At 66.2% G+C, this 45243-nt stretch carries 40 protein-coding genes, 2 pseudogenes and 2 riboswitches; of the genes and pseudogenes, 17 read left to right on the forward strand and 25 right to left on the reverse strand.

Annotated features, from left to right (window positions below; translation table 11 throughout):
- Positions 1–899: pseudogene (locus sphsw_RS01400) on the forward strand (cobyric acid synthase); the annotation flags it as partial.
- Here the strand turns inward: sphsw_RS01400 and cobS are convergent.
- From cobS to sphsw_RS01430, 6 genes are all read right to left on the reverse strand, one after another.
- Positions 867–1583 (reverse strand): adenosylcobinamide-GDP ribazoletransferase, encoded by a 717-nt coding sequence (cobS, locus tag sphsw_RS01405; protein ID WP_031439052.1) that lies wholly within the window; start codon positions 1581–1583, stop codon positions 867–869. The pseudogene sphsw_RS01400 and the gene cobS sit on opposite strands and share 33 nt — an antisense overlap.
- Positions 1580–2158, reverse strand: coding sequence for a histidine phosphatase family protein (locus sphsw_RS01410; RefSeq protein WP_031439053.1), 579 nt, complete (start codon positions 2156–2158; stop codon positions 1580–1582). Before sphsw_RS01410 ends, cobS begins: the two co-directional genes overlap by 4 nt.
- Positions 2155–3168 (reverse strand): nicotinate-nucleotide--dimethylbenzimidazole phosphoribosyltransferase, encoded by a 1014-nt coding sequence (cobT, locus tag sphsw_RS01415; RefSeq protein ID WP_031439054.1) that lies wholly within the window; start codon positions 3166–3168, stop codon positions 2155–2157. Before cobT ends, sphsw_RS01410 begins: the two co-directional genes overlap by 4 nt.
- Positions 3165–3572 (reverse strand): DUF1636 domain-containing protein, encoded by a 408-nt coding sequence (locus sphsw_RS01420; RefSeq protein ID WP_031439055.1) that lies wholly within the window; start codon positions 3570–3572, stop codon positions 3165–3167. Before sphsw_RS01420 ends, cobT begins: the two co-directional genes overlap by 4 nt.
- Positions 3573–3678: 106 nt before the next feature.
- A riboswitch (cobalamin riboswitch) is annotated at positions 3679–3865 on the reverse strand.
- A gap of 21 nt (positions 3866–3886) precedes the next feature.
- Positions 3887–4672, reverse strand: a complete 786-nt coding sequence (locus sphsw_RS01425) for an ABC transporter ATP-binding protein (RefSeq protein ID WP_031439056.1) — start codon at positions 4670–4672, stop codon at positions 3887–3889.
- Positions 4666–5661, reverse strand: a complete 996-nt coding sequence (locus sphsw_RS01430; RefSeq protein WP_031439057.1) for a FecCD family ABC transporter permease — start codon at positions 5659–5661, stop codon at positions 4666–4668. Before sphsw_RS01430 ends, sphsw_RS01425 begins: the two co-directional genes overlap by 7 nt.
- Positions 5662–5728: 67 nt before the next feature.
- Between sphsw_RS01430 and sphsw_RS01435 the strand changes: the two genes are divergently transcribed.
- Entirely contained in the window at positions 5729–6577 is an 849-nt protein-coding gene (locus sphsw_RS01435) for an ABC transporter substrate-binding protein (RefSeq protein WP_031439058.1), read from the forward strand.
- On the opposite strand, the gene cobO is transcribed toward sphsw_RS01435, so the two are convergent.
- The 10 genes from cobO to hppD form a co-directional block, all read right to left on the reverse strand.
- On the reverse strand, positions 6574–7173 hold the full coding sequence (cobO, locus tag sphsw_RS01440) for a cob(I)yrinic acid a,c-diamide adenosyltransferase (RefSeq protein ID WP_166747964.1): 600 nt from the start codon (positions 7171–7173) through the stop codon (positions 6574–6576). The two genes, sphsw_RS01435 and cobO, sit on opposite strands and share 4 nt — an antisense overlap.
- Positions 7173–9131 (reverse strand): TonB-dependent receptor plug domain-containing protein, encoded by a 1959-nt coding sequence (locus sphsw_RS01445; RefSeq protein ID WP_031439060.1) that lies wholly within the window; start codon positions 9129–9131, stop codon positions 7173–7175. The genes cobO and sphsw_RS01445 overlap by 1 nt, the downstream gene beginning before the upstream one ends.
- A 182-nt stretch (positions 9132–9313) precedes the next feature.
- A riboswitch (cobalamin riboswitch) is annotated at positions 9314–9546 on the reverse strand.
- A gap of 58 nt (positions 9547–9604) precedes the next feature.
- A complete protein-coding gene (locus tag sphsw_RS01450) occupies positions 9605–10429 on the reverse strand; it encodes an HpcH/HpaI aldolase/citrate lyase family protein (protein WP_031439061.1) in 825 nt (274 codons plus the stop codon).
- Positions 10426–10878, reverse strand: coding sequence for a MaoC family dehydratase (locus sphsw_RS01455; protein WP_031439062.1), 453 nt, complete (start codon positions 10876–10878; stop codon positions 10426–10428). The genes sphsw_RS01450 and sphsw_RS01455 overlap by 4 nt, the downstream gene beginning before the upstream one ends.
- Positions 10878–12713, reverse strand: a complete 1836-nt coding sequence (locus sphsw_RS01460) for an acetyl/propionyl/methylcrotonyl-CoA carboxylase subunit alpha (RefSeq protein ID WP_031439063.1) — start codon at positions 12711–12713, stop codon at positions 10878–10880. The genes sphsw_RS01455 and sphsw_RS01460 overlap by 1 nt, the downstream gene beginning before the upstream one ends.
- A complete protein-coding gene (locus tag sphsw_RS01465) occupies positions 12710–13195 on the reverse strand; it encodes a nuclear transport factor 2 family protein (protein WP_031439064.1) in 486 nt (161 codons plus the stop codon). Before sphsw_RS01465 ends, sphsw_RS01460 begins: the two co-directional genes overlap by 4 nt.
- Positions 13196–13199: 4 nt before the next feature.
- Entirely contained in the window at positions 13200–14801 is a 1602-nt protein-coding gene (locus sphsw_RS01470) for a carboxyl transferase domain-containing protein (protein ID WP_031439065.1), read from the reverse strand.
- Positions 14802–14832: 31 nt separating this feature from the next.
- Positions 14833–15999 carry an isovaleryl-CoA dehydrogenase gene (locus tag sphsw_RS01475; protein WP_031439066.1) on the reverse strand — a complete coding sequence of 389 codons (1167 nt, stop codon included), beginning with the start codon at positions 15997–15999 and terminating at the stop codon, positions 14833–14835.
- Between the two features lie 68 nt (positions 16000–16067).
- A complete protein-coding gene (locus sphsw_RS01480; RefSeq protein ID WP_128082097.1) occupies positions 16068–16499 on the reverse strand; it encodes a Rieske (2Fe-2S) protein in 432 nt (143 codons plus the stop codon).
- 16 nt (positions 16500–16515) lie between these two features.
- Positions 16516–17586, reverse strand: a complete 1071-nt coding sequence (hppD, locus tag sphsw_RS01485) for a 4-hydroxyphenylpyruvate dioxygenase (RefSeq protein ID WP_031439068.1) — start codon at positions 17584–17586, stop codon at positions 16516–16518.
- Between the two features lie 88 nt (positions 17587–17674).
- Here hppD and sphsw_RS01490 point away from each other — a divergent pair, with 88 nt between their 5' ends.
- On the forward strand, positions 17675–18172 hold the full coding sequence (locus tag sphsw_RS01490) for a MarR family winged helix-turn-helix transcriptional regulator (protein WP_031439069.1): 498 nt from the start codon (positions 17675–17677) through the stop codon (positions 18170–18172).
- Here sphsw_RS01490 and sphsw_RS01495 read toward each other — a convergent pair.
- Positions 18127–19014 (reverse strand): LysR family transcriptional regulator, encoded by an 888-nt coding sequence (locus sphsw_RS01495; protein WP_031439070.1) that lies wholly within the window; start codon positions 19012–19014, stop codon positions 18127–18129. The genes sphsw_RS01490 and sphsw_RS01495 overlap by 46 nt on opposite strands.
- Positions 19015–19106: 92 nt before the next feature.
- Between sphsw_RS01495 and sphsw_RS01500 the strand changes: the two genes are divergently transcribed.
- The 9 genes from sphsw_RS01500 to sphsw_RS01540 all read left to right on the forward strand — a co-directional run bounded on the left by sphsw_RS01500 (position 19107) and on the right by sphsw_RS01540 (position 28594).
- Entirely contained in the window at positions 19107–21233 is a 2127-nt protein-coding gene (locus tag sphsw_RS01500; RefSeq protein WP_235188244.1) for a malate synthase G, read from the forward strand.
- 87 nt (positions 21234–21320) lie between these two features.
- Positions 21321–22619: a homogentisate 1,2-dioxygenase gene (gene hmgA / locus sphsw_RS01505; RefSeq protein ID WP_031439072.1), complete on the forward strand. Its 1299-nt coding sequence runs from the start codon at positions 21321–21323 to the stop codon at positions 22617–22619.
- The gene (gene maiA, locus sphsw_RS01510) at positions 22616–23257 is read left to right on the forward strand and encodes a maleylacetoacetate isomerase (protein WP_031439073.1); all 642 of its coding nucleotides are present in this window, start codon (positions 22616–22618) and stop codon (positions 23255–23257) included. Before hmgA ends, maiA begins: the two co-directional genes overlap by 4 nt.
- A 114-nt stretch (positions 23258–23371) precedes the next feature.
- Entirely contained in the window at positions 23372–24484 is a 1113-nt protein-coding gene (locus tag sphsw_RS01515) for a glycosyltransferase family 4 protein (RefSeq protein ID WP_042466287.1), read from the forward strand.
- Positions 24481–25404, forward strand: a complete 924-nt coding sequence (locus sphsw_RS01520) for a glycosyltransferase (protein ID WP_031439075.1) — start codon at positions 24481–24483, stop codon at positions 25402–25404. Before sphsw_RS01515 ends, sphsw_RS01520 begins: the two co-directional genes overlap by 4 nt.
- Positions 25401–26504, forward strand: a complete 1104-nt coding sequence (locus sphsw_RS01525) for an acyl-CoA dehydrogenase family protein (protein WP_042466288.1) — start codon at positions 25401–25403, stop codon at positions 26502–26504. The genes sphsw_RS01520 and sphsw_RS01525 overlap by 4 nt, the downstream gene beginning before the upstream one ends.
- Positions 26501–27193, forward strand: coding sequence for a PIG-L deacetylase family protein (locus sphsw_RS01530; RefSeq protein WP_235188245.1), 693 nt, complete (start codon positions 26501–26503; stop codon positions 27191–27193). Before sphsw_RS01525 ends, sphsw_RS01530 begins: the two co-directional genes overlap by 4 nt.
- Positions 27177–27755, forward strand: a complete 579-nt coding sequence (locus sphsw_RS01535) for an SAM-dependent methyltransferase (protein WP_031439078.1) — start codon at positions 27177–27179, stop codon at positions 27753–27755. The genes sphsw_RS01530 and sphsw_RS01535 overlap by 17 nt, the downstream gene beginning before the upstream one ends.
- Positions 27752–28594, forward strand: a complete 843-nt coding sequence (locus sphsw_RS01540; protein WP_031439079.1) for a glycosyltransferase family 2 protein — start codon at positions 27752–27754, stop codon at positions 28592–28594. Before sphsw_RS01535 ends, sphsw_RS01540 begins: the two co-directional genes overlap by 4 nt.
- On the opposite strand, the gene sphsw_RS01545 is transcribed toward sphsw_RS01540, so the two are convergent.
- A complete protein-coding gene (locus sphsw_RS01545) occupies positions 28591–29907 on the reverse strand; it encodes a sensor histidine kinase (RefSeq protein WP_031439080.1) in 1317 nt (438 codons plus the stop codon). The genes sphsw_RS01540 and sphsw_RS01545 overlap by 4 nt on opposite strands.
- Entirely contained in the window at positions 29904–30572 is a 669-nt protein-coding gene (locus sphsw_RS01550) for a response regulator (protein WP_031439081.1), read from the reverse strand. The genes sphsw_RS01545 and sphsw_RS01550 overlap by 4 nt, the downstream gene beginning before the upstream one ends.
- A gap of 110 nt (positions 30573–30682) precedes the next feature.
- Between sphsw_RS01550 and sphsw_RS18200 the strand changes: the two genes are divergently transcribed.
- Positions 30683–31294: a hypothetical protein gene (locus sphsw_RS18200; RefSeq protein WP_081874048.1), complete on the forward strand. Its 612-nt coding sequence runs from the start codon at positions 30683–30685 to the stop codon at positions 31292–31294.
- An 85-nt stretch (positions 31295–31379) separates the two neighbouring features.
- Here sphsw_RS18200 and sphsw_RS01560 read toward each other — a convergent pair whose 3' ends face one another.
- Genes sphsw_RS01560 through sphsw_RS01570 form a run of 3 tightly spaced genes read right to left on the reverse strand, consistent with a single transcriptional unit; the run spans position 31380 to position 33515 of the window.
- The gene (locus sphsw_RS01560; RefSeq protein WP_031439083.1) at positions 31380–31718 is read right to left on the reverse strand and encodes a hypothetical protein; all 339 of its coding nucleotides are present in this window, start codon (positions 31716–31718) and stop codon (positions 31380–31382) included.
- Entirely contained in the window at positions 31711–33264 is a 1554-nt protein-coding gene (locus sphsw_RS01565; RefSeq protein ID WP_037528746.1) for a PepSY-associated TM helix domain-containing protein, read from the reverse strand. Before sphsw_RS01565 ends, sphsw_RS01560 begins: the two co-directional genes overlap by 8 nt.
- A complete protein-coding gene (locus tag sphsw_RS01570) occupies positions 33261–33515 on the reverse strand; it encodes a hypothetical protein (RefSeq protein ID WP_042466289.1) in 255 nt (84 codons plus the stop codon). The genes sphsw_RS01565 and sphsw_RS01570 overlap by 4 nt, the downstream gene beginning before the upstream one ends.
- A 278-nt stretch (positions 33516–33793) precedes the next feature.
- On the opposite strand from sphsw_RS01570, the gene sphsw_RS01575 reads away from it, so the two are divergent.
- Entirely contained in the window at positions 33794–35080 is a 1287-nt protein-coding gene (locus sphsw_RS01575) for a glycoside hydrolase family 130 protein (RefSeq protein WP_031439086.1), read from the forward strand.
- A 48-nt stretch (positions 35081–35128) separates the two neighbouring features.
- Here sphsw_RS01575 and sphsw_RS01580 read toward each other — a convergent pair whose 3' ends face one another.
- Positions 35129–37504: a TonB-dependent receptor plug domain-containing protein gene (locus sphsw_RS01580; RefSeq protein WP_235188246.1), complete on the reverse strand. Its 2376-nt coding sequence runs from the start codon at positions 37502–37504 to the stop codon at positions 35129–35131.
- Positions 37505–38048: 544 nt separating this feature from the next.
- On the opposite strand from sphsw_RS01580, the gene poxB reads away from it, so the two are divergent.
- Entirely contained in the window at positions 38049–39797 is a 1749-nt protein-coding gene (gene poxB, locus sphsw_RS01585) for a ubiquinone-dependent pyruvate dehydrogenase (RefSeq protein ID WP_031439088.1), read from the forward strand.
- 54 nt (positions 39798–39851) lie between these two features.
- On the opposite strand, the gene sphsw_RS01590 is transcribed toward poxB, so the two are convergent.
- Both sphsw_RS01590 and sphsw_RS01595 read right to left on the reverse strand, forming a co-directional pair.
- Entirely contained in the window at positions 39852–41519 is a 1668-nt protein-coding gene (locus sphsw_RS01590; RefSeq protein WP_031395000.1) for an MFS transporter, read from the reverse strand.
- A gap of 48 nt (positions 41520–41567) precedes the next feature.
- Entirely contained in the window at positions 41568–42995 is a 1428-nt protein-coding gene (locus tag sphsw_RS01595) for a DcaP family trimeric outer membrane transporter (protein ID WP_152555342.1), read from the reverse strand.
- 147 nt (positions 42996–43142) lie between these two features.
- On the opposite strand from sphsw_RS01595, the gene acs reads away from it, so the two are divergent.
- Both acs and sphsw_RS01605 read left to right on the forward strand, forming a co-directional pair.
- Complete coding sequence (gene acs / locus sphsw_RS01600; RefSeq protein ID WP_031439090.1) at positions 43143–45098, forward strand: acetate--CoA ligase; 1956 nt, start codon at positions 43143–43145, stop codon at positions 45096–45098.
- A pseudogene (locus sphsw_RS01605) lies at positions 45095–45243 on the forward strand (DNA-binding response regulator); the annotation flags it as partial. The gene acs and the pseudogene sphsw_RS01605, both read left to right, overlap by 4 nt.

The following is a 45243-nucleotide window of genomic DNA, read 5'->3' on the forward strand; positions in this document are numbered from 1 at the left end:
GCGGCGACCCCGCGCTGTTCGACGACGGCTATCGCGCGATCGAGGCGCGGTCGGGCTGGCGCGGCTATGGCGTCATCCCCTGGCTCCCCGAGGCCGCCCGCCTGCCGAGCGAGGACGCGGTCGTGCTCGAACGCCGCCCCGGTCACGGTCGGCAGGACGGCCAGGTCGTCATCGCCTGTCCGATCACCCCGCGCATCGCCAATTTCGACGATCTCGATCCGCTCCGGCTCGACCCCGGTGTCACGTTGGTCATGGTCCCGCCCGGCGAACCGATCCCCGACGCCGACATGATCATCCTCGCCGGCTCCAAGGCGACGATCCCCGACCTCGCCTTTCTCCGCGCGCAGGGCTGGGACATCGACATCCATGCGCACCGCCGCCGCGGCCGCCCGGTGCTCGGGCTTTGCGGCGGCTATCAGATGCTCGGCCGCAGCATCGCCGATCCGGATGGGCTGGAGGGTCCCGCCGGTATCGCCCCCGGGCTCGGCCTGCTCGATGTCACGACGATCCTGTCCCCCGCCAAGACGCTCGAACGCGTCGCCGGCACCGCGATCGGCGCACGGTTCGACGGCTATGAGATCCATATCGGCGAGACCAGCGGCCCCGACACCGCGCGCGCGCTCACGACCCGCGACGATGGTCGCCGCGACGGTGCGGTCAGTCCCGACGGGCTCGTCTCCGGCAGCTATGTCCACGGCCTGCTCGGCCTCGCGGATCAGCGTCGCGCCTGGCTCAGCCGGCTCGGGGTCGACGCGGTCGGCCCCGACCATGCGGCGTCGATCGACGCTGCGCTCGATGCGATTGCGGAAACGCTCGAACGCCGTCTCGATATCGACGCGCTGATCGCATTGTCGAAGCTCGCGGGGTCAGACGCGACCGGCAATGGCGAGCGCGACTAGCATCCCGGTCTCGACGAATTCGATCCCCGCGCCGTGGCAATCCCCCGATACGCCCCCGACCCGCCGGATGAGCCACCAGCCGAATAGCGCGATCAGTGCAGGGGCCCCTGCAACGGCATGCACAGGCCCCCCTAAACACCCTGTTACGCACCCCCAAAAGACCAGATCGTGCACCCTGATCTTCCCTGCCACCATCCCTCCCAGCCCGCCCTCCCGCAGAAGCGGCACCCACCGCGCCCAGCACAACGGCCCGATCCGCGCGAGCATCGGGACGAGGATCACGACTGCCCATCCCTGACTCGAAACAGCATGCAATAATACAAGCTTTGCAATGAGTTGCAGCGCGATCATCACAACGCCGAAGCTGCCGATATGCGGATCGGCCATGACCGCGATCAGCCTGTCGCGATTGCCATGCGCGGCACCCAGCCCGTCTGCCAGATCCGCCAGCCCATCCAGGTGCAAAGCCCCTGTAATCGCTACCCAAATTGCCAGCGCGGCGAGCGCACCGGTCCATGGATCGACCTGTGCGCCGACCCACCCCGCTCCCGCGACGACCACCCCGATGCACGCCCCGACGACCGGGTACCACCGGATCGCGGCGGCAAAATCCTCAGCGTCCGCAGTGACTTGCGGCATCGGCACGCGCGTCAGGAAGCCGAAGGCGACGATCAGCCGCTTCACGAAGCCGGATCCGTCTGCAGCGCCACGATTTGCGCCGTCCGGTCCGGCCAGATCCGCAAACTAATCAGCGCCGCATAAGGCAAATCGAACGCCCAGAGCTCGCGCAACCCGAACCCGCACAGTGATTTCAACGCCGCACGGATCGCCCCGCCATGTGTCACGATCAGTGAGGTTTCGGGTGTAAGTTCTTCTATCGCATCAGTAATTCTTGCGACCAGATTGCTCCACCGTTCCCCACCCGGTGGCGGTGCAGCATCCGGATCGTCCCAGAACCGCTGCAACGCCGCAGCGTCGATCTCCGCCGCAGCCAGCCCGTCCCAAGCCCCGAAATCCAGCTCCCGCCACCGCGCATCGGTCGTTGGAGCCAGCCCCCGCTCCCGCCCGATCGCATCCGCAATAGCCTGCGATCGCATGAGATCAGAACAGACGATCTGCTTGAAATACAGTGATTTTACCCGCGCCACACAGGCCGCCAAACCCTCCGCCGTAACCGGACTATCGGTCCGCCCCAGCATCCGCCCGGTCAGTTCAGGCGCGCCATGCCGCAACAGGTGAAGCAGGAACGCCCCACTCACGCCACCGACACCCCCGCCTCGGCAAACGTCGCCATCCCGTCATGCGCCGCCAACGCCGACCGGATCACTCCCACCGCAACCGCCGCCCCGCTTCCCTCCCCCAGCCGCATCCCAAGTCTCAGTAAAGGCTCGAGTTTCAGCGCTTGAAGCAATCGCTCATGCCCCGGCTCGGCCGAACAATGCCCGGCAATGCAATGCTCTGTAATGCTAGGATACGCCGCCGCGATCGGTGCGATCGCCGCCGACGAAATGAATCCGTCCAGCATCACCGGCACCCCCGCCAGCCGCGCCGCCACCACCGCGCCAGCGATCGCGACGATTTCACGCCCCCCCACCCGCCGCAACGTCTCGAACGGCGTACGCGGGAAATCAGCATGCCGCGCAATCCCCGCCTCGACGACCGCGATTTTCCGCGCGATTCCCGCCACATCAACCCCCGTCCCCGGGCCAACCCAGTCGGCGGCGGTTCCGCCGTAACTGCGCAGACACAGTGCTGCGGCCGACGTAGAATTCCCGATCCCCATCTCACCCACGACGAGTATGTCGAGCCCAGGCACGACGACGTCGGCACCGATGTTGAGTGCGGCGAGACACGCGGCTTCGTCCATCGCCGGCCCCGTCGTGAAATCCGCCGTGGGGGTTTCCAGATCGATGTCAGCGATGACGAGTTCGAGCCCGACGGCATCCGCCAGCGCATTGATCGCCGCGCCCCCACGACGGAAATTCTCGACCATCTGTGCGGTCACGGAGACCGGGAAAGCGCTCACCCCGTGCACCGCAACGCCGTGATTTCCGGCGAAAATCGCCGCCCGCGCACGCTCGAACCGCGGCCGCTCGCGCCCCTGCCAGCCCGCCATGAAGACCGCGAGGTCTTCAAGTCGGCCGAGCGATCCGGGCGGCTTGGTCAACTGTGTTTGCCGCAGCGATGCGGCCCCTCGCGCGGCTTCGTCTGCCACGGGAAGGGCCTCCAGCGCCGCCTCGAACGCCGCGACCGTCGGGAACAGCGTCACTGCGCGACATAGCCGGCGGGGGGCGTCCGGGTGATGAAATGCCCCTTGATCCCGGCCGGCCACTGCCGAAACGGCACCTGCCCCTCCGCACTCTCCGCATGCAGCACGGCATAATCGAGAATCGCGCGCGCAGCCTCTTCATCCGGGGTAAAGCGCCCCAGCACATAGCCGATCTTCGCGGGCCCGCGGACGTGGATGGTGCAGAAGTCCTGGCAGGCGAACAGGCACGGCATCGCCTGGACCGCAATCCCGGCATAGCGCGGATCACTCGCCTGGACCGCCTGCAACGCCGCGACGAGTCTCGCACCGCCCCGCATGCCCTCGGCATCGTCCTTCGCATCGGTGGACACGCGGCAGGTGCTGCAGGCGACGACGGCCGCACCGTCTTCGGCGGGAACCAGTATATTCGGCATTGAAACCCCATGACATACGCGCCCGCGGCACAGGCCACAGGCTGGTTATGTCGTCGTGCGGGTTTACCCCCGTCCGCTCGGCGCACCCTGGCCGGACGAAAGACGACTGCGACGGGCAGGTCTCCTGGCTCACGGGTCACAGCCCTTCGCGCCGCCTTCTCGGGACCGGGATCCCAATGGCATGTTGGCACGATGGCTCGCCGCTTACAGTTGCAGGGGCAGCCGGGGTTCTCCCGTTCCCTTTTCATCCCCGTCGCCGGGGAACCTGTCGCGGCCAGAGGGATAGGCCGGGCGAGCGGCCCGGGTCAATCGCCCTGCGCGCTGTCACGCGTCAGCGGTACCACGACCGGTACGCCCTCGATCGATCCGAACCACGCCCTAACGCCATAGGTCTCACGCAGCCGAACCGGCGTCAGCACCGCCGAAGGCGCACCGTCGGCGACGAGCCGGCCCGCGTCGAGCACGAGGATACGATCGCAATAGCGTGCGGCGAGGCCCAGATCATGCAGCACGGCGATCACCAGGACGCCGCGCGCGGCCTCCGCCCGCAGGATGTCCATGACCGCGATCTGATGCGCGGGATCGAGCGATGCGAGCGGCTCGTCGACGATCAGCGCCGGCGCCTCGACCGCGAGTGCCCTTGCCAGCAGGACGCGGGCCCGCTCGCCCCCCGAGATCTCGGTCGCGACACGCGCCGCAAGCGGGGTCACGTCCGCCGCCGCCATCGCACGGGCAATCGCATCACGATCCTGCTGAGAAATGCGCGACAACGGTGCGAGATGGGGCAACCGGCCCAGCGCGACGAGACGTTCGACGCTCAGCGGCCAATGAAGACTTTGACCCTGCGGCAGATACGCGACCGTCCGTGCAATCTCGCGTCGCGAGCGCTCCGCCAGCGGAACCCCGTCGAGCAGGATCTCCCCCGTAGCGGGAACCAGCCCGAGAAGCGCCTGAACCAGCGTCGATTTGCCCGCCCCATTGGGGCCGACGATCCCGATGAGCGCACCACCCTCTGCCGCGAAGCTGACATCGTCGACCACGACCCGCCCGGCACGGCGGACGCTGAGGCGGTCCGCGGAAAGGGCTACCACAGCCGCCGCTCGCGCATGAGGTGCACGAGGAACACCGGCACGCCGAGAAACGCAGTAACGACCCCTAGCTTGAGTTCGTTCGACGTCGGGATCACGCGTACCAGCACGTCCGCAAAGGTCAGCAATGCAGCACCGCCCAATGCGGAGGGGAGCAGGATCGCCGATGGCGAGCGATCGGTCATCGGCCGGACGAGATGCGGGACGATCAGGCCGATGAACCCGATCGCGCCCGATACCGCGACCGCCCCGCCGACCCCGATCGCCACCCCGACCAGCATCCGCACGCGCGTCCTTCGCAGATCGACGCCGAGCGCGCGTGCGCCATCCTCGCCGAGCGTCAGCGCGTCGAGCGCATGGCCGTCCCAGGCGACCAGCACCATGCCGATTGCGATACAGGGCAGCGCCAGCGCGACATGGCTGAACGACCGGTCTTCAAGCGACCCGAGCAACCAGGTCATGATCTCCATCGCCGCAAACGGGTTCGGGGACAGGTTGAGCGCCAGACTGACCCCCGCGACCGCCAGCGTTCCAACCGCAATCCCCGCGAGGATCAGCGACAAGGCGCTTTGCGACCCGGCCGCCAGCACGAACAGCAACCCCAGCGCCGCGAACGCCCCAGCGATCGCCACGATCGGCAGCATCGCCGGATGAAGCTCCGCCAGCCCGAAATACAGCGCGATCACCGCGCCCAGCGATGCCCCGTTCGACGCGCCCAGCACCGATGGCTCGGCCAGCGGATTGCGCAGGAACCCCTGCAGCGCAGCACCCGAAAGCCCCAGCATCGCGCCGACCGCGAGCCCGAGGATCGCGCGCGGCAGACGAAGTTCGAACAGGATCGCGCGTTCGATCGGATCGCCCTGCCCGCTGAGCGCCCGCACGACATGCGCCAGCGGGATGGCCGCACTCCCCACCGCGACCGACGTAGCGCCGGCCAGCAGCGCAAGCAGCGCGAGGCTACCGACCAATCGCGCACGCGTCACGCGTTCCATAGTGCCAGATCCCACCGCATCCTTTTCCGCCTAGCGCATAAGCGGCCGCTGCGGCAGGGCTTTGCGCATGCGCGGACGCCGTCTCCTGACCATCCTGATCATCGCTGCCGCTGGCGCATCTGCTGCGGCGGCAGCGCCTCGACCGCCGGCGCGTATCGTTTCGCTCAACCTGTGCGCTGACCAGTATCTTCTGGCGCTGGCCGACCCCGCGCAGATCGTCGCACTGACCCGGTTCGCGCGCGATCCGAACATGTCCGCTGCCGCCAACGCCGCGCGTACCATGCCCGTCAGCCGTGGCAGCGCCGAAGACGTCCTGATGCTCCGCCCCGATCTCGTGATCGCATCGCCGTTCCGACGCCAGACGGTCACGGCCGTTCTCGCCGGCCGGAACGTCGCGACGCTCGATCTGCCCCCCGCGGACAGCTATGCCGCGATCGTGACGCAAGTCCGGCAGGTCGCCGCAGCCATCGGGCACCCCGATCGCGGCGAAACGCTGATCCGCCGGATGGACACCGCGCTCGCACGATTGCCGCGCGCCCCGGGAGGTGGTCGTACGGCGGCCTATTATCAGCGTCGGGGTTTCCTGACGGGTACCGGCACGCTCGTCGACGAACTGATGCAGCGTCTCGGGCTGGCCAATCTCGCGACCCGGCTCGGCAAGCCGGCACTTTCGCAACTGTCGCTCGAACAAATGGCGCTGGCACGCCCGGACTATCTCGTCGTTGAGAGCGCCACCGACCGCGTGACCGATCAGGGCACCGAAATGCTGCATCATCCGATTCTCGACGGGATTCCCCGTCTGCGCATCCCCGAGGCGTGGACCGTCTGCGGAGGTCCCGCCTATGTGCTGGCCGCGCAAAGCCTCGCGGCGCAGTTGCGCACGCAGCGTCCAGCTAGTCCTCGCCGCGGCCGTTAGAACTCGACGCCGGCCTGGGCCTTGACCCCGCCCCGGAACGGATGCTTGACCAGCCCCATCTCGGTGACGAGATCCGCTGCGGCGATCAACGCCTCGGGCGCGTTGCGCCCCGTCGCCACGACATGCGTCATCGCCGGTCGCGCTGCGAATCCCGCAAGTACCTCGTCGAGTGGCAGATAGTCGTAGCGCAGGACGATGTTGATCTCGTCGGCGATGACCATCGCATAGCTCGGGTCGAGGATCATCCGGCGGACCTCGTGCCACCCTTCGCGCGCCACGGCGATATCGCGGGCCCGATCCTGCGTATCCCAGGTAAAGCCCTCGCCCATCGGCTTGAATTCGACCAGATCGGGGAAGGCGTCAAAGATGACCTTCTCGCCGGTCGTCATCGCACCCTTGACGAACTGCACGATCCCGACCTTTCGCCCATGCCCCATCATCCGCACCGCCATGCCGAGCGCCGCGGTGGTCTTGCCCTTGCCCGGTCCGGTGTGGACCATCAGCAGGCCCTTCTCGATCGTCTTGGCCGCGACGATCTTGTCCTGGACGACCTTCTTCTTGGCCATCCGCGCCGTGTGCTCCGCCTCGCTCCGCATCAGAATGCTGCCTTCACGCCGGCATAGGCACCGCGCCCCTGACCGACATAGCTGAACACCTCCTCGTACCGCTCGTCGAACAGGTTTTCGACCCGACCGAAGACCGATAGCCGGGGCGTCAGCTTGTACGCCGCGTTCAGGTTGACGAGGACATATTCCTGGAGCGAAACGCGGACAGGGACATAGCTCGGATCGGTATAGGCATCGTCCTGCTGCCGGCCATTATACCGGACGGTGAGGGTCGCCGAGGCGCTCTCGTCGCGGCTGAACGCAGTCATGTTGACGCTGCCGATATGGTTGGGGCGCCGGATCTCCACGCCCCCGTCCTCGCGCGCCTTCAGATAGGTATAGGCGAGGTCGAAGCGCAGCTGCGGAATCGGCTGGGCGGTGGCAAACACCTCGACGCCATGCTGCGTCGATCGCGTATTGCGGTTGCCGGGCGTCGCGACGAAGTCGGGGGCAGGATAGGTGGTAAAGATCTCGTTCGTCAGCCGACTGTCGAAATAGGTCGCGCCGATCGTCGCACGATCCCCCCCGAAAGCCTGTTCGACCCCGGCTTCCCACCCCTTTGACTTTTCGGGCTTGAGGTTCGGATTGCCGATGTAACGACCGTCGGAATAGCCGAAGAGATCGAAGTAGCCGGGGTTCTTCACGCCGGTACCGTAGGCGCCGCGCACCCGCGTTCCGGTCGCAAAACGATAGCTCGCCTGCGCGCGGTAGGTGGTGGTGTCATCGAACCGGTTATTCTCGTCGCGCCGCACCGATCCGCCGATCGCGAGCGCATCGTCGACGACGACGTCATACTGGCCAACGATCCCGATATTGTCGGTATGCCGCCGTCCCGTAAAGACGAACTCCGAAGGAGCCGCGCTAAGCGTCTGAAATTCCTCACGCTCGACATCGACTGCGGCGGTCAGCCGATGCCGGATGCGATCGGTGCCGAACCGGAAGGCGCTTTCGAACGATCCCTTGTACCGCCGGCCCTTGTTGCCAAAGCTCAAGGCATCGTCGACCAGCGCCCGGCGTGTCGTATCGGCAAACTGGCCGCTGAGCGCATTCGTCCAGCGGCCATCCGCCAGCGCCAACTCGGCCCGGACGAGCCCGTAATATGCCTCGACCGTGCTGCGCGCGCCTGGCGTATCGACGATCGTGCCGAACTGCGGGCCGCTCAATGCCGTGTCGTTGCTGTCGGCATCGGTATAGCTGTAGCGCCCGACGCCCGTGACCTTCAGCGTGTCGGTGGGCGACCAGCTGAGCTTGCCCGTCGCGCCGACGCTCTTCGCGCCGATGTCGCGCGATCCGCCCCGTGCGGTCGGCGTGCCGTCGGTGAGATAGGTCGAACTCGACAGCGCGTAGTCGAGATTGCCCGCTACGCCCGCGACCCGCGCGCCGCCCGAAAATGTGCCGAACGATCCCCCTTCGGCCCGCAGTGATACACCCGGGGCCTCCGCGCCGCTGAGCGTGAGATACTGGACGACGCCGCCGATCGCATCGGACCCGTACAGCGCGGACTGCTGGCCGCGCAGCACCTCGACCCGTGCCGCCTCGTCGGCGATCAGCGTGCCGAAATCATATTCGCCCTGATAGGGATCGGACACTTCGATCCCGTCGATCAGCACGAGCAAGTGATTGCCCTCCGACCCACGGATCCGGACCTGCGTCGTCCCCCCGACCGCGCCGGTCCGGCTGACCGCCAGTCCAGGGACGTCGCGCAACACGTCGGACACGATCCGGGTCTGGCGCTGGTTGAGCGTAGCGGCGTCGAGCACCGTCACCGACGCCCCGAGCTGATCGGCGGGAACAGCGTCGCCTGATCGCGATGCGGTAACCACCAGCTCGGCGCCGCCCGCTGCCGCCTCGCCCGTCGCCGCAGTAACCGGATCGGGCTCGGCCGCGCCCGGCGATGCAAAGGCCGTGGCGGTCGCGAGCGCCGCAAGCGAAACGAAAACTCTGGTCATGAAACGATACTCCCGGCGTCGCGAGCGACCGGCCGGGGCCTGCCGTCCGATGCCACGGACAGCCGGCGCAACGCTTGGGGTGTACGCCGAACTGCACCCGCCACGCGCACCGAAGCGGCCCCCGCCGCATGGTTCGTCGCTCAGACGGAGTACCGTGCCGCGGCCATCCCCTGGACCATGGCAAGAGCGACCGAGCGCCGGCAGGTCTCCTGGCTCGCGGGTCGACGCCCGGTACGCGACCTTCCCGGGCCCTGCGCTTACGCTCAGGCCTAGTGGTCGTCCCCTCATAACGAAGGAACATGCGCACCGCGCTCACCGCTTACAGTTGCAGGGACAGCCGCGGCATGAGGAGGCTCGCCTCCCGCACCGCATTCCCTTTGAAGCCCCGAGGGGCACCGACGCGATCTGCGACCCCGGCCTTCACCGGTTTCGCGGGGCGACGGTAGCGCAGAAAATTCCTGCCGCCAATGGGCCTAGAGTCTCGCGAGGATCGCCCGCGCCTGGCGCAGGTGCGGCGCATCGATCATCCGTCCATCAAGCTGCAGCGCGCCGGCCTCGGGAGCCGCCGCAAACGCTGCGACGACGGCATGCGCACGTGCCACGCTCGCCGCATCCGGCGTGAACGCGGCGTTGATCGTGGCGACCTGCGACGGGTGGATCGCCATCATGCCGGTGAAGCCGTCGCGGCTGCCGCGCGCGGCATAGGCTGCCAGCCCGTCAATGTCCGCGATTGCTGGATAGACCGTTTCGATCGCCGCTACGTCCGCCGCATGCGCGCCGAACAGCAGCAGCGATCGTACGAGCTTATAGGGCTCGGTATAGGACCCGTCGTCCTCCCGACTGGTCGCCGCGCCGATCGCCGCGGGCAGGTCTTCGGCGCCCCAGGTCAGGCCGCATAACCGGCCGTTGACCCGCGCATATTCGCCCAGTGTGAAGATCGCGGCGGGCACTTCGGTCGCGATCGGCAGGATCGGCGGACAGTCATCGCCATAAGCCTCGACCAGCGCGAGGACGGTCGCGGGTCCGGTCGCCTTGGGCAGCATGATCGCATCGGCGCCCCTCGCCGCAGCGATATCGTCGTCCAGCCACCCCGAGTCGACGGGATTGATCCGGACCATCCGCACGACGTCGGTGTGGTCCTGCAACGCGGCCCGGACCGCCTCGCGGGCAACAGCCTTGCGGGAGAGCGAGACCGAATCCTCCAGATCGAGGATGATGGCATCGGCCCCGCTCGCTGCGGCCTTCGCAAAACGCTCGGGCCGGTCTGCGGGCACGAATAGCAGCGAGCGCAACCTCATGCCGACGTCCGCAGCAGCAGCGCCGAGCGAAGGCACTGACAGACGATCTCGTCACGCTGGTTGATCAATTGGTGCATGAATGTGACGATCCCGGCGTTCGGGCGCGACCGGCTGGGCTTGAGCTCGGCGACCTCGGTCTCGGCGCGCATCGTGTCGCCGATAAAGACGGGTTTTGGATGCACGAGCTTGTCGTAACCGAGATTGGCGACGAGCGTCCCGAGCGTCGTGTCCCCCACCGACAGGCCGACCATCAGCGCGAAGGTGAAGGTGCCGTTGACGAGGATCTGGCCGAATTCGCTCGCCTTCGCCGCCTCCGCGTCGAGGTGCAGCGGCTGCGGATTGTGCGTCATCGTCGAAAACAGGAGGTTGTCCGTCTCCGTGACGGTGCGGCGGATCTCATGGACGATCCGGTCGCCGACTACCCATCGGTCGAAATAGCGGCCGGCCATCAGTCATCCTTCTCGATACGCGCGAGCACCATGCCATCGCTCACCTGCCCGCCTTCGATCGCGGTCAGTTCGGCAACCGTCCCGTCGAACGGCGCGACGAGCGAATGCTCCATCTTCATCGCCTCCAGCGTCACGAGCTTCTGCCCCTTTGCGACACGGTCCCCGACAGCCACGTCGACCGCGATGATCCGTCCCGGCATCGGTGATAAGATCGCGCCATCCGCTGCCGCCCCCATCGCCGCGCCAGACGCACGCCAGGGCCGCAACTGCCAGGTCTGCCCGGCATCGGAAACGAGGGCGGCATCGACCGGTTCATGGACGCCGCGACCGTCGAGATCGATCGTCACCGCGTCGTCGTCGAGCAGGAACCGCGCGGCCTTCAAAGGGGCCGCGTTGAGACGAAAGCCCGCCATCGGCTCGGCGCGTACGAGCGTGCGCGCGGCCTCGATCAGCGCTTCCTCGCTGGGCTGCGCCGGGGGCATCAGCGCCGCACCTTCGCGGGCGATCAGCCCGGTATCGAGCGTTCCCGCGACAAATTCCGAATGGTCGAGCGCCTGGACGAGAAACCCCGCATTCGACCGGACCGGCCAGACGACCGCCTTGTCCAGCGCCTCCGCCAACGTCTCGCGCGCGGCTTCACGCGTGTCGCCCCAGGCAATCACCTTGGCAATCATCGGGTCATAATAGGGCGAGATGTCCGCCCCCTGTTCGACGCCCGTATCGACCCGCGCCGCATCACCCAGATCGAACGCCTCGAGCCGCCCGATCGACGGCAGGAAACCCTTGGCGGGATCCTCCGCATAGAGCCGCGCCTCGATCGCCCATCCGCGGATCGCAAGATCATGCTGCTGCAGCGGCAACGCCTCGCCGCTGGCAATCCGCAGCTGCCATTCGACCAGATCCTGTCCGGTGATTTCCTCGGTGACGGGATGCTCGACCTGCAACCGGGTGTTCATTTCCATGAACCAGATCCGATCGGCGCGCAGGCCTTCGCTCGCATCGGCGATGAACTCGATCGTACCCGCGCCAATATAGTTCACGGCCTGTGCCGCGCGCACCGCCGCCGCGCAGATCGCCGCGCGCGTCGCATCATCCATGCCGGGCGCCGGGGCCTCCTCGATCACCTTCTGATGCCGGCGCTGCAACGAACAGTCGCGTTCGAACAGATGGACAACGTTACCCTGACGGTCGCCGAACACCTGCACCTCGATATGCCGCGGCGAGAGGATATATTTCTCGATCAGCACGTCGGTATTGCCGAAGGATGCGGAAGCTTCGCGCTGGCACGACGCGAGCGCGTCGGCAAAGTCGGCGGACGCGTCGACGCGGCGCATACCCTTGCCGCCGCCGCCGGCGACGGCCTTGATCAGGACCGGGTAGCCGATGGCATCCGCCTCACGCTGGAGCCTATCAGGCGACTGGTCTTCCCCCAGATAGCCTGGCGTCACCGGGACCCCGGCCGCCATCATTCGCTGCTTCGCGGCATCCTTCAGCCCCATCGCGCGGATGCTGTCGGGATCGGGGCCAACCCACAGGATCCCTGCATCAAGCACGGCCTGCGCGAAGTCCGCATTCTCGGACAGGAACCCGTACCCCGGATGAATAGCCTCAGCGCCGGTGGCGAGCGCGGCGGCGATAATCTGCTCTCCGACCAGATAGCTCTCGCGCGCCGGGCTCGCACCGATATGCACCGCCTCGTCCGCGTGCCTGACATGCAGCGCGCCCGCATCGGCATCGGAATAGACCGCGATCGTGCGGATTCCCAACGCCCGAGCTGTGCGGATGATGCGGCAGGCGATCTCGCCACGATTGGCGATGAGCAGTGATTCGATCATTGCGCGGGGCATCCGGTGGTCCGCTTAGACCAAGTGATGTTGAGGATCTTCCACCGGCCCGCGTCGCGCACCATGTCGAAATGGTCGGTCCCGCAATGCGCGACCCGGCCGTCGATGGTGAAGACATAGGGCGACCATACCATCGCGATATCGCCATCGATATCCACGGCGGGATCCGTCAGGCGTTCCGCATATCGCTCCGGTCCGGGCTTCAGACGGGCGGCGAAGTCGGACCAGCCGGTCCGGCGGATGATGCGCGTGCCGTCGGCCATTTCTTCCACTGCCGTAGCACCCCCCTCGGGGCGTACCTGTGCGAGCAGTGCCTGGCCATCGCGGGTGGCCAACGCAGCGAACATCGCGTCGATCGGCACCATGACGCCAGCCTCCTCGGTCACCACGACTGGCGGCAAGCCGGTGCCCTTGACGATCGGCTGGACCGGTGTGACCTGACCCGCGGCCAGCAGAAACGATAGCAGGATCATCGGCTTACATCCTGAACACACCGAACGCGGGGCGTTCGGCGATAGGAGCGTTGAGCGTCGCGGCGAGCGCGAGGCCGAGAACGTCGCGGGTCTGCGCAGGATCGATGATCCCGTCGTCCCACAGCCGCGCGGTCGCGTACCAGGGATTCCCCTCGTCCTCATATTTCTGACGAACCGGCGCCTTGAACGCTTCCGCCTCCTCCGCCGTCCAGTCGTCCGCGTCGCGGTGAACGGTGGCGAGGACCGAGGCCGCCTGCTCGCCGCCCATCACGCTGATCCGGCTGTTCGGCCAGCTGAACAGGAAACGTGGCGAATAGGCGCGTCCGCACATGCCGTAATTGCCGGCGCCGAAACTGCCGCCGATCAGCACCGTGATCTTCGGCACGGTCGCGGTCGCGACTGCCGTCACGAGCTTTGCACCATGTTTGGCAATGCCTTCCGCCTCATACTTCCCGCCGACCATGAAACCCGAGATGTTCTGGAGGAACAACAGCGGTACCTTGCGCTGGCAGGCGAGCTCGATGAAATGCGCGCCCTTCTGTGCGCTTTCGCTGAACAGGACGCCGTTGTTGGCGAGGATCGCGACGGGGAGCCCGTGGATATGTGCGAACCCGCACACCAGCGAGGTACCATAAAGCGCCTTGAACGCATGGAATTCGCTGCCATCGACCAGCCGTGCGATCACCTCGTGCACGTCATAGGGTGCGCGCACATCGGACGGCACGACACCGTAAAGCCCCTCAGCGTCGTATTTCGGCGGGCGTGCCGGTTGCCGGTTCACCGTGACAGGGACCTGTGGCGGCAAAGTCGAGACGATGTCGCGAACGATCGTCAGCGCGTGGTCGTCCGATTCCGCGACATGATCGACGACGCCCGACCGTCGTCCATGCGTGTCCGCTCCACCGAGGTCCTCCGCGGAAATCACCTCGCCCGTCGCCGCCCTGACCAGCGGCGGCCCGGCAAGGAAGATCGTGCCCTGCCCGCGGACGATGATCGTCTCGTCGGACATTGCCGGGACATAGGCGCCGCCCGCGGTGCAGCTTCCCATCACGCAGGCAATCTGCGGAATCCCCAGCGCCGACATCTGCGCCTGGTTGTAGAAGATACGCCCGAAATGCTCGCGATCGGGAAACACTTCCGCCTGATGGGGCAAATTCGCCCCGCCACTATCAACGAGATAGATGCACGGCAGACGATTTTCCTGTGCGATTTCCTGCGCTCGCAGGTGTTTCTTGACGGTCAGCGGGAAATAGGTCCCCCCCTTCACCGTCGCATCGTTGCACAGGATCATGCATTGCCGCCCGGCAACGCGGCCGATCCCCGCGATCACTCCCGCGCCGGGGACCGCGTCGTCATACAGGCCGTTGGCGACGAGCTGACCAATCTCGAGGAACGGCGAACCCGGATCGAGCAAGCGCTCGACCCGGTCGCGCGGAAGCAGTTTGCCACGCGCAACGTGCCGGTCGCGCGAACGGGCGTCCCCGCCGAGCGCGACGCGCGCAACGTCGTCGCGCAGGCGCTGGGCGAGCGCGCGGTTGTGCGCCGCATTCGCCTGGAACGTTTCGGCGTCGACCGACAGCTTCGTATCGAGGACGGGCCCGCTCACCGTTCACCCCGCAGCGACCTGATCCGCACGCTCATTGCATCACCTTGGGTGCGGCACCGATCAGTTCGCGTCCGATCAGCATCCGGCGAATCTCGTTCGTTCCCGCGCCGATGTCGAGCAGCTTGGCGTCGCGCATGAAACGCTCGACCGGCCAGTCCTTGGTATAGCCAGCGCCACCCAGAGCCTGGATCGATTCCAGCGAGACCTTCACCGCGCTCTCGCTCGCCAGCAGGATCGCGCCCGCCGCGTCGAACCGCGTCGTCTTGCCCGCATCGCACGATCGCGCGACGGCATAGACATAGGCGCGCGCGGAACTCAACGCGACATACATGTCGGCGATCTTGGCCTGGATCAGCTGGAACTGCCCGATCGCGGTCCCGAACTGCCTGCGTTCACGGACAAAGGGGATGACCACGTCGAGACAGGCCTGCATGATGCCGAGCTGAATGCCCGCAAGCACCGCGCGTTCATAGTCGAGGCCCGACATCAGCACACCGACGCCGCCATTCTCCGGTCCCATCACCGCGTCGAACGGCACGTGGCAATCGGTGAAGACGAGCTCGGCGGTCGGGGAGCCCCGCATGCCCATCTTGTCGATTTTCTGCCCGATCGCGAAACCCGGCATGTCCTTCTCGATCAGGAAGGCGGTAATCCCCTTCGATCCCTCGCCCGTCTTCGCATAGACGACGAGCGTATCCGCATAGGCCGCGTTGGTGATCCAGAACTTGGTGCCGTTCAGGACATAGCCGCGCTCAGTCTTCACCGCCTTCAGCTTCATCGACACGACGTCGGATCCCGCCCCGGCTTCGGACATCGCGAGGCTTCCGACATGCTCGCCCGACACCAGCTTGGGCAGATATTTCGCCTTTTGCTCGGCATTGCCCCAGCGGCGGATCTGATTGACGCACAAGTTGGAATGCGCGCCATAGCTCAAGCCGATCGACGCCGATGCGCGCGATACTTCCTCGACCGCAACGACATGCTCGAGATAGCCGAGCCCGAGCCCGCCATACTCTTCCTCGACGGTGATGCCGTGAAGCCCCAGCTCGCCCATTGCCGGCCAGAGCTCGCGGGGAAACCAGTCGTCCGCATCGATCTTCGCAGCCAGCGGAGCGATCTTCTCCTTCGCAAAACGCTGCGTCGTGTCGCGGATCATGTCCGCGGCTTCGCCCAGCGCGAAGTCGAAATCTGGCGTCACGAAACTCTCCTTACCGTATTGTTCCCGTGGCTTGCCGGGCTGTTCTCTTTACCGTTCTCGCCCGATGCTCAGCGAGGGTCAGGGACCGCAGCCGTCGCGCCGAGCGTCGTGATCACGCCGTCTACGACCGTGATCGGCCAGACCGCAAGCGCTTGACCCACGCAGGGGCCGCCGACGCAGCGGCCATCGTCGATTCTGAACAGTGCGGAATGCCACCCACAGACGATCAAGTCGCCATTCGGGCTCAGATAGTCGTCGAGGGCGCGCGCCAGTGGCAGTCCGGCGTGCGGGCAGCGGTCGACATAGCCGACGACCCCGTCACCGCGCCGAACCGCAAAACCGTGGAACCGCCCCGCGCGCATCTGCACGACATAGCCTCTCGACTGGCCGGGTGCGATCGCCTCGATCGACCCGAGCGCGATACCGGCCGGCGTGGCGAACAGCCGCACCGGCGACGGCGCATCGCTCACGGCACTGTCGTCGCCCGGCTGGCCCTGCATGTCCGTCATGACGTCGTCACGCGTCGACCGTGATCACCCCACGCCGGATCTGGTCGAGTTCGATCGATTCGTACAGCGCCTGAAAGTTGCCGTTGCCGAACCCCTCATTGCCCTTGCGCTGGATGACCTCGAAAAAGATCGGCCCGAACAGCGGTTCGGTGAAGATCTGGAGCAGCAGCCCCTCTTCGCCGACATTGCCGTCGAGCAGGATCCGGTTGCGCCGCAGCCGCTCGAGATCTTCGCCATGGTTCGGCACACGCTTGTCGACCAGTTCGTAATAGGTCTCGATCGTGTCCTGCAGCCGGACGCCGCGAGCCCGCAGTTTCTCGACGGTCGTGTAGATATCGTCGGTGGTCAGCGCGAGATGCTGGATGCCTTCGCCGTTATAATCGCGGATGAACTCCTCGATCTGGCTGTGGTCGTCCTGGCTCTCGTTCAGCGGGATCCGGATCGCGCGATCGGGCGCGATCATCGCCTGGCTGAACAGGCCCGTCGCCTTGCCCTTGATGTCGAAATATTTCTGCTCTTCGAACCCGAAAATCTGACCGTAAAAGGTCGACCAGGTCCGCATCTGCCCGCGCTTTACGTTGTGCGTGAGATGGTCGAGCAGATCGAGACCGACCGAATTCTCCGCCTCGGCCTCCGCCGCGCCCGGGATTTGATCCCAGGCATCGTACAGGCTGCCAGCGCCGCCATGACGGTCAACAAGATAGAGCAGCGATCCGCCGATCCCCTCCAGCGCGTAGCTCTCGTCGCCCAGCGCACCGAGCGACGCATCGGCCGCCTTCGCGCCCCGTGCCAGCGCAGCGTCGAAGGCCGCCTTGGCGTCCGCAACACGGAACGCCATGCCGTTCGCCGAAGGACCATGGTCGGCGCGGAACGTCGCGGCCTGCCCCGTCGGTTCAGCGTTGAGCAAAAGGTTAATGCGACCCTGTTTGTAGCGGGTCACTGCCTTGGTCGGATGCCGGGACGCGGGCACGAAACCCAATTGCTCGAACTGTTTGCCCATCGCCGCCGGATCGGGCGATGTGAACTCGCAGAACTCGAAACCATCCAACCCCATCGGGTTGACGTCCATATGCTCCATGATGCGACAGCCTCTCACAGCTTTATAGTATCGTTGGATACCAACTGCGCGTTTACGCAGATCGTGTCAACTGATACTATCCCGGGCCATGACCGCTTCATCCGACCGCCCACTGCTGCTCGACGACTTCATCCCGTTCCGGCTGTCGTTCACGTCGAACCTCGTCAGCGACACGATCGCGCGCAGCTATGAATCGCTGTTCGGTCTCTCGATCCCCGAATGGCGGCTGGTCGCCGTCATCGCCGAAACCGGCGGCATCACGCAGGCGGAAATCGGGCACCGCACGCGCATGGACAAGGTTACGGTAAGCCGCGCGGCGATTGCGCTGGTCGAACGCGGGCTTCTCGAACGGCGCGCCAATGCCAGCGACCGTCGCTCGCACCTGTTGATGCTCAGCGATGCCGGGCGCACGCTTTACGCTGCGGTCGCACCCAAGGCACGCGATCTGGAGGCGCGGATCTTTGCACAGTTCGACCCGGCCGAAGTCGCCGCGTTCACGGCGATGCTCCGCCGGATCGACGCGGTGACCAGCGCGCTTGATCAGCCGGCCCAGGGCGGTGACGGTGTCCACAGCGTCCGCAAATAGTCGAGCAGCGCGACAACCGACGACGGCACTGCGCCGCGCGGGTGCAGCGCAAAGATCCCGACATCCGCGCTCCCCTCGATTGCCGGCAGGACGCGAACGAGCCGCCCCGCCGCCAGATCGCTGCTGACATCCCACAGCGACCGCAGCGCGATCCCCACGCCCGACAGCGCGAATTCTCTCACGACCTCGCTCGAATTCGTGCGCACGTGGCTCGCGGCATCGATCGTGAAATCGCCGTCAGGCCCCGTCAGCCGCCACGGCATTTGGCCGCGCGCCGCAAGCAGCCGATGGTCACCCAGCGCCGCCGCGCTGTCGGGAATGCGCGCCGTTTCGAGATAAGCGGGTGCGGCACACAGGACCCGGCGGCTGTCGCCCAGCCGGTGCGCGTCAAAACCCGGCTCGACCGTCGGCGCGATCCGGATCGCGAGGTCGATACCTTCGCCGAGCAGGTCCGAAAAACCGTCTGACAGATTTAGTTCGAGCGCGATGTCGGGATGCGCATCGAGAAAGGGCTTGAGCCGAGGTGCGATATGCAAGCGCCCGAACGACGTCGGCGCGCTGACGCGGAGCGGACCGCTCGGCCCGGCGGCCCGGTCGCCGACCCGCCCCTCGGCCTCCCGGATCGCGGCAAGGATCGCGACCATGTCCGCGTGATACCGCTCGCCTCGCGCCGTCGGCTCGAGCCGCCGTGTCGTACGATTGAGCAGCCGCACTCCGAGCCGCGTCTCTAGCCGGACGATCCGTTTCGATACCATCGCCGGAGAGATGCCGCGCAAGCGGGCAGCTCCGCTCAGGCTTCCGGCCGCGACGACGTCGACAAACAAGGCGGCATCCGGATCCATTCGTTCCCCCGGTGATCGACAGCTTCAACACTTGATCGTCTACCGAACAGCCTGGCGTTCGTATAGAATGATCTTCAGATAGGGAGAGAGCAATGAGCGCGACGTCAGAAGGCATGATCGACAAGGCGGGGCTGCGTGTCGCGGCACCGCTGGCACGCTTTCTCGAGGACCAGGCGCTGCCCGGCACCGGGGTCGACCCGTCCGCCTTCTGGTCCGGAATGGCCGACATCTACGCCCGCTTCGCACCCGAAAATCGCGCGCTGCTTGCCCGCCGCGATGCGCTGCAGGCGAAGATCGACGCCTGGTACGGCGCGCTTGCCGGCCGCCCCGTCGATCCGGATGCACAGGCACGCTTCCTCCGCGAGATCGGTTATCTCGTCGAGGAGCCTGCGCCGTTCGTGGCGACCTCGACCCGCGTCGATGACGAGGTGGCACGGCTGGCAGGCCCGCAGCTGGTCGTGCCGGTCCTCAACGCCCGGTTCGTCCTCAACGCCGCAAACGCGCGCTGGGGCAGCCTGTACGACGCACTCTACGGCACCGACGTGATCCCCGGAACGCCGTCCGGTCGGGGCTATGATCCGGACCGCGGTGCACAGGTGATCGCCTGGGCCAAGGCGTTCCTCGATTCCAGCGTGCCGCTTGCGACGGGTTCGTGGACCGACTGGGACGGCAGCCCGCCCGTGCTGGCACAACCGGATCAGCTCCGCGGCCATGCCGGCAGCACGATCCTCTTGCGCCACAATGGCCTGCACATCGAGCTTGTCATCGATCGCGACCATCCGATCGGCGCGTCCGACCCCGCCGGACTCGCCGATGTCCGGCTCGAATCCGCGCTCACGACGATCGTCGACCTCGAGGATTCGGTTGCCGCGGTCGACGCCGACGACAAGGTCGCGGCCTATGCCAATTGGCTGGGCCTGATGAAGGGCGATCTGGAGGCGCAGTTCGACAAGGGAGGCCGGACGCTGACCCGGTCGCTGGAGCACGACCGCCGCTACACCGCGCAGGACGGGTCGGAGATCGTCCTGCCGGGACGCAGCCTGTTGTTCGTCCGCAATGTCGGCCATCTGATGACCACGCCCGCGATCCATCTGCCCGATGGGACGGAGGCGCCCGAGGGCATTCTCGACGGGATCGTGACCGCGCTGATCGCGCTTCACGATCTGAACGGTACTGGTCGCTTCCGGAACAGCCGCCAGGGTTCGATCTACATCGTCAAGCCGAAGATGCACGGCCCCGACGAAGCGGGCTTCACCAATCGGCTGTTCGACGCGGTCGAGGATCTGCTCGGCCTCGACCGCAACACGATCAAGGTCGGCGTGATGGACGAGGAACGCCGCACTTCGGCCAATCTGGCCGCCTGTATCGCCGCGGTGAAGGACCGCATCGTGTTCATCAACACGGGGTTCCTCGATCGCACGGGTGACGAGATGCACACCGCGATGCGCGCCGGACCGATGATCCGCAAGAGCGAGATGAAGGCCAGCGGCTGGATCGCCGCCTATGAGGATCGCAATGTCCAGATCGGCCTCGCCTGTGGCCTCAGCGGTCGCGCTCAGATCGGCAAAGGCATGTGGGCCGCGCCCGATCGCATGGCCGACATGCTCGACCAGAAGATCGCGCACCCGATGACCGGCGCCAACACTGCCTGGGTCCCCTCGCCCACCGCGGCGACGCTCCACGCGACGCATTACCACCGCGTCGACGTCTTCGCGCGGCAGGCAGCACGACAGAGCGAGCCCGTCACGCCGCTCGAGAAGCTTCTGACGATCCCGCTGGCACACGGCCATAACTGGTCCCCCGACGAGATCCGCGACGAGCTCAAGAACAATGCGCAGGGCATTCTCGGCTATGTCGTGCGCTGGATCGATCAGGGCGTCGGCTGCTCGAAGGTGCCGGACATTCATGACATCGGCCTGATGGAAGATCGCGCGACCCTGCGGATCAGCTCGCAACATATGGCGAACTGGATGCTCCACGGCATCGCGACGCCCGCCGCCGTCGATGCCGCCTTTGTGAAGATGGCGGCAAAGGTCGATGCGCAGAATGCGTCCGATCAGCACTATCGGCCGATGGCAGGGCACGAAGCAACCAGCCTTGCCTATCGCGCCGCCCGCGCGCTCGTCTTCGAGGGCCTTGATCAGCCCAATGGCTATACCGAACCCCTGCTCCACCGCTTCCGGCAGGAGGCGAAAGCAGTACAAACTGGTAACAGTTGACACCATATTAGCCGGGGGCCATCGTTCGGAGCGAAACCCCCGGCCACCGCGGCACGTCGAACAGGGGTGCGCGAGGAGAGTGTTACGATGGCCAACGACCCGGCCGACACCGGCTATATTTCGGGTTTCGGCAACCATGTCGCGACCGAGGCCGTCGCAGGCGCGCTGCCCGTCGGGCGCAATGCGCCGCAACGACCTCCCTTCGGGCTGTACACCGAACAGCTATCGGGCACGGCCTTCACCGCACCGCGTCACGAGAACCGGCGGAGCTGGCTATACCGCATGCGCCCGACCGCCGAACATCCGCCCTATGTACGATATGACGGCGCCGCACGTTTCACGGCGGGCGCGCAGGACGGTCCGCTGGCGCCCAACCGTCTGCGCTGGGACCCGAGCGCGCCGCCGCCAGCGGGAACCGACCTGATCGACGGCATGACGACGATGCTCGCCACCCGCGATCCTGCGGATCTGGAGGGCGTCGCGGTGCATCTCTATGCCGCCAATCGCGACATGACGGCGCGGGTCTTTGTCGATGCCGATGGCGAACTGCTGTTCATTCCGCAGTCCGGCCGGCTCGAACTTCTGACCGAGCTCGGGCGGATCATGGTCGCGCCCGGCCAGATCGCGCTCATCCCGCGCGGTGTTCGTTTCCGGGCTTTGCTACCCGATGGGCAAGCAACGGGCTATGTCGCGGAAAACCATGGCGCCCTGTTCCGTCTGCCCGATCTAGGTCCAATCGGCGCGAACGGGCTGGCCAATCCGCGCGATTTCGAAACGCCGGTCGCCTGGTTCGAGGATCGCGACACGCGGTTCGAGGTTATCCAGAAATTCATGGGAGCGCTGTGGTGCACGACGCTCGAGCACAGTCCGCTCGACGTCGTGGCGTGGCACGGCAATCTGGCGCCGTGGCGTTACGATCTCGCGCGGTTCAACACGATCAACACGGTGAGCTTCGACCATCCCGATCCGTCGATCTTCACCGTTCTGACCTCGCCCTCCGACGTACCCGGGCGCGCGAACGCCGATTTCGTCGTCTTCCCGCCGCGCTGGATGGTCGCCGAGGACACGTTCCGCCCGCCCTGGTTCCACCGCAACGTCATGTCCGAGGCGATGGGGCTGATCCACGGCGCCTATGACGCCAAGGCGGCCGGCTTCACGCCCGGCGGTCTGAGCCTGCACAATCTGATGGCAGGCCACGGTCCCGACCTCGATAGCTGGACTGCCGCGACCAACGCCGATCTCAAGCCGCACAAGATCGACGGGACCATGGCCTTCATGGTCGAGAGCTGCTGGCCCTACCGACCGACGCCGCATGCGCTGGAGCATGCCCAGCTCGATTATGACGCTGTCTGGGCCGATTTCCCCAAGGCGGTGCTGCCGGCATGATCCTGCACGGCTATTGGCGGTCGACAACCTCGTACCGTGTGCGGATCGGGCTGAACCTGAAGCAGTGCGCTTATGAGCAACGCACGCACGACCTCAGGACCGGCGAGCAGCGTGACGCGGCCTATCTCGCGCTCAACCCGCAAGGGCTGGTACCTGCGCTCGAGATCGGCGACGGCACGATCCTGACGCAGTCGCCTGCCATCCTCGAATGGCTCGACGCGACCTATCCGGCGGCGCCGCTATTGCCCGCCGATCCGACCGAGGCCGCGATCGTGCGCGGCATTGCGGCGACGATCGGGTGCGACATTCATCCGGTCAACAATCTGCGGATCCTTGATGCACTCAGGACAGATTTCGCCGCGACGCCCGATCAGGTATCGGCCTGGATGACGCGGTGGATGACCGCGGGATTCGATGCGATCGAGCCACAGATCGCTCGCCATGGCGACGGCTATGCCTTTGGCGCCACGCCGACGCTGGCCGACTGCTATCTCGTGCCGCAGGTCTATGCGGCCGGACGCTTCGCCGTCGATCTCTCACGCTACCCCTGTCTGGCCACCGCCGCCACGAACGCCGCGACCCTGCCGGCCTTCGTCGCTGCACATCCCGACATGCAGCCTGACCGCGACCCGCTATAGTATTGATATAGATTAGCACAAACAAGGTCCGAGTTGCGGACATAAAAGCCGAATTGATGCGTTTCTCACCGAATCGACGCGATTTAGATCGTGATCGCTGGTGAAGGGGCCGGAATGCGAATCGCAATTATTGCGCATCTCAAATATGCCATCCGCGAGCCTTTTGCTGGCGGTCTCGAGATGCATACGCACCTGTTGGCGACCGCGTTACGCCGACGTGGACATGCGGTCACAGTATTCGCATCGATGAAATCCGATCCGGCAATGGGGCTCGAGGCAATCTGCGACGAAACCTCGCTTCTCGAAACCGGCACCGCCGAAGCGCAGGACGTGACGTTCTTCCGCGAACACCATGCCTATCTGCGGTTGATGAGCATGCTGAGAAATCGACGGTTCGACGTCATCCACAACAACTCGCTCCACTATTTTCCCGTCTCGATGGCGGAAACGCTCGATACGCCGATGGTCACGACGCTGCACACACCCCCGTTCTGCTGGCTGGAAAGCGGCATCCGCCTCTGCAAGTCACCATCGATGCGCTTCGTTGCCGTATCAGATACGATCCGTGGTCTGTGGAGCCACGTGACGCCGATCGACCGGACGATCCCGAACGGTATCGACCTTGCGAGCTTCCCCTTCCAACCTGCCGCAAGTCCGGACCGCTATCTCGTCTGGTATGGGCGGATCGTCGCCGAAAAGGGCCTTCATCTGGCGATCGACGCGGCGAGGCTGGCAGGCTATCCGCTCCGCATCGCCGGACCGATCTCCGATCCGGATTACTATGCAGCCGAGATCCTGCCGCGGCTCGGCGCCGACGTCACGCATGTCGGGCATCTCGAGCATGCGGCACTCGGCGCGCTCGTCGGCGGCGCGAGTGCGTTCCTCTGCACGCCCCGCTGGGAGGAGCCGTTCGGGCTGGTGGTCGCCGAAGCCCTCGCGTCCGGGACGCCCGTCGCCGCCTTTGCGCGCGGCGCGATTCCGGCGCTCCTCGACGAGTCCTGTGGCACGCTCGCACGCGCGGACGATGTCGCATCGCTCGCGGATGCCGCGCGGCGGGCGGTGCTGCTCGACCGCCGCGCCTGCCGCCTGCGCGCGGAGGCGATCTGCGACGCCGACGTCATGATCGACCGCTATGAGGATTTATACGAAGAGATGATCCAGCCGACACGCCACGCCGCACGGGGCCGCGCGTCTGACTATCCGATCACGTTGGCGGGGGCGGCATGACGGACGCCCGCTTTTGCGTATGCGTGCCCGCGCGTGACGAGGCAGACCGCCTGCCAATTCTGCTCGACGCCCTCGCGCGACAGGACGTGGATGGACCGATCCGCGTCTCGATCTTGATCAACAACACCGTCGATGACAGCGTCGCCGCGGTGGCCCGGGCACAGGCAGCCTGGGGCGAGCGACTGCATCTTGCCGTAGCCTGCCACGATCTTCCGCCCGAGCGCGCGCATGCCGGCACCGCACGACGCTTGGCGATGGAGGCCGGCTTTGCACGCATCGATCCGCATCGCGGCGTTCTCATCTCCACCGACGCGGACACCCGGCCGCCGCCCGACTGGATCTCGGCGATGCTTCGCGCGATCGACGCGGGGCTCGATATCGTCGGCGGCCGGATCGTCGTCGACGATGCCGAACCGCTCGCGGCGGACATGGACGCGATGCAGATCAAGCTCGACCGCTACTGGGCCTGTGTACGCGCGATCGAGGACGACATCGATCCGTGCCGCTGGGATCCGGCGCCCCGTCACGGCGATCATACCGGCGCAAGCCTGGCAATTCTTGCCCCGCTCTACCGTGCGGCGGGCGGTGTCCCCGCTATCCCCGCCGGGGAAGACCGTGCACTGGTCGAGGCAGCGGTCGCGGCAGGTGGTCGGCTCGGTCATCCGATGAGTGTGTGGACCCGTGTGTCCGCGCGCACCATCGGTCGCGCGACCGGGGGCATGGCGGACCATATGCAGGCGCTGTCCGATCGCGTGGCGCGCGGCGAGCCCACTTTTCTGCCGTCGTTCGATCAGTGGCGCGCACGCGCGGCGTGGCGACGGATGCGGCGCGACCAGCCGGGTGGTGATTCCGGGGTCGCGCGCGATGAACCCCTGCTCCCGCCAATGCGCTGCGACATGCCGCTGGGGCTCGACCGATGAGTGGCCCGACTGCACGGCCGGCCGCCGCGACGCCGTCCCTCGACCTCGTCGAGACGCTCGCGTCCTGCGGCGAGCGTTATGATGCCGCCCCGATGTTTCCCGCGGACAGCATGGCCGCACTGGTCCGCCACGGCCTGCACCGGCGGTTCGCCCCGCGGGCGCTCGGTGGGCAGGCCAATTGTGCACCCGATGAACTGCTCGATGCGCTGCGGACGGTCGGACGCGGCGACCTCAGCGTCGGGCGGCTGTTCGAGGGCCATGTCAATGCGCTCGCACTGTTCGACTGGTATGCATCGGCGGATCAACTTGCCTGGCTCGATACCGAACTCGACCGCGGCGCCTGGTTCGGCGTCTGGGCGACCGAACCTCCGCCCGGCGTCGCGGTAACCGACGGTCCTGACGGCCCTGTGCTCGATGGGGCCAAGCACTTCGCAAGCGGCGCCGGCGGTATCGATTACGCGATCGTCACCGCGCGTCCGGCGGCGGGCCAGCGTCCGATCGTCGTCATCCCGGCCGATGATCCCGTGCGTACCGACGCGTCCCGCTGGCGCGTGCGCGGCATGCGCGCGAGCATGAGTGGTCGCTACGAATGTTCGGGCTATCCCGCCGGCGTCATGCAGACGCTAGGCGCACCGGGCGACTATGACCGCGAACCCCGGTTCACCGCGGGGGCATGGCGGTTCCTGGCGGTCCAGCTTGGCGGCATGGAGGGGCTGCTGACCGAGACCCGGCGCGCCTTGTCCGACGCCGCGCGCGGCGACCCCGTCCAGCGTGCGCGCTTCGCCGAGGCGGTAGTTGCCGCGCGCACCGCCTACCTCTGGATCCGCGAGGCTGCGGGACGTGCCGCGCGTGAGGAGGCCGACGCCATCGTCTTCGTCCAGATGACGCGTGGTGTCGTCGAGCGTGCCGCGCTTGACGTCATGGAAGCCGCCGCCCGTCTGCTCGGTACGCGCAGCGCGTTTGATGGTGAGCGTGCGGACAAGATCAGCCGCGACCTTAGCCTCTATCTGCGTCAGGCAGGCCCTGATTATGCGCGCGATCAGGCGGCGCTCGCCTGGCTCGACCGCGACGTCTGGGGCGCCGGTGACCGCTTGTGGTGACCCCCGCGACTGCACTGAGCCGAAGTCCCTGGCGCAGCGCGCGGTGGCTGGTGCTCGCGCCGCACGCCGATGATGAAACGCTCGGCACGGGGGCATTGATCGTCGATACGGCGGCGCGCAATCGCCTTGCCGGGGTGATGATCCTGACCGACGGATCGGGTTCGCATCCCTGCCCGACGCCGGCGGATCGTAGCGCGCTTATCCGGCGACGGCGCAGTGAAGCACGACATGCCGTCGCGCTGTTGACCGGCGAACGGCGGATCGTCCCGCGGTTTCTCGACTGGCACGATGCAAACCCGCACCGCCCCGGAAGCGCCGCGTTCCGTCGGTCCGTGCGGCAACTCGCGGCCCTGTTGCGCCGGCACGCGGTCAACGCGATCGCGACAACCGCGGCAGGCGAGCCGCATTGCGATCATGCCGCGTGCTTCACGCTTGCGGTGCATGCTGCGTACGCGGCGCGCAGGCCGGTCGCGATCTTCGAATATGCCGTCTGGGGCGAACGCCCCGCGGGCAAGCGCGTCGTCCGCACCGCGGCGATGCCGACCGGCCGGCGCAGCGCCGCGCTTCGCGCGCACCGCAGCCAGTTGACCGGATTGATGGGCGACGGCTTTCGCCTGCCGCGCGCGCAGCAGCGCATGCCGGGCACCGATCTCCTCTATCTGGCGAGCCGACATGCGACCCGACCATAGCCTCGACGCGCGCTATTTCGACGACGTCTTCACCGGCGACGATGATCCCTGGTCGCTCGCCTCGAGCCCGTATGAAGCCGCAAAGTTCGATGCGACGATCGCCGCGATCGACGATCGACGCTATCGTTCCGCCCTTGAGATCGGCTGCGCCCACGGCGTGCTGACCGCGCGGCTTGCGCCTTTGTGCGATACCCTGACCTCGATCGACATCAGCCTGCGCGCGGTCGAGCTTGCCCGGTCGCGCTGCGCCGCACTGTCCAATGTCACGGTCACCCGCTGTAGCTTCCCGGCCGAGTCACCCGAAGGCGCGTTCGATCTCGTCGTGCTGTCGGAGGTCGTCTATTACTGGGACGACGCGGATATCGAGCGCGCAGCCGCTGCGATCCGCGCCAGCGCCACGCCCGATTGCCGGATCATACTCGTGCACTGGACGGGCGATACCGACTATCCACAGACCGGCGACGCAGCCGTCACCAAGCTGCGCGACCGGCTCGGCGATTTTGCGATCGAGCGTGCGGAACGGACCCACGCGTACCGCCTCGACCTGTGGTCCCTGCGATGACGCCGCTCTCCGTCCTGACCCTCGTCAAGGACCGCGAACCCCATCTGATCCAGCTGGTCGAGGGCCTGAAACGGAGCGCGGTTGCCCCCGCCGAACTGATTGTCGTCGACATGAGCAGCGACCCGGTCGCGCAGCCGGAGGCGCCCTTCCCCGTCCACGTCCACCGGCTCCAGACCGGCACCCTCGCGCTCGCCGCCGCACGCAACCTTGCGGCGCGGCACGCGACGTCCGCACATCTGCTGTTTCTCGACGTCGACTGTATCCCCATGAAGCAGTGTCTCGGCAGGATGGGTGCGGTGCTCGATAAGGACGATGCGTTGCTCTGCGCGGATATCCGCTATCTCGGGCCCGACGACGCACGTTCGACGTGGAACGAAGAGGTCCTGCTGGCGGCAGGGCGGCCACATCCGGTGCGCAGTTTTCCCGCCACGGGCACGCGGCGCGAAACCAATCCCGGTCTGTTCTGGTCGCTGGCGTTCGCGATCCGCCGGAAGCGGTTCAAGGCACTGGGCGGCTTCGACGAGGCGTTTGTTGGCTATGGTGCGGAAGACACCGACTTCGGCTTTCGCGCCGAGCATGCACAAACCCCGCTGATTTTCGTCGGCGGGGCGATCGCCTGTCATCAGTATCACGACAGCTATGATCCGCCCGTCCAGCATCTCGACGACATCGTCCGCAACGCAACGATATTCCATGCGCGCTGGGGCTGGTGGCCGATGCAGGGCTGGCTCGACGCCTTTGTCGCGATGGGGCTGGTCGAATATCGCGACGACGGCATCCGCATCCTGCGCGGTCCGAACGCCGCGGACCTGATCGCCGCGCATTCCGGCCAGTCCTAGACCGCGGTACCGATCGGCAATGTGACCGAAGCCGAGAGCCCACCGCCTGGGGCATCGTCGAGGACCAGCACGCCGCCATACAGCGCCGCGAGCTCGCGCGCGATCGCCAGGCCGAACCCATGACCATCCTCGCGTTCGTCGAGCCGCACGCCGGCTGCGGTCGCCCGCTGACGGTCCGCCAGCGCGATGCCCGGGCCATCGTCGATGACGCTGAGCCGGATCATGCCCTGATCGACCCTCGCGGCGACACGCACCGTCGTTCGCGCATGCCGCGCGGCATTGTCGATCAGATTGCCCGCCAGCTCGTCTAGATCCGCGGCATCGACCGCGACGTGCAGCGCGGAATCGATCGCGGCATCGATCACGACGCCGCGTTCCATCCTCAGCCGCCGGATCGTCGACACCAGATCGGCGATCGCGGGGGCGAGTGCGGTGCGGCTCGCATGACCGCCGGCGATGTTGCGTGCCCGGGCAAGATGATGCCGGATCGTTGCGTCGATCCGTGCAAGCTGCGCCGCCTGGGCCGGATCGTCACGCACCGTTAGCGCAAGCGTCGCGACGGGGGTCTTCAGCGCATGCGCCAGATTAGCCGCCGACGCGCGCGCGGTCGCGAGCGCCGCCGCATTGTCCCGCGCGAGTGCGTTCAGTTCGATCGCGAGCGGACGAAGCTCGTCGGGCTGCGCTTCGGACACACTGGCGGCCCCCCTGCGCATCGCGGCTACACCGTCGCGCAACGCGCGCAGCGGTCGCAATCCGATCCGCACCTGCACCAGCGTCGCAATTCCTAGCAAGATGCCAAGGATGCCGAGCGTCGCGAGCAACGGCACCACCGCCGCCTGGATCGGTCGGGCGACGACGTCGCGCGGTGCCGCTGCGGTCAGCACCACCGGCCCCGCGTCGGTCGCGATCGAAATCTGTCGAGCATGGACCCCGTCGCGTCCCTCCAGTGGTTGCGGACGCGCCTCCCCTTCCCCGCGCAGCGCGTCTCGCGGTGCCGGGCCGGGCGTCCGCAGCGTCGGAAATTCGGCGGAACTCACTGTTTGTGCCGGACCGCTGATCTGCCATTGCCAGCCAGGGCCGGCATCGAGCAGGCCACGAAGCCGTGTCAGTCGCGCCCGGTCGATCCGCCCATCGCCATCGACCGCACCGGCAAGCAGGGACAATTCGGCATCGAGCCGCTGGTCGAGCCCCTGGGTGACGAACCGCTGCAGCACGCCGGCGATCGCCGCGCCCGCAACCGCGAGAGCAACGAGGGTGGCGAGCAGTGAAAGGCCGAGCATCCGCCCATGAATCGACCGCGGGATCAGCGTCATCGGGGTATCGGCGTCGCAAGCCGGTAACCTCGACCGCGCACGGTATCGATCAGCGACGCGCCGATCTTCTTGCGCAGGCGACCTACGATCACCTCGAGGCTGTTCGAATCGACGTCCGCATCGCCCTCATAGACACGCTCCATCAGCGCCAACCGCTCGATCACGGCGTCCTTCGACAGCATCAGCGCCGAGAGCACCCGCCATTCGAGCGCAGTCAGCTTAATCGGCAAACCGTCCAGCTCGAACTGGCCGATCTGCGTCTCGAAGGCGAGCGGGCCGCATTCGAGCCGCGTGGCGCCATGCCCCGCCGCCCGGCGCACCAGCGCACGCAGCCGCATGACCAATTCCTCGACGCGGAATGGCTTGGTCATGAAGTCATCGGCCCCCGCCTTGAACCCCGCCACCTTGTCCGACCATCCGTCGCGCGCGGTGAGGATCAGCACGGGAAGGTCGCGCCCCGCCGCCCGCCAGTCCCGCAGGATCGTGACGCCGTCTCGGCCCGGCAGGCCAAGATCCAGCACGGCGGCGTCATAGGCCTCGGTGTCGCCCAGATGCCCCGCATCGACGCCGTTTGCGGCAAGATCGACCGCGCAGTTCTCGCCTCGCAAGGCCTTGGCCAGCGCGGGGCCGAGATCGGGATCGTCCTCGACGAGCAATATACGCATGACGACCTCGCTAGCTGTGCACGCTAAACCCAAACTGAACGGGGAAGTTCAGCGGGGCGTGGGGATGCGGCGCCTAGAAGCCGGTCATCGACACGAAGAGGAGACGATGAATGCCCCGTTTGATGGAAACACTGAACCGCGGAACGCGGATGAGGCTCGCCGCTGCCGCCCTGCTCGCAGTCGGCGTCGCAGGCGGCGCCAGCGCCGTATCGCTGACGCGGCCCGGCATCGAGATGGCCCCCACCACGCCGACCGCGATCGCCCGACTGTCGGGCACGAGCGGCGTGGTGACGGTGAAGGGCCGTGTGGTCGAGATCTTCGGTGACCGCTTCGTCCTTCAGGACGCAACCGGGCGGACGATGATCGATGCCGGCCGCAACGGTGATGGCGTTACCGCCGGCGCGACGATGACGGTACAGGGGCGCTACGACAACGGACAGCTGCGCGCCTCCTATCTGGTCGATCCGAATGGGCGGATCGTCGCGGGCGGGCCGCCGCCGCATGGCCCCGGTGGTCCTCGCGCCCCCGGTGGTCCCGGCCACGATGGTCCGCCGCCTCCGCCACCGGGCGGCGCGAACTTGGCCCCTCCCGGTGTAATGGCGCCGTCCACCGTCCCAAGCTGCGCCCCATCCGTAACCGGTGTCACGCCGCCACCGGCACCCGTCGGCACACCCGTCGCGCAAACGCTACCCCGCGCACCGGCTGCCACGGTAAATCGCTAGGATGGTTGCGATCCGCCACAACTGTGGCGGATCGAGGCCTCAGGCCGATTGAGAACGACCGGCACCCTCCGTACCGCTTCCGCCGTCAGGCCGAAGCGGTACGGTGTTCGTCTTTCGAAGGTCGTAGGGCACGCGCCATGCCGAGGATCAGGACGACGGGCCGCAAAATGAACATCGGCGCGACCGACAGCGTGCCGACCATGATGACCGCCGCGATCGAGCCACCACCCAGAAACCGCACGACGCGTTCGCCGCTGACCGGCGCCCCGCACCGCAGGAACGCCAGCGTCAGCGCGGCGGCGGCGGCGATCCGCAACAGCCGTATCGTCCCGGGTGCGGTGATCCCGAGATCCCGGCGATAGCGAAACGCGGAGGCCGCGAGCAGCATCCAGCCCGCCAGTGCAACGATGATCGTTTCAAGCATGAACCACTCCACGGGCAGGACGTCGTACCGGAGCCGCCGGACGAAGTTGCGCGACACGCCATGCCGCCATCGCCAGCACGGTGGCGATCGCGAGCATGGTCAGGTCGAACCCGGCAAATACCGGGTCGTCGCCACGCAATGAGGCCGGCAGACCGCGCGCGGTCGTTACGGCATTGATGACCGGAATTGCGGCAAACGCGATGGCGCCGATCGCGAAGCTCTCGATCCAGGCGCGCCGCGGCGATCGGGCCAGCTGCATGACTGCGACCGCGCCCCAGGCCCAGAACATCGCGGCGACTTCGCCATCGGCGCGCCCGGCCGCATCGGCAGGAATCACCCGGTTCGCCAGGAGATACGCTGCCATCCCGACCGGCAGCCCGGCAATCACCGCGATGTTCAAGCGCTCGACAAGCGTCAGCCCCGGGAACGGCGCCGCGCCCGGCCGCCGCCGCTTGGTCGTCCAGAGCAGCAGGCCCGTACCGACCATCGCGGCGCCGGTCAGGCCGAGCAGGCAATAGGCCCAGCGCAGCCCGGTACCCGCATAGCTCGCGACGTGTAGACCGAGCATCACCCCCGCAGTCATCAGCGCGGGCCCGGTGCCGCCCGATCGCTCGAGCATTTGCCCAGTGCTTCCCGAATAGGTCACCGATGGCAGCCGCGCATTGATCGACACGCCGGCATGCCGATACACCGTCACCGTTGCCGCACGATCATTCGGATGGCGTACCACGACCCGCGTCGCAGGCGCGCCGAGCACCGCTTCGGCCTTCTCGATCATCGGCCCGATCGGCAGCAGCGGCGCGGCAATGCCGGTCGCGGCGCGTTCGGTCGGAATGCCGAATGCGACCGCCCCGTAATCGAGCGGCGTCTTGTAGTTCACCATCGCCGGCCACGGCATGTACATCGCCACCAGCGTGATCAGCCCGGTATAGGTGATCATCGCGTGATAGGGCAGCGCAAGCACGGCCGAGACGTTATGCGCATCGAGCCAGCTGCGCTGTCCCTTGTTCCAGCGCAGCGTGAAGAAATCGGCAAAGATCCGCTTGTGCGTGATCACCCCCGAGACGATCGCCGCGAGCATCACCATCGCACACAGTCCGGCCAGCCAGCGCCCCCAGGGATAGGGCAGCTGAAGCTGGAAGTGGAACCGATAGAAATGCTCGCCGCCGCGCGTTTCGCGGGCACGAACCGGCTCACCGCTGCGGGGATCGAGCGTCAGTTCGGCGGGACGTGGCGGTGCCGTCGACGTCGGACTCCGCTGCTCGAACACGCGCGTCACTGCCGAGCGGGCATCGGGAAGATAGAGGAACCACTGGACGTCGTCACCCGCGCCGATCCGCTGCAGATAGGTCATCGCGCCTTGCGCCGCCTGCGCAGGCGACACCGTGCTCGCGCGGATTTCGGGTTGCATCCACTGAGTGATTTCGGGCCGGAAATAGCTTGCCGTCCCCGTCAGGAACATCGCGAACAGCAGCCATCCCGCGAGCAGTCCCAGCCACCCATGGATCCACGCCATGCTCTGCCGCAGCGGCAAGGCAGCCGTCATGGGCGGACCCCGAGCAAGGCCAGTGCCAGGCCGATCGCCGCGCTGCCGCCCCAGATGCCGAGCATGACGCGCATCACGCGTGGCCCGTGAAAGCTCCAAAGCGCGGCGATTGCGTAGACCAGGAACGAGAGGATCATTCCCCAGCTGGTCGCCTCGGCACGGTCCACTGGCAGCAGCCGCGCGATCAGCGTGGCGACCGCCGAGGCAAGAACATAGCCACCGACCAGCGCGGTCCCGATCCGGGCAATCATCGGCACGACCGCAGGACGCAACCGACGCCGCGGCGACGTTGCCGTTCGCCCTAGGTCCGGCGTGCGCTGCGGGGTGGCCTGCATGGTCATGCCCTACAGAAGTTTGCGAGTGGTTATCAATAGCAAAGTTGTTGGACGATTTCCGGTCAGGTCCGAGAGCAGCAGGTCACGGGGAAATCCGCCGCGGCGATGCGATCCATGGATATAAACGCGCGGTCTATCGCTGAACGGGGCAAGGGTGTGCGCATGCAGGACGCCGCCCGATGAAAGGTCCGCGCATGGAAGCTGCCAACGTCTTCAAGAAGCTTGAGATCGAACTCAAGCCCGATCCTTCGCGAACGGTGATCCGCCCGTTCAGCTTCAGCTATCCCGAGGCATTTGCGGCCAACCGTCCATCGCGCGCGCAAACGGTGGCGCAGCGGGTGATGGCACTCGACCCCGCGCTGCGCAAACGCATGGTCGAACTGCTCGCAAAACCGATGGAGGAGCGGCATCGCAATGCCGATGAGGTCTTCCGCCGCCGCTTTGCCGAGGTTCAAGATGAGCTTGATATCGGCGACATCGACGCCGACGAGGCCCTGCTGCTGGGCGCCTATTTCAGTCAGGAATATGCGTTCGAGTCGGCGGCCCTGTTCAATCCGAGCATCGCGCGGATCGACGACGAACCCGCATCGGCCACGGGCGGCGTCAAGTTCGTGCTGTCGTTGCGCGGCATCGGCGAAGGACATATTTCCTCGGTCACGTTCCGGACTGGCGAATGGGGCCCCGACGATCGCCTCGTGATCGATCCGGCAAGCCCGCATGGTGTGCCGCCACGAATCGACCGCAACCAGGATGGCTGGGTCCGGCTCTTATGCGACGACAGCCAAGATGCGTCGGAAACGGTCATCTTTCCCGTGCTGCCCAGCCAGCGCCAGGGTGTCGAGGATTTGCGCCTCGTCAATTTTACCGATCATGACGGCGTTCGCAGCATCATCGGGACCTATACCGCGTTCGACGGACGCAAGGTTCAGCAGGAAATGCTCCGCGGCGTCGACATGCGGACCTTCGAAATGCGCCCCCTCGCCGGCGCCATGACCGGCTACAAGGGCATGGCGCTGTTCCCGCGCCGGATCGATGGCCAGTTCGTGATGCTCGGACGGCAGGACAGCGAGACGATCTGGCTGCTCCGCTCGGACGATCTTTACACCTGGGAGCGCGGGACGCCGATCATGGCACCGAAATATCCGTGGGAATTCGTGCAGCTTGGCAATTGCGGATCCCCGATCGAGATCGACGAGGGCTGGCTGGTCTTCACCCACGGCGTCGGCATGGTCCGCGGCTATTGCATCGGCGCATGCCTGCTCGACAAGGCGGACCCCAGCCGTGTGCTGGCGCGCACGCCCTCCCCGCTCCTGTTCCCGAGCGCGGAGCAGCGTGGCGGCTATGTGCCGAACGTCACCTATAGCTGTGGCGGGCTGTTGCAGGGGCGCCGCATCCTGCTGCCCTATGCGATCGGCGACGAATATACCGCGTTCGCCACCGCACAGGTCGATGATATCCTGTCGGTCATGGCCCCCGCCTGACGTGCAGGCAGGTTCGGGCGCGGCCGCCGAGCGCCGCGCCCGATCTCGTCAGAAGGTGATATTGAAGCGCGCGTAATAATAGCCGCCGTTGATGCCGTAGGGACTGAACGTCAGCGGCCCGTCGAGAACATTGGCGTCGTTGACCAGCGAGTTGGTCGACCCCGGCACCAGCCCGACGGTCGGCGGCCGCTTGTTGAACAGGTTGTTGGCACCGACCGACAGCTTGAGTGCGGCGGTGAGATCGTAGTTGAGTTCGACATCGCCGATGAACGCCGACCCGACCGTCTGCTTATAATATGCGCCGCCATCCGGGGTCAGATACGCCGTCGTCTTGCCGTAGACGGTCCTGCGCAGCGTCGCACCGAACTTGTCGAGCGCATAGACGATCGAACCGATCACCTTGGTCTTGGGCGACGCCGTCTCGAGATAGCTGATCGCCTCCTGGTCAAAGAGCGGGATGCCGCCGAGCGTCGCAGGCGCCGCATTCAGTCTGAGCGCCTTGGTCTCGTTATAATTGCCCGACAGCATCCAGTTCACTTTGCCATAGTCCGCAAGATCGGTGACGTAGCTCGCCACCAGATCGATGCCGCGGGTCCGCGTGTCCGCGCCGTTGGTGAAGATGTTGATCCCGGTCTGATTGACGGTCGGGTCGAGGATGTTGCCATTCGCCCGAATGGCCGCGGTCACGATCGGGAAGTTCGTCGCACCACCGCTGCCGTACAGAGAGCCGGTCCCGAGAATGCGGTCGCGGATCTTGACCTGATAGGCGTCGATCGTGATCGTCAGGCGCGGTGCCGGGCGCAGCACGGTCCCCAGGCTGAAATTGGTCGATTTCTCCGGCTTGAGATTGGCAAACCCCAAGAGCTTGGCCGCGGCGGAATTGGCCGGCAGCTGCACGAACGCGGACGTCGGCGAGACATTGGTCGCGGAATAATAGGACTCCGCGAGCGTCGGCGCCCGGAACCCGGTCGAGACCGTGCCGCGCAGCGCGAACGAATCCGAAAAGTCGTACCGGCTCGTCCCCTTGTAGATGAACTTGCTGCCGAAATCGGAATAATGTTCATAGCGTCCGGCGACATCGACCTTCAGCCCGTCGATTGGCATCATCGCGACATCGACATAGGCCGCCTGGCTGTTGCGGCCGTTCACGCCCGCATCGGATGGCCGGAACCCGGGATAGGATTGCCCGCCCTCCTTGTAGATCGATGCGGCATCGCCCGAGCCGATCTCGTACACGTTCTTTCGATACTCCGCGCCGAATGCGAGGTTCAGCGGGGCCGCCATGCCCACCGCGATCTCGCGGGTGACATCGGCGTTCGCGGTGAACTCGGTCGCCTTGAAGAAGCCGTTATAGAAGCTCGTCGGCGTAAATCCGGTATCCGCGTAGAGCGAGGCGTTGGCGGAATCGACGGTGTAGATCAGGTTCTTGTCCTGCCCGAAACTGGTCGACAGGTCGTAAGTGAAACCGCTCAGCAGTCCGCGAACCCCGCCGGTAAACGCCATGTCGTCCTCGCGGATCTTTTCGCGCGGTGAAAAGCCGTTGACCGGGCTGTCGCCGTCAGGATCGAAATAGGTCGTGACCCCACCGACCGTCCGCGAGACCCGCGTCGGTACGCGCAGATTTTCGTACGCGCTGGCGATCCGCTTCGAATAGGTGCCGAAACTGTAAACCTCCGCCGCGCCGAAGTCGTAGGCGCTGTTAAATTGCAGGTTGGTAAGGCGGGATTGCGCATCGCCGTTGATGCGATTGACGTACGGAAAGCCCGAAATATTGGGGTAGAGTTGCTGTTGCAGGGGACTTAGCGCCGGCGACGTCGTGCCGGTCAGCAATTTGCCATCACCGTCCGTCACCCGCCGGTCGAGCCCGCCGACCTGCGTGAAGTCGTGATAGCGGTGAAATGCGGTCACGTTGAGGAACCCGTCCTCGCCGATCTTGGTCGCGAGATGCAGCGTCCCGGCATAGGTCCGCCCGCCCGTCTGGTAATTCTCGCCCGCGGTCGCATAGCCATCGCCGCCCGTACCGCCGTCCTTGAGGATGATGTTGATCACCCCGGCGATCGCATCCGAGCCATATTGCGCCGCCGCGCCGTCTTCCAGAACCTCGATCCGCTTGATCGACGAGGGGGAGATCAGGTCGAGATCCGCGGTCGCGGCCCCCTGATAGGGCCCGCCGAGCACCGCAAGGTTGGCGGTGCCATGCCGGCGCTTGCCATTGACGAGCACCAGTGTGTGGTTGGGGCTCAGCCCGCGCAACCGCGCGGAAAGCGTCAGGTTCGCGGTGTCGCCGCCAAATGCCTGCGCGGTGAAGGACGGGACCAGCTGCGTCAGGATCTGGTTCAGATTGGGCTGGCCGACATGGCTCATCATGTCGGCATCAAGCACCTTGATCGGCGCCGCGCTTTCGGCGGCAGTAATACCGGTCACACGCGTCCCCGTCACGATGATGTCGTCGGGGATGTCGGCGGACGCATCACTTGTCGGCGGGCTGGCCGATCCTACCGTGGCGGGGTTTGTCGTCTGGGCAAGCTCTTGGGCACTGGCCGAAACATGCCCCCCCAGCAGCAACGGCAACGATCAAGGCGTGACGCGAGATATGATGAGCGATCTTCATTAGGCTACCCCCGAATGGTGAGCGCCTTTTCGGATCCTTCCCCCAAGTCCATCGACGATTTACGTCGTTTGCTCACGCAATACTGGCCGTGCCGAAATCAATCCTTTGTCATGGGCCCGGCATGTTGCCGGGATCCGTTGCGCATGCTCGGGTCTCCAAATTTTGAATGCAACCTATTCAGGGTAACGAGATCGTATCTGCGCGCGTTTTCCAACCGAAAATTTGAACTTGTTACATTTCTGCAACGATCCGGCCGTACCGCTCCCAGGTTCGATTCCGCGATTTCGCCGCGTCACTTGCCGCCGGGACGCGTTGAGGCCTCGACCTTCACCCTTTTTCGAGACCCGGAGACGCCCGATGCCCAAGACCCTGATCGCCGACCTGTTCGTCGAGACGCTCGAGCTTGCCGGCGTCGAGCGAATCTATGGCGTGGCCGGCGACAGCCTGAACGGCCTCACCGAAGCGCTCAGGCGGAGCGGAACGATCGAATGGGTGCACGTTCGCAACGAGGAAGCGGCGGCCTTCGCGGCCGGCGCCGAAGCGCAACTGACCGGCAAGCTCGCGGTCTGCGCCGGGTCCTGCGGGCCGGGCAACCTGCATCTGATCAACGGGCTGTACGACTGCAACCGGACCCGCGTCCCCGTGCTCGCAATTGCGGCGCAGATACCGAGCGCCGAAATCGGCTCCAACTATTTCCAGGAAACCCGTCCCGAAGCGCTGTTCCGCGAATGCAGCGTCTATTGCGAGACGATCTCCGATGCCGATCAGATGCCGCGCACGCTCGACACAGCGATCCGTGCCGCGGTCGGCCATCGTGGCGTCGCGGTCGTCGCGATGCCGGGCGATGTTGCATTGCGCACGACCACGGGCCTTATCGCCCGATCCCGCACCGCGTTGCTGCCCGAAGCGGCCACGATCATCCCCGATCAGGCCTCGCTCGCCAGCCTTGCCGCGCTGCTGAACGACGCCGGCAAGGTGACGATCCTTGCGGGTCGCGGCTGTCGGGGGGCGCATGCGCAACTCGTCGCGCTTGCCGGCGTGCTCCAGGCACCGGTCGTCCATGCACTCGGCGGCAAGGAATTCGTCGAATATGAAAATCCCTATGATGTCGGCATGACCGGGCTGATCGGCTTCTCGTCCGGCTATGACGCGATGATGGCTTGCGACACGCTGCTGATGCTCGGCACCGATTTTCCCTACCGCCAATTCTATCCGGAAAAGGCGAAGGTGGCGCAGATCGACCTGCGGCCCGAAAATCTCGGCCGCCGTACCGCGATAGACCTCGGCTTGGTCGGCGACGTCGGCGCGACGATCGACCATGTCCTGCCGCTGCTGACACGCGAGCGCGACGGCGCCTTCCTGCGCGACGCACGCGAGGATTACGCCAAGTCGCGCAAAGGCCTGGACGAGCTCGCGACCGGCACCCCGGGCAGCGGCGTGATCCACCCGCAGCATGTCGCGCGCGTCGTCAGCTACCTAGCAAGCGACGACGCCGTCTTTGCATGTGATGTCGGCACCCCGACCGTCTGGGCAGCGCGCTACCTCGAGATGAACGGCCGCCGCCGACTGATCGGGTCGTTCAACCATGGCTCGATGGCAAACGCCCTGCCCCAGGCGATCGGCGCGCAGGCCGCCTATCCCGGCCGTCAGATCGTCAGCCTGTCGGGCGACGGTGGCCTCGCGATGCTGATGGGTGAATTGCTGACCGTTCGGCAGCTCGGCCTGCCCGTGAAGATCATCGTCTTCAACAACGGCACGCTCGGCTTTGTCGAAATGGAGATGAAGGCGGCGGGGATGATCGAGACCGGCGTCGCGCTCGACAATCCCGATTTCGCCGCGATGGCGCGCGCGATCGGACTCCACGGCGTTCGCGTCACCGACCCTGGCGAGGTCGAGGCGGGCGTCCGCGAGGTGCTTGCGCATCCGGGCCCTGCGCTGCTCGATGCCGTCACCGCGCGCACCGAACTGTCGATGCCGCCCAAGATCACGCTCGAACAGATGAAGGGCTTCACGCTCTATATGGCGAAAGCGGTGATGAGTGGTCGTGGGGATTCGATCATCGAACTCGGCAAGACCAATGCCGGACTGTTCAAGACGCTCTTCTGAAACAGGTCCGGGGTGCGGCGGCTGCCGCACCCCGGGACTGCTCGATACTTGCGTTCAGCCGTGCAGCGAGCGGCGGAACGTCTCGGGCAGGAAGACCAGACCGACCAATGCGGTGACCGCACAGGCCAGGATCGGGTACCAGAGCCCGTAATAGATGTCCCCGGTCGCCGCGACCATTGCGAAGGCCGCGGTCGGCAGGAACCCGCCGAACCAGCCATTGCCGATATGATAGGGCAGCGACATCGACGTGTAGCGGATTCGCGTCGGGAACAATTCGACCAGCAGCGCGGCGATCGGGCCATAGACCATCGTCACGTACAGCACGAGCAGGACCAAAATCGCGACGACCATCGGCTTGTTGATCTGCGCCGGGTCCGCCTTTTCGGGATAGCCGACCGCGGTCAGTGCGGTCTTCACCTCGGCCCCGAACGCCTTGATCGCTGCAGTACGATCGGCCCCTGTCACGATCGCCGGATTGACGACCGGAATGGTCGCGCCGCCGATGTGGATCTGTGCGACCGTGCCCGCCGGTGCGACGACGTTGGTGTAGGAAATGCCCGCCTTGGCCAGATACGACTTGGCGATGTCGCACGAGCTGCTGTCGAACTTGTTCTTGCCGACCGGATCGAACTGTACCGAGCATTCGTCGGGGTTGGCGACGACGCTGACCGGCGACGACAGCTGCGCGGCATAGAGCGCGGGGTTGGCCGCCTTCGACAGCGCGTGGAACAACGGCATATAGGTCAGTGCGGCGAGCGCACAGCCGGTCAGGATGATCCATTTCCGCCCGACCTTGTCCGACAGCCAGCCGAAGAAGATGAATGCCGGCGTCGCGATCAGCAGCGCGATCGCAATCAGGATGTTGGTGGTCGGCCCGTCGACACGCAGGTTCTTCTCGAGGAAGAACAGCGCGTAGAACTGGCTGGTGTAGAACACGACGCCCTGCCCCACGACCGCACCGAACAGCGCGATCAGCACGATCTTGAGGTTGCCCCATTTGGCGAACGCCTCGGTCAGCGGTGCCTTGGAAGTCTTGCCCTCTTCCTTCATCTTCTGGAACACCGGGCTCTCCTCGAGCTGCATCCGGATCCAGAGCGACACTGCGAGCAGCGCGATCGAGACGATGAACGGGATGCGCCAGCCCCAAGCCGCGAACGCCTCCTCGCCGACGAGCGTGCGCACGCCGATCACGATCAGCAGGGCGGCGAACAGACCGAGCGACGCCGTGGTCTGGATGAAGCTGGTGAACAGCCCACGCTTCTTGTCGGGCGCATGCTCGGCGACATAGGTCGCAGCACCGCCATATTCGCCGCCGAGCGCGAGGCCCTGCAGCAGCCGCAGCACGACCAGCGCGATCGGCGCGGCGACGCCGACCGAGGCATAGCTCGGGAGCAGGCCGACGAGGAACGTCGACAGGCCCATGATCGCCATCGTGACGAGGAAGGTGTTCTTGCGCCCGACGACATCGCCGATCCGCCCAAATACCAGCGCACCGAACGGCCGCACCGCGAACCCCGCTGCGAACGCCGCGAGCGCGAAGATGAACCCGGTCGTCTCGTTGACGCCCGAGAAGAACTGCGCGGTGATGATCGTCGCGAGCAGCCCGTAGAGATAGAAGTCATACCATTCGAACACCGCGCCGAGCGACGATGCGATAATGATCAGTGGCTGGCTCTGCTTCACGTGACCAAGGGGAGATGCGTCCCCTGTTGTCGTTGCCATGGCGGTATCCTCTCAAGTGGAGCGGTGGTATTTTTAAGCGTCGGGCGATCAGAACCCGTATTTGAAGGCGAATTCCATGCGGTCGAGCGCACCGGTATCACCCGAAACCAGTTCGCGGACGGCGTGGCGATATTCGACGCCGATGTCGAAGCCCTTGCCCGGCGACCAGAACAGGTTGGCAGCGCCGCCATAGGACTTGGCATTGGCCAGCCCCGTGACGATCACGCCGGCCGGATAATCGGCCGATTGGTAGCTGCCCATCAGCGTCGAGTGGATCGCATCGGTCCAGCCGATACGCAGTGCCGCGAAGCCCGCGAAATTGTCGATCCGCTCGAGCTGCGTCGCGGTGCCGCCGTAGATCGCGTCGGGGACATATCCCAATCCCAGATACCGGCCGATGCCCTGGCCGTAGGTCGCCATGAAACGCAGGTCGTGACGCTTGCCGATTGGGATTTTCCCGGACCCGGAAACGCCCCAGCCAAAGGCGGTATCGCCGCGGCCCAGCGTATCGGTGCGCAATTCGCGCGCGATGCCGGCCAGTGCGAAATCGCCCAGTGTCGACTTCCAGTTCAGCCGTGCCACCACGTCCGGCAGGCGGTCGTCATCCGTGTCGACCAGCGCCGCATTGGCGGGCAGCGCCGTTTCCGTTTCGGGATTCTCAACCGCGACCTGCAACGTCAGCCCGGTTCGCAAGGGGATGGAGTAGCGGATCAGCGCCTGGCGGTTGAACACCGTGCCATCCAGCGGGCCGACGAAATCGGTCGTCTCGGGCAGCACCGCGATGTTCTGGAAGGTGGACCATTCCTGCCCGACCAGCAGATTGCCATATTCGATGAAGCCACGGCGGAAAGTGGGCGTGTAGGGGTTGGTCGCGCGCTGGGCACCGACCGGCGCCGTCGCGAGCGCAAAATCAAACTCCACCAGCGTCTTTATGTCGGTACCGTTCATCGGGGTTGCCGTGCTGAACTGCAGGCGGGTCTGGCGCGCGGAGAGCAACAGGTCCTGGCTGGAGAACCCGCCGCCGACCGGAATCTGCTGCGGCAGGAAGAACTCCTTGCCCAGCCCCCCGACCGCGACCTCGCCACCGCTGTAGCGGCTGGCAATGGCGTTGAGGCGAACGAAGCCGCCCAGCTTGACCGTCGTGTTCCCCATGCGAAAACCATCGGTCGGTGCCGAATTTGTTGCGACAGGCTTGGCCTGGGCCACATTGGTCGCGCCGGGCGATCCGCCGGGCGATGCGGCCGGCGCCGTCACCTGCGACGCAGCGACGGCGGTCTGTGGGGGCACAGTCGGGGCCGCGGCGGCGGTTGCACGCGCTGCGGTCAACTCACCGCGAAGGTCCTGGACCGCTGCTTCGAGCGCCTTGAGCCGTGCTTCGAGTTCCGCCTCTCGCGCGGTCTGGCCGAAGGCGGCGCCCGGCGTCAGCCCGGCAAGGGCCGTGCCCAGCAGCAACGTCGTGAATACCGATCGTCTCATCCCAACCTCCTGGTTGCTCCACCGGTCTGACGCGTAGATGCAAGCAACACGACGATGGCGGATCGCCCGGGCGGGATCATCCCTGACTTTGGTTGGGGGTGCCGCGTACCGCGCGACCGTCTAGAACGGCGGCAAAAGGAGAGTGTGATGACCGAGGCCAGCTATCCCGTTCCCGCAGCATGGGCCAAGGACGCACGGATAGATGCCGCCGCCTATGACCGGATGTATGCCGAGGCCGCGACTGATCCCGATGCCTTCTGGGCGAAAGAGGCGCAGCGGCTCGACTGGATCGTTCCCCCGACCAAGATCAAGGACACATCGTTCGACGAGGCCGATTTCCGCATCCGCTGGTTCGAGGACGGCCAGCTCAACGTCGCCGCCAATTGCGTCGATCGCCACGCCGATACACGCCCAGACGCGACCGCGATCCTCTGGGAAGGCGACGACCCCGCCGACTCGCGCACGATCAGCTACGCCGAGCTGCGCGACGAAGTCTCGCGGCTCGCCAATGCGCTGAAGGCACGCGGCGTTGCGAAGGGCGACCGCGTCACGATCTATCTGCCGATGATCCCCGAAGCCGCGTTCGCGATGCTCGCCTGCGCACGGATCGGCGCGATCCATTCGGTTGTGTTCGGCGGCTTCTCGCCCGACAGCCTGTGCAACCGGATTCACGATTGCGACAGTCGCGTCGTCATTACTGCGGACGAAGGGCTGCGCGGCGGCAAGACGATTCCGCTGAAGGCCAATGTCGATGCCGCGCTCGATCAGGGCGATCTCGGCGTCGAGACGGTCATCGTTGTCCGCCGCACCGGCGGCGACATCGCAATGACCGACGGCCGCGATTGCTGGTATCACGAGTGCGTCGCGGACCAGTCGACCGACTGCGCGCCCGAGCCAATGAACGCCGAGGATCCGCTGTTCATCCTCTACACCAGCGGATCGACCGGCCAGCCCAAGGGCGTGCTCCACACCACCGGCGGCTATCTCATCTGGGCGTCGATGACGCATGAATATGTGTTCGACTACCGAGAAGGCGAAGTCTTCTGGTGCGCCGCCGATGTCGGCTGGGTCACGGGGCACACCTATTCGCTGTACGGCGCGCTCGCCAACGGCGCGACGACGGTGATGTTCGAGGGCGTCCCCAATTACCCCGACCACAGCCGCTTCTGGCAAATCGTCGACAAATATCAGGTCAGCACGCTCTACACCGCGCCGACCGCGCTGCGCGCGCTGATGCGCGAAGGGGACGACTGGGTCACGCGGACCAGCCGCAAGTCGCTCCGGCTGCTCGGGTCGGTCGGCGAGCCGATCAACCCCGAGGCCTGGAACTGGTATCACAATGTCGTCGGTGAAGGCCGCTGCCCGATCGTCGACACCTGGTGGCAGACCGAGACCGGCGGACACATGATCAGCCCGCTCCCCGGCGCGACCGCGCTCAAGCCCGGCAGCGCGACCAAGCCATTGTTCGGCGTGGTGCCCGAGCTGGTCGATGCCGACGGCAAGGTGCTGGACGGCGCGGTCGAGGGCAATCTCGTGATCGCCGACAGCTGGCCCGGGCAGATGCGGACCGTGTGGAACGATCATGCGCGCTTCTTCCAGACCTATTTCTCGACCTATCCGGGCAAGTATTTCACCGGTGACGGCTGCCGCCGCGACGCGGACGGCTATTACTGGATCACCGGCCGCGTCGACGACGTCATCAACGTCAGCGGCCACCGCATGGGCACTGCCGAGGTCGAGAGCGCGCTGGTCGCGCATTCGAAGGTTGCCGAAGCCGCGGTCGTCGGCATGCCGCACGACGTGAAGGGCCAGGGCATCTATGCCTATGTCATGCTCAACGCGAATGCCGAACCCAGCGAGGAGCTGCGCAAGGAACTCGTGCAATGGGTCCGCCGCGAGATCGGTCCGATCGCGACGCCCGATGTCCTGCAGTTCGCCCGCGGCCTGCCCAAGACGCGCTCGGGCAAGATCATGCGCCGGATCCTGCGCAAGATCGCCGAGAACCAGCTCGACGGTCTGGGCGATACCTCGACGCTCGCCGATCCGACGGTCGTCGACGCGCTGATCACGGGTCGCGAAAAGGCCACCGCCGCCTTCGCATGACCGCGAGCACGATCCTGGTCGCCGACGACCACCCGCTGTTTCGCCAGGCGTTGAAGCTGGCGGTCGGTCGCGCGGCCCCCGATGCGACGATCCTCGAGGCGGGGCAGCTCGGCGAGGCGATCGAGGCGGCGCGCGGCGCCGCCCG

This window comes from Sphingomonas sp. FUKUSWIS1 (genome assembly GCF_000733135.1).
Classification (GTDB): domain Bacteria; phylum Pseudomonadota; class Alphaproteobacteria; order Sphingomonadales; family Sphingomonadaceae; genus Sphingomonas; species Sphingomonas aerolata.

What these genes read in the sequence shown, in the direction of transcription:
- sphsw_RS01430 (WP_031439057.1), bottom strand. Translation starts at nt 5,661, where the DNA reads ATGGAACGCGTGACGCGTGCGCGATTGGTCGGTAGCCTCGCGCTGCTT.
- sphsw_RS01435 (WP_031439058.1), top strand. Translation starts at nt 5,729, where the DNA reads ATGCGCGGACGCCGTCTCCTGACCATCCTGATCATCGCTGCCGCTGGC.
- cobO (WP_166747964.1), bottom strand. Translation starts at nt 7,173, where the DNA reads ATGCGGAGCGAGGCGGAGCACACGGCGCGGATGGCCAAGAAGAAGGTC.
- sphsw_RS01445 (WP_031439060.1), bottom strand. Translation starts at nt 9,131, where the DNA reads ATGACCAGAGTTTTCGTTTCGCTTGCGGCGCTCGCGACCGCCACGGCC.
- sphsw_RS01450 (WP_031439061.1), bottom strand. Translation starts at nt 10,429, where the DNA reads ATGAGGTTGCGCTCGCTGCTATTCGTGCCCGCAGACCGGCCCGAGCGT.
- sphsw_RS01455 (WP_031439062.1), bottom strand. Translation starts at nt 10,878, where the DNA reads ATGGCCGGCCGCTATTTCGACCGATGGGTAGTCGGCGACCGGATCGTC.
- sphsw_RS01460 (WP_031439063.1), bottom strand. Translation starts at nt 12,713, where the DNA reads ATGATCGAATCACTGCTCATCGCCAATCGTGGCGAGATCGCCTGCCGC.
- sphsw_RS01465 (WP_031439064.1), bottom strand. Translation starts at nt 13,195, where the DNA reads ATGATCCTGCTATCGTTTCTGCTGGCCGCGGGTCAGGTCACACCGGTC.
- sphsw_RS01480 (WP_128082097.1), bottom strand. Translation starts at nt 16,499, where the DNA reads ATGCAGGGCCAGCCGGGCGACGACAGTGCCGTGAGCGATGCGCCGTCG.
- hppD (WP_031439068.1), bottom strand. Translation starts at nt 17,586, where the DNA reads ATGGAGCATATGGACGTCAACCCGATGGGGTTGGATGGTTTCGAGTTC.
- sphsw_RS01490 (WP_031439069.1), top strand. Translation starts at nt 17,675, where the DNA reads ATGACCGCTTCATCCGACCGCCCACTGCTGCTCGACGACTTCATCCCG.
- sphsw_RS01495 (WP_031439070.1), bottom strand. Translation starts at nt 19,014, where the DNA reads ATGGATCCGGATGCCGCCTTGTTTGTCGACGTCGTCGCGGCCGGAAGC.
- sphsw_RS01500 (WP_235188244.1), top strand. Translation starts at nt 19,107, where the DNA reads ATGAGCGCGACGTCAGAAGGCATGATCGACAAGGCGGGGCTGCGTGTC.
- hmgA (WP_031439072.1), top strand. Translation starts at nt 21,321, where the DNA reads ATGGCCAACGACCCGGCCGACACCGGCTATATTTCGGGTTTCGGCAAC.
- maiA (WP_031439073.1), top strand. Translation starts at nt 22,616, where the DNA reads ATGATCCTGCACGGCTATTGGCGGTCGACAACCTCGTACCGTGTGCGG.
- sphsw_RS01515 (WP_042466287.1), top strand. Translation starts at nt 23,372, where the DNA reads ATGCGAATCGCAATTATTGCGCATCTCAAATATGCCATCCGCGAGCCT.
- sphsw_RS01520 (WP_031439075.1), top strand. Translation starts at nt 24,481, where the DNA reads ATGACGGACGCCCGCTTTTGCGTATGCGTGCCCGCGCGTGACGAGGCA.
- sphsw_RS01525 (WP_042466288.1), top strand. Translation starts at nt 25,401, where the DNA reads ATGAGTGGCCCGACTGCACGGCCGGCCGCCGCGACGCCGTCCCTCGAC.
- sphsw_RS01535 (WP_031439078.1), top strand. Translation starts at nt 27,177, where the DNA reads ATGCGACCCGACCATAGCCTCGACGCGCGCTATTTCGACGACGTCTTC.
- sphsw_RS01540 (WP_031439079.1), top strand. Translation starts at nt 27,752, where the DNA reads ATGACGCCGCTCTCCGTCCTGACCCTCGTCAAGGACCGCGAACCCCAT.
- sphsw_RS01545 (WP_031439080.1), bottom strand. Translation starts at nt 29,907, where the DNA reads ATGACGCTGATCCCGCGGTCGATTCATGGGCGGATGCTCGGCCTTTCA.
- sphsw_RS01550 (WP_031439081.1), bottom strand. Translation starts at nt 30,572, where the DNA reads ATGCGTATATTGCTCGTCGAGGACGATCCCGATCTCGGCCCCGCGCTG.
- sphsw_RS18200 (WP_081874048.1), top strand. Translation starts at nt 30,683, where the DNA reads ATGCCCCGTTTGATGGAAACACTGAACCGCGGAACGCGGATGAGGCTC.
- sphsw_RS01560 (WP_031439083.1), bottom strand. Translation starts at nt 31,718, where the DNA reads ATGCTTGAAACGATCATCGTTGCACTGGCGGGCTGGATGCTGCTCGCG.
- sphsw_RS01565 (WP_037528746.1), bottom strand. Translation starts at nt 33,264, where the DNA reads ATGACGGCTGCCTTGCCGCTGCGGCAGAGCATGGCGTGGATCCATGGG.
- sphsw_RS01570 (WP_042466289.1), bottom strand. Translation starts at nt 33,515, where the DNA reads ATGATTGCCCGGATCGGGACCGCGCTGGTCGGTGGCTATGTTCTTGCC.
- sphsw_RS01575 (WP_031439086.1), top strand. Translation starts at nt 33,794, where the DNA reads ATGGAAGCTGCCAACGTCTTCAAGAAGCTTGAGATCGAACTCAAGCCC.
- poxB (WP_031439088.1), top strand. Translation starts at nt 38,049, where the DNA reads ATGCCCAAGACCCTGATCGCCGACCTGTTCGTCGAGACGCTCGAGCTT.
- sphsw_RS01590 (WP_031395000.1), bottom strand. Translation starts at nt 41,519, where the DNA reads ATGGCAACGACAACAGGGGACGCATCTCCCCTTGGTCACGTGAAGCAG.
- sphsw_RS01595 (WP_152555342.1), bottom strand. Translation starts at nt 42,995, where the DNA reads ATGAGACGATCGGTATTCACGACGTTGCTGCTGGGCACGGCCCTTGCC.
- acs (WP_031439090.1), top strand. Translation starts at nt 43,143, where the DNA reads ATGACCGAGGCCAGCTATCCCGTTCCCGCAGCATGGGCCAAGGACGCA.